Origin of the sequence: Priestia sp. 179-F W1.4 NHS (assembly GCF_045369295.1) — a bacterium.
GTDB lineage: Bacteria > Bacillota > Bacilli > Bacillales > Bacillaceae_H > Priestia > Priestia zanthoxyli.
In genome coordinates this window covers 57,672-115,342 of record NZ_JBIQFF010000006.1, presented here as the reverse complement: position 1 = coordinate 115,342, position 57,671 = coordinate 57,672, and the positions used below count along the sequence as shown (strand labels likewise).

Annotated in this window: 54 protein-coding genes and 1 other annotated feature (1 of these 55 only partly in view); of the genes, 12 read left to right on the top strand and 42 right to left on the bottom strand. The window is 38.2% G+C overall.

Annotated features, from left to right (window positions below; translation table 11 throughout):
- Nucleotides 1-55 precede the first annotated feature (55 nt).
- Entirely contained in the window at nucleotides 56-1,432 is a 1,377-nt protein-coding gene (gene mgtE / locus ACH0CI_RS22510; RefSeq protein WP_014461563.1) for a magnesium transporter, read from the bottom strand.
- A 177-nt stretch (nucleotides 1,433-1,609) separates the two neighbouring features.
- Here mgtE and prpE point away from each other — a divergent pair, with 177 nt between their 5' ends.
- Nucleotides 1,610-2,350 (top strand): bis(5'-nucleosyl)-tetraphosphatase PrpE, encoded by a 741-nt coding sequence (gene prpE, locus ACH0CI_RS22505; RefSeq protein ID WP_025749875.1) that lies wholly within the window; start codon nucleotides 1,610-1,612, stop codon nucleotides 2,348-2,350.
- Between the two features lie 33 nt (nucleotides 2,351-2,383).
- Here prpE and ACH0CI_RS22500 read toward each other — a convergent pair whose 3' ends face one another.
- From ACH0CI_RS22500 to ACH0CI_RS22485, 4 genes are all read right to left on the bottom strand, one after another.
- Entirely contained in the window at nucleotides 2,384-3,277 is an 894-nt protein-coding gene (locus ACH0CI_RS22500) for an RluA family pseudouridine synthase (protein WP_406902290.1), read from the bottom strand.
- 14 nt (nucleotides 3,278-3,291) lie between these two features.
- Nucleotides 3,292-4,089: an NAD kinase gene (locus tag ACH0CI_RS22495; RefSeq protein WP_406902313.1), complete on the bottom strand. Its 798-nt coding sequence runs from the start codon at nucleotides 4,087-4,089 to the stop codon at nucleotides 3,292-3,294.
- A 61-nt stretch (nucleotides 4,090-4,150) separates the two neighbouring features.
- Nucleotides 4,151-4,786, bottom strand: coding sequence for a GTP diphosphokinase (gene yjbM / locus ACH0CI_RS22490; protein WP_028407486.1), 636 nt, complete (start codon nucleotides 4,784-4,786; stop codon nucleotides 4,151-4,153).
- Nucleotides 4,787-4,813: 27 nt separating this feature from the next.
- On the bottom strand, nucleotides 4,814-5,200 hold the full coding sequence (locus tag ACH0CI_RS22485; protein WP_028407485.1) for a UPF0738 family protein: 387 nt from the start codon (nucleotides 5,198-5,200) through the stop codon (nucleotides 4,814-4,816).
- A gap of 216 nt (nucleotides 5,201-5,416) precedes the next feature.
- On the opposite strand from ACH0CI_RS22485, the gene ACH0CI_RS22480 reads away from it, so the two are divergent.
- The 4 genes from ACH0CI_RS22480 (at nucleotide 5,417) to ACH0CI_RS22465 (ending at nucleotide 8,276) form a co-directional block, all read left to right on the top strand.
- Complete coding sequence (locus ACH0CI_RS22480) at nucleotides 5,417-6,007, top strand: CYTH domain-containing protein (RefSeq protein WP_406902289.1); 591 nt, start codon at nucleotides 5,417-5,419, stop codon at nucleotides 6,005-6,007.
- 4 nt (nucleotides 6,008-6,011) lie between these two features.
- Nucleotides 6,012-6,701, top strand: a complete 690-nt coding sequence (locus ACH0CI_RS22475) for a lytic transglycosylase domain-containing protein (protein ID WP_406902288.1) — start codon at nucleotides 6,012-6,014, stop codon at nucleotides 6,699-6,701.
- Nucleotides 6,702-6,987: 286 nt separating this feature from the next.
- A complete protein-coding gene (locus ACH0CI_RS22470; RefSeq protein ID WP_013055433.1) occupies nucleotides 6,988-7,398 on the top strand; it encodes a globin domain-containing protein in 411 nt (136 codons plus the stop codon).
- Nucleotides 7,399-7,424: 26 nt separating this feature from the next.
- Nucleotides 7,425-8,276: a ClpXP adapter SpxH family protein gene (locus ACH0CI_RS22465; protein ID WP_028412354.1), complete on the top strand. Its 852-nt coding sequence runs from the start codon at nucleotides 7,425-7,427 to the stop codon at nucleotides 8,274-8,276.
- A 506-nt stretch (nucleotides 8,277-8,782) separates the two neighbouring features.
- On the opposite strand, the gene pepF is transcribed toward ACH0CI_RS22465, so the two are convergent.
- From pepF to mecA, 4 genes are all read right to left on the bottom strand, one after another.
- Nucleotides 8,783-10,600 (bottom strand): oligoendopeptidase F, encoded by a 1,818-nt coding sequence (gene pepF / locus ACH0CI_RS22460; RefSeq protein WP_034267646.1) that lies wholly within the window; start codon nucleotides 10,598-10,600, stop codon nucleotides 8,783-8,785.
- Between the two features lie 163 nt (nucleotides 10,601-10,763).
- Nucleotides 10,764-11,945 (bottom strand): competence protein CoiA, encoded by a 1,182-nt coding sequence (locus ACH0CI_RS22455; protein WP_335387638.1) that lies wholly within the window; start codon nucleotides 11,943-11,945, stop codon nucleotides 10,764-10,766.
- A gap of 119 nt (nucleotides 11,946-12,064) precedes the next feature.
- Nucleotides 12,065-13,582, bottom strand: a complete 1,518-nt coding sequence (cls, locus tag ACH0CI_RS22450; RefSeq protein WP_025749882.1) for a cardiolipin synthase — start codon at nucleotides 13,580-13,582, stop codon at nucleotides 12,065-12,067.
- Between the two features lie 214 nt (nucleotides 13,583-13,796).
- The gene (gene mecA, locus ACH0CI_RS22445) at nucleotides 13,797-14,477 is read right to left on the bottom strand and encodes an adaptor protein MecA (RefSeq protein WP_013055427.1); all 681 of its coding nucleotides are present in this window, start codon (nucleotides 14,475-14,477) and stop codon (nucleotides 13,797-13,799) included.
- A gap of 360 nt (nucleotides 14,478-14,837) precedes the next feature.
- Here mecA and ACH0CI_RS22440 point away from each other — a divergent pair, with 360 nt between their 5' ends.
- Complete coding sequence (locus ACH0CI_RS22440) at nucleotides 14,838-15,503, top strand: TerC family protein (protein ID WP_335387640.1); 666 nt, start codon at nucleotides 14,838-14,840, stop codon at nucleotides 15,501-15,503.
- Nucleotides 15,504-15,599: 96 nt separating this feature from the next.
- Here the strand turns inward: ACH0CI_RS22440 and madM are convergent, their stop codons facing one another.
- The 6 genes from madM to ACH0CI_RS22410 all read right to left on the bottom strand — a co-directional run bounded on the left by madM (nucleotide 15,600) and on the right by ACH0CI_RS22410 (nucleotide 22,138).
- A complete protein-coding gene (gene madM / locus ACH0CI_RS22435) occupies nucleotides 15,600-16,361 on the bottom strand; it encodes a malonate transporter subunit MadM (protein WP_335387643.1) in 762 nt (253 codons plus the stop codon).
- On the bottom strand, nucleotides 16,358-16,771 hold the full coding sequence (gene madL, locus ACH0CI_RS22430; RefSeq protein ID WP_033578048.1) for a malonate transporter subunit MadL: 414 nt from the start codon (nucleotides 16,769-16,771) through the stop codon (nucleotides 16,358-16,360). Before madL ends, madM begins: the two co-directional genes overlap by 4 nt.
- 195 nt (nucleotides 16,772-16,966) lie before the next feature.
- Nucleotides 16,967-17,863 (bottom strand): LysR family transcriptional regulator, encoded by an 897-nt coding sequence (locus ACH0CI_RS22425; protein WP_028412360.1) that lies wholly within the window; start codon nucleotides 17,861-17,863, stop codon nucleotides 16,967-16,969.
- Between the two features lie 201 nt (nucleotides 17,864-18,064).
- Complete coding sequence (spxA, locus tag ACH0CI_RS22420; protein ID WP_013055422.1) at nucleotides 18,065-18,463, bottom strand: transcriptional regulator SpxA; 399 nt, start codon at nucleotides 18,461-18,463, stop codon at nucleotides 18,065-18,067.
- Nucleotides 18,464-18,881: 418 nt separating this feature from the next.
- Nucleotides 18,882-20,285 carry an amino acid permease gene (locus tag ACH0CI_RS22415; protein ID WP_047751651.1) on the bottom strand — a complete coding sequence of 468 codons (1,404 nt, stop codon included), beginning with the start codon at nucleotides 20,283-20,285 and terminating at the stop codon, nucleotides 18,882-18,884.
- A gap of 488 nt (nucleotides 20,286-20,773) precedes the next feature.
- Complete coding sequence (locus ACH0CI_RS22410) at nucleotides 20,774-22,138, bottom strand: amino acid permease (RefSeq protein WP_406902287.1); 1,365 nt, start codon at nucleotides 22,136-22,138, stop codon at nucleotides 20,774-20,776.
- Between the two features lie 434 nt (nucleotides 22,139-22,572).
- On the opposite strand from ACH0CI_RS22410, the gene ACH0CI_RS22405 reads away from it, so the two are divergent.
- Nucleotides 22,573-23,148, top strand: coding sequence for a GNAT family N-acetyltransferase (locus ACH0CI_RS22405; protein ID WP_028412363.1), 576 nt, complete (start codon nucleotides 22,573-22,575; stop codon nucleotides 23,146-23,148).
- Nucleotides 23,149-23,428: 280 nt separating this feature from the next.
- On the opposite strand, the gene ACH0CI_RS22400 is transcribed toward ACH0CI_RS22405, so the two are convergent.
- The 5 genes from ACH0CI_RS22400 to ACH0CI_RS22380 all read right to left on the bottom strand — a co-directional run bounded on the left by ACH0CI_RS22400 (nucleotide 23,429) and on the right by ACH0CI_RS22380 (nucleotide 29,041).
- The gene (locus ACH0CI_RS22400; RefSeq protein ID WP_028412364.1) at nucleotides 23,429-24,346 is read right to left on the bottom strand and encodes an ABC transporter ATP-binding protein; all 918 of its coding nucleotides are present in this window, start codon (nucleotides 24,344-24,346) and stop codon (nucleotides 23,429-23,431) included.
- A gap of 1 nt (nucleotide 24,347) precedes the next feature.
- Nucleotides 24,348-25,418 carry an ABC transporter ATP-binding protein gene (locus tag ACH0CI_RS22395; protein WP_028407470.1) on the bottom strand — a complete coding sequence of 357 codons (1,071 nt, stop codon included), beginning with the start codon at nucleotides 25,416-25,418 and terminating at the stop codon, nucleotides 24,348-24,350.
- Between the two features lie 14 nt (nucleotides 25,419-25,432).
- Nucleotides 25,433-26,359, bottom strand: a complete 927-nt coding sequence (locus ACH0CI_RS22390) for an ABC transporter permease (protein ID WP_014461585.1) — start codon at nucleotides 26,357-26,359, stop codon at nucleotides 25,433-25,435.
- A gap of 2 nt (nucleotides 26,360-26,361) precedes the next feature.
- Nucleotides 26,362-27,297 carry an ABC transporter permease gene (locus ACH0CI_RS22385; RefSeq protein WP_013055415.1) on the bottom strand — a complete coding sequence of 312 codons (936 nt, stop codon included), beginning with the start codon at nucleotides 27,295-27,297 and terminating at the stop codon, nucleotides 26,362-26,364.
- Between the two features lie 97 nt (nucleotides 27,298-27,394).
- Nucleotides 27,395-29,041 (bottom strand): peptide ABC transporter substrate-binding protein, encoded by a 1,647-nt coding sequence (locus tag ACH0CI_RS22380; protein ID WP_165635464.1) that lies wholly within the window; start codon nucleotides 29,039-29,041, stop codon nucleotides 27,395-27,397.
- A gap of 666 nt (nucleotides 29,042-29,707) precedes the next feature.
- Nucleotides 29,708-29,912, top strand: a binding site (T-box leader).
- 76 nt (nucleotides 29,913-29,988) lie between these two features.
- Between ACH0CI_RS22380 and trpS the strand changes: the two genes are divergently transcribed.
- Nucleotides 29,989-30,978, top strand: coding sequence for a tryptophan--tRNA ligase (trpS, locus tag ACH0CI_RS22375; protein WP_028412367.1), 990 nt, complete (start codon nucleotides 29,989-29,991; stop codon nucleotides 30,976-30,978).
- 30 nt (nucleotides 30,979-31,008) lie between these two features.
- Here the strand turns inward: trpS and ACH0CI_RS22370 are convergent, their stop codons facing one another.
- The 10 genes from ACH0CI_RS22370 to ACH0CI_RS22325 form a co-directional block, all read right to left on the bottom strand.
- Complete coding sequence (locus ACH0CI_RS22370) at nucleotides 31,009-31,758, bottom strand: YjbA family protein (RefSeq protein ID WP_028412368.1); 750 nt, start codon at nucleotides 31,756-31,758, stop codon at nucleotides 31,009-31,011.
- A gap of 28 nt (nucleotides 31,759-31,786) precedes the next feature.
- Entirely contained in the window at nucleotides 31,787-31,945 is a 159-nt protein-coding gene (locus ACH0CI_RS22365; protein ID WP_155017005.1) for a hypothetical protein, read from the bottom strand.
- 112 nt (nucleotides 31,946-32,057) lie between these two features.
- Entirely contained in the window at nucleotides 32,058-32,972 is a 915-nt protein-coding gene (opp4C, locus tag ACH0CI_RS22360; protein WP_406902286.1) for an oligopeptide ABC transporter permease, read from the bottom strand.
- An 11-nt stretch (nucleotides 32,973-32,983) separates the two neighbouring features.
- Nucleotides 32,984-33,949: an oligopeptide ABC transporter permease gene (gene opp4B / locus ACH0CI_RS22355; protein WP_013055410.1), complete on the bottom strand. Its 966-nt coding sequence runs from the start codon at nucleotides 33,947-33,949 to the stop codon at nucleotides 32,984-32,986.
- Between the two features lie 28 nt (nucleotides 33,950-33,977).
- Nucleotides 33,978-35,717 (bottom strand): oligopeptide ABC transporter substrate-binding protein, encoded by a 1,740-nt coding sequence (gene opp4A, locus ACH0CI_RS22350; RefSeq protein ID WP_335708112.1) that lies wholly within the window; start codon nucleotides 35,715-35,717, stop codon nucleotides 33,978-33,980.
- 43 nt (nucleotides 35,718-35,760) lie between these two features.
- Nucleotides 35,761-36,744 (bottom strand): ABC transporter ATP-binding protein, encoded by a 984-nt coding sequence (locus tag ACH0CI_RS22345; protein WP_406902285.1) that lies wholly within the window; start codon nucleotides 36,742-36,744, stop codon nucleotides 35,761-35,763.
- Nucleotides 36,744-37,766 carry an ABC transporter ATP-binding protein gene (locus ACH0CI_RS22340; RefSeq protein WP_335708114.1) on the bottom strand — a complete coding sequence of 341 codons (1,023 nt, stop codon included), beginning with the start codon at nucleotides 37,764-37,766 and terminating at the stop codon, nucleotides 36,744-36,746. The genes ACH0CI_RS22345 and ACH0CI_RS22340 overlap by 1 nt, the downstream gene beginning before the upstream one ends.
- A 226-nt stretch (nucleotides 37,767-37,992) precedes the next feature.
- Entirely contained in the window at nucleotides 37,993-38,766 is a 774-nt protein-coding gene (locus ACH0CI_RS22335; protein WP_016763040.1) for a DUF2268 domain-containing putative Zn-dependent protease, read from the bottom strand.
- 106 nt (nucleotides 38,767-38,872) lie between these two features.
- Nucleotides 38,873-40,114: a beta-ketoacyl-ACP synthase II gene (gene fabF, locus ACH0CI_RS22330; protein ID WP_013055405.1), complete on the bottom strand. Its 1,242-nt coding sequence runs from the start codon at nucleotides 40,112-40,114 to the stop codon at nucleotides 38,873-38,875.
- 39 nt (nucleotides 40,115-40,153) lie between these two features.
- Complete coding sequence (locus tag ACH0CI_RS22325) at nucleotides 40,154-41,092, bottom strand: beta-ketoacyl-ACP synthase III (protein WP_013081747.1); 939 nt, start codon at nucleotides 41,090-41,092, stop codon at nucleotides 40,154-40,156.
- Between the two features lie 256 nt (nucleotides 41,093-41,348).
- Here ACH0CI_RS22325 and ACH0CI_RS22320 point away from each other — a divergent pair, with 256 nt between their 5' ends.
- Complete coding sequence (locus ACH0CI_RS22320; RefSeq protein WP_028412375.1) at nucleotides 41,349-41,549, top strand: hypothetical protein; 201 nt, start codon at nucleotides 41,349-41,351, stop codon at nucleotides 41,547-41,549.
- A gap of 28 nt (nucleotides 41,550-41,577) precedes the next feature.
- Here ACH0CI_RS22320 and ACH0CI_RS22315 read toward each other — a convergent pair whose 3' ends face one another.
- From ACH0CI_RS22315 to ACH0CI_RS22305, 3 genes are all read right to left on the bottom strand, one after another.
- The gene (locus tag ACH0CI_RS22315) at nucleotides 41,578-41,772 is read right to left on the bottom strand and encodes a ComZ family protein (protein ID WP_013081746.1); all 195 of its coding nucleotides are present in this window, start codon (nucleotides 41,770-41,772) and stop codon (nucleotides 41,578-41,580) included.
- Nucleotides 41,773-41,849: 77 nt separating this feature from the next.
- Nucleotides 41,850-42,734, bottom strand: a complete 885-nt coding sequence (locus ACH0CI_RS22310; RefSeq protein WP_033578042.1) for an NAD-dependent epimerase/dehydratase family protein — start codon at nucleotides 42,732-42,734, stop codon at nucleotides 41,850-41,852.
- A gap of 181 nt (nucleotides 42,735-42,915) precedes the next feature.
- Nucleotides 42,916-43,656, bottom strand: coding sequence for a hypothetical protein (locus ACH0CI_RS22305; RefSeq protein WP_013055401.1), 741 nt, complete (start codon nucleotides 43,654-43,656; stop codon nucleotides 42,916-42,918).
- Nucleotides 43,657-43,865: 209 nt separating this feature from the next.
- Here ACH0CI_RS22305 and ACH0CI_RS22300 point away from each other — a divergent pair, with 209 nt between their 5' ends.
- Nucleotides 43,866-44,054, top strand: coding sequence for a YjzD family protein (locus tag ACH0CI_RS22300; RefSeq protein ID WP_028412377.1), 189 nt, complete (start codon nucleotides 43,866-43,868; stop codon nucleotides 44,052-44,054).
- A gap of 203 nt (nucleotides 44,055-44,257) precedes the next feature.
- Complete coding sequence (locus ACH0CI_RS22295) at nucleotides 44,258-45,142, top strand: NAD(P)-dependent oxidoreductase (RefSeq protein ID WP_033578041.1); 885 nt, start codon at nucleotides 44,258-44,260, stop codon at nucleotides 45,140-45,142.
- A gap of 42 nt (nucleotides 45,143-45,184) precedes the next feature.
- Here the strand turns inward: ACH0CI_RS22295 and galT are convergent, their stop codons facing one another.
- Both galT and ACH0CI_RS22285 read right to left on the bottom strand, forming a co-directional pair.
- Nucleotides 45,185-46,708 carry a UDP-glucose--hexose-1-phosphate uridylyltransferase gene (gene galT, locus ACH0CI_RS22290; RefSeq protein WP_406902284.1) on the bottom strand — a complete coding sequence of 508 codons (1,524 nt, stop codon included), beginning with the start codon at nucleotides 46,706-46,708 and terminating at the stop codon, nucleotides 45,185-45,187.
- Nucleotides 46,709-46,738: 30 nt separating this feature from the next.
- Nucleotides 46,739-47,917: a galactokinase gene (locus ACH0CI_RS22285; protein WP_033578039.1), complete on the bottom strand. Its 1,179-nt coding sequence runs from the start codon at nucleotides 47,915-47,917 to the stop codon at nucleotides 46,739-46,741.
- Nucleotides 47,918-48,255: 338 nt separating this feature from the next.
- Between ACH0CI_RS22285 and ACH0CI_RS22280 the strand changes: the two genes are divergently transcribed.
- On the top strand, nucleotides 48,256-49,149 hold the full coding sequence (locus ACH0CI_RS22280) for an AraC family transcriptional regulator (RefSeq protein WP_257041996.1): 894 nt from the start codon (nucleotides 48,256-48,258) through the stop codon (nucleotides 49,147-49,149).
- Nucleotides 49,150-49,177: 28 nt separating this feature from the next.
- Here the strand turns inward: ACH0CI_RS22280 and ACH0CI_RS22275 are convergent, their stop codons facing one another.
- The 7 genes from ACH0CI_RS22275 to ACH0CI_RS22245 all read right to left on the bottom strand — a co-directional run.
- A complete protein-coding gene (locus tag ACH0CI_RS22275) occupies nucleotides 49,178-49,429 on the bottom strand; it encodes a hypothetical protein (RefSeq protein ID WP_014461601.1) in 252 nt (83 codons plus the stop codon).
- Nucleotides 49,430-49,617: 188 nt separating this feature from the next.
- On the bottom strand, nucleotides 49,618-52,221 hold the full coding sequence (gene clpB, locus ACH0CI_RS22270; protein WP_098113542.1) for an ATP-dependent chaperone ClpB: 2,604 nt from the start codon (nucleotides 52,219-52,221) through the stop codon (nucleotides 49,618-49,620).
- A 115-nt stretch (nucleotides 52,222-52,336) separates the two neighbouring features.
- A complete protein-coding gene (locus ACH0CI_RS22265) occupies nucleotides 52,337-52,516 on the bottom strand; it encodes a YjzC family protein (protein WP_013055394.1) in 180 nt (59 codons plus the stop codon).
- 128 nt (nucleotides 52,517-52,644) lie between these two features.
- Nucleotides 52,645-53,289 (bottom strand): SDR family oxidoreductase, encoded by a 645-nt coding sequence (locus ACH0CI_RS22260; RefSeq protein WP_155008534.1) that lies wholly within the window; start codon nucleotides 53,287-53,289, stop codon nucleotides 52,645-52,647.
- 102 nt (nucleotides 53,290-53,391) lie between these two features.
- Nucleotides 53,392-54,342, bottom strand: coding sequence for an ornithine carbamoyltransferase (argF, locus tag ACH0CI_RS22255; RefSeq protein ID WP_028412383.1), 951 nt, complete (start codon nucleotides 54,340-54,342; stop codon nucleotides 53,392-53,394).
- Nucleotides 54,339-57,449 (bottom strand): carbamoyl-phosphate synthase (glutamine-hydrolyzing) large subunit, encoded by a 3,111-nt coding sequence (locus ACH0CI_RS22250; RefSeq protein ID WP_034267693.1) that lies wholly within the window; start codon nucleotides 57,447-57,449, stop codon nucleotides 54,339-54,341. The genes argF and ACH0CI_RS22250 overlap by 4 nt, the downstream gene beginning before the upstream one ends.
- Nucleotides 57,442-57,671, bottom strand: the 3' portion of a protein-coding gene (locus ACH0CI_RS22245; RefSeq protein WP_028412385.1) for a carbamoyl phosphate synthase small subunit. 844 nt of this gene lie beyond the right edge of the window; 230 of the gene's 1,074 nt are visible here — the last part of the coding sequence; its start codon lies off the right edge, out of view; the stop codon is at nucleotides 57,442-57,444. Before ACH0CI_RS22245 ends, ACH0CI_RS22250 begins: the two co-directional genes overlap by 8 nt.

The following is a 57,671-nucleotide window of genomic DNA, read 5'->3' as shown; positions in this document are numbered from 1 at the left end:
AACTGATAATGAAAATCCGACATGATTACTCATGTCGAATTCCAAAGTCCCTTCATTATTTTAAATAACTCATAAATGTTGTGGCTAGACCGAAGTAAATTAAAATACTGATAAGATCATTGATCGTTGTAATAAATGGTCCTGATGCGACTGCAGGGTCAATTTTGAATCTGTGCATGAGAAGCGGGATAAACGCTCCTGCTAGTGTAGCCACAATCAATGTTGAAAATACAGAGACGCCTACCAAAGCGCCTAAAATCAGATCTCCCTGCCAAATATAAACAATTAATACAACTAAAAGTCCACATGATGCGCCCGTAATCATTCCGGTAGCTGCTTCTCGGATTAACAGCTTAAATTTGCTTTCTTCTTCGATTTCTCCCGTCGCCAGTCCGCGAACCGCAACGGCTAGTGCCTGTGTTCCTGTATTACCAGCCATACCGCCAATTAAAGGTATAAATACAGCTAAAATAGCTACTTGATTCAACGTATCTTCAAAACGTCCAATTAAACTCGCTGTCATCATTCCTAAAAACAGCAAAATGATCAGCCAAGGCAGCCTCTTTTTGGCCGCTACTAAGGGATTGTGGTCAATCGTATCATCTACATCACTAATACCGGCTAATTTAGAATAGTCATCCGATGCCTCTTCATCAAGAACATCCATCACATCATCAACCGTAATAATCCCTAGAAGATGCTGCTGAAAATCAACAACTGGAAGCGCAAGAAAGTTGTAATCGCGCATAATGCGCGCAACTTCTTCTTGGTCTTCTGCTACTGACACGGATACAACTCGTTCATTCATAACTTCGCTTATCATCGTATCTTCATCTGCTATAATTAAATCACGAAGAGAAATAACACCTGCTAGATGCTTTTGTTCATCAATAACAAATACATAATAAATCGTTTCCGCTTCTGGAGCTTCCCTGCGTAGAATGTGCATAGCTGAATGTACGGTTTGATTTTCACGAATGGCCACAAACTCAGTCGTCATAATACTTCCAGCGGTATATTCCTCGTAATGAAGCAGCTCTTTAATTTCATCGGCTGCTTCTTCATCCATAATCGTTAAATAGCTCGCCACTTGTTCTTTATCCAATTCATTTAATACGTCAACGGCATCATCCGCCGACATTTCCGACAGCATGTCTGCTGCAAAATTGGGATGCATTTCTGAGAGAATTTCTTGATAATCTTCTTCTCGTATCTCTACATTTTCAAAGATATCCGCCATTTCTTCCGGAGATAACATCTCGTACAGCGCAAACCTAGAAGGCTCATCTAATTCTTCAAAAAATTGAGCTTGGTCATACGTATGCATATGTAAAAATTCTTCACGAAATGCATCGATTTCATTTTTTTCTAGAAGTGATAATAAATGTTCGGCGAACCATGCTTTTTCTTCTTTTTCAATTGAATCTGTCATGTCTTCAACCTCCCTGTCGCACAAAACTCATTTAACTTTATGATGAATTTTGTTTTTTTTCAACTCATAGCTCTTTACTCTTTTCCCAATAATATATAAGTTCTACACATAGTTTGCTCCATATAAGGGTAATTTTATATCGTCAAAGGAAAAACCTTTTAAGGATGTGGATAAAAGATGAAAGTAGATATAATAGGCGATATCCATGGATGTTATGATGAATTAAAAGCGTTAACAGAAAAACTTGGGTATGAGTGGCAAGACGGGATTCCTGTCCACTCTGACGGACGGCGCCTTGGATTTGTAGGTGATTTAACAGACCGAGGACCTCATTCACTAAAAGTGATTGAGCTCGTATGGTCACTTGTAATCAAGCATCAGCAAGCTTACTACTGTCCAGGCAATCACTGTAATAAGCTATATCGCTTCTTTTGCGGTAACAAAGTGCAAATTACTCATGGGTTAGAAACGACCGTTGCTGAGTACGAAGCCTTGCCTTCAAGAGAACAGAAATTCATTAAAAAAAAGTTTATTGAGCTTTATGAGCAATCACCTCTATATGTGCAGCTTGATCAAAATCAATTAATTATTGCTCACGCCGGTCTTAAAGCTGAATACATCGGCAGAACGGATAAAAAAGTAAAAACCTTTGTGCTATACGGAGACATTACGGGTGAAAAGCATCTAAACGGCATGCCTGTCCGACGGGATTGGGCCCAACATTATAACGGAAAACCGTTTATCGTGTATGGGCATACACCCGTAGTAAAAGCTAGAAAAATTCATAATACCATTAATATTGATACAGGCGCAGTTTTTGGAGGGGCTTTAACGGCGTTTCAGTATCCTGAAAGGAATATTATATCAGTGCCTTCATCTATGCCTTATGTAGAGGAAAAATTTAATCACTTCGTGTAAAAAGAAAGTCGCTTTTCATTTAAAAAGCGACTTTTATCTTACGATTTGAAGTTTCTGCATATCTGGCGGCAAAGGTGCTGTAAAAGACAACGTTTTTTGTAAAAAAGGATGAAAAAAAGTGAGTTCATAGCTGTGAAGAGCTTGACGAGAAATAAGATGATTCGTTCCGCCATATAAGGTATCTCCAAGCAGTGGATATCCTTTATAAGCCATATGAACACGAATTTGGTGAGTTCTCCCCGTCTCAAGCGAAAGAGCAACTTCTGTAAAAGAAGAATACTGACGAAGCGCCGTATAGTGTGTAATAGCAAATTGCCCACCTTCTCTTACTTCCCGTTCGATGATACTTGACTCTTTTCGGCCAATCGGTGCCTCTATCGTTTCTTTGCCAACAAGCTTACCATGAACAAAAGCTCGGTACACGCGTTTAATTTCATGTTCTTTTTGTGCTTTAGAGAATAAGTAATGAACATGCCTATGTTTGGCAACAATAAGCAGCCCAGATGTGTCTCGGTCTAACCTATTTACAAGATGAACAGTCGAGTTAATGTTATTTTTCTCATAATAATAGAGCACAGCATTACTTAGTGACCACGTTAGATGTTCTCGAGAAGGTATACTTGGCATGTTTGGCTGCTTATTCAAAACTAATATATACTCATCTTCGTATACAATATCCAAAGGTATAGCTTTAGGAAGAAGACTTTCACTTGCTTTTTCTGGTGGAAACGCCACCTTGATTTCGTCACCTTTTTGCAGAATATATCGAACCGTTGCATGCTTCCCATTTACTTCAATTGCTCCTCCTCTGAACTTAATGTCCGTCAGAGAAGCTTTGGAAATATCATGTTCTTTTAAAAATTCACGAACCGCTACACCCTCGAAAGAATGATCTACGGTCCAACTCAACGTAAAAACTTGTTTCATTCTCTTCCCTGCCTTTAATCATCACATACAAAAGAGTCTCTGACACGCTGCCAGAAAGGAAACGCACGAAAGCGAGCAAATCGAATTTTTTCGCTTGCTACCCGAAATTGAATCGACTTTACATCTTTATGTAAAAGAGTTAAATGATCAATGGTAATTTGGAAGTCTGCGTCGTTGACAGGCTTTAACAGCGCTGTATGATGTCCAGGAAGAACCAATGGAGAACCTATCGTACGGAACACTCGATTGTTAATAGAAGCCATTTCAGCAATTTGAATAGCTTGAAGCGAAGGATGTAAAATCGCGCCTCCCAGGGATTTGTTGTAAGCTGTACTTCCCGAGGGAGTGGATACGCAAAGGCCGTCTCCTCGGAATGTCTCAAATCTCTGCCCTTTAATTTCCACATCCATTACTAAAGAACCTTCTACACTTTTTACCGTACATTCATTCAGCGCTAAGTATCGAGCTTCGCGTCCACCGTTTGTGTAGCGAATAATCACTTCGAGCAGTGGATACTCTACAATCTGATAGGGTGTCTTTGCAATAGCAATCACCAGCTTCTCAATCTCATCAGGTGTCCAATCTGCGTAAAAACCTAAATGGCCGGTATGAACCCCAATAAAAGCCGTCTTGTCAAGTCGGTTTCGATAGCGGTGAAACGCATAGAGAAGCGTTCCATCCCCTCCTACTGACACTACAATATCAGGCTGGTTTTCATCATATTCTAAATGAAAATCTAATAAATACGTTTTCATTTTTTGCATAAGCGTATTTGATATTTGGTTGCCTTTTGATGTAATAGCAAATTTTATTTTCTCCACCTAATTCTCTCCCCCTATCCATCCAATGTACAAAGCTGTTGCTGAGTCATAACTAAGATTCTTCCGCCGATTCTTTTTTTCGTGAGAAAATAGCCTGAGCTTCTTGAATCTCACCTCGTATTTGAGACATTTCTTCATCGAGCTGAGTAGCCGCTTCAGAAGCACGCTGAAGTCGCTTTTTGATATTCTCAGGAAATTTCCCGCTGTACTTATAATTTAAAGAATGCTCAATTGTAGCCCAAAAATTCATAGCCAGTGTACGAATTTGAATTTCCACTAAAATTTTCTTTTCACCTTTAATTGTTTGAACAGGATAACATACGACCACATGATATGAACGATAGCCGCTTTCTTTTTTATGAAGAATATAATCTCTTTCTTCAATCAATTCAAAGTCTGTTCGCTGACGCAGGAGCTCTACGACCGCTTTAATATCGTCCGTAAATTGACACATCATACGGAGTCCCGCAATGTCCTGCATCTCTTCCTCTAAGCGATCGAGAGAAATTCCTTTTCGAGTCGCTTTATCCAAAATACTGGCGACAGGCTTTACTCGTCCCGTCACGAACTCAATAGGTGAATGCGTAGACTTCATATCATACTGTGAACGAATTCCTTTTAACTTCACCTTAAGTTCTTCAACGGCTTGTTTATACGGTGCTAAAAATAAATCCCAATGCCTGATCATTAATAACACCCCCCTCTTTTCTCTCTGTTACTTATTTTCTTTATCTAAAAAAACTTCCTCTACTCTTGCTACCATCTCGTCTCCATAATTCACATTTCCTTCGATGTTACTGATGAGATAAGACAGCTCTTCTTTAACGGCTGATAGCTCAATTACTTCCTTGTTAATTTCTAAAAATACTTTCATATCTTTATGTAAGACGTGCTTTAAATTCGCCCAAATATTGTCACTAAGGCCAACATACATAAATTGATCATTAATATCTACAACATATACAAATGACATGTTATCTGAGTCAACAAGCATTTGTTTTGTATCTTCCAATTGTTCAATTTTCGTCTCAATAGGGTCTGCTTTTAAATGTAATTCATTTGATTTCATCACACAGGTAGTGATGTCAATTCGATTGTGCATAAATAAACTCCTTCCAACTATACAATTCGTTACTATTTTAACACATTCCAGGAACGTTTAATAAAGGTAAAACCTAAACAATCCGTATTTCTTCATTTTCCAAGTTCCCCATCTGGATATTCCTGTTAGTAAATGTAGTTTTACTGTCTCAAAAAGTGTGATAAATTAAGATGTAAAGTGCCTTACTAAAAGACCTAAATTAAAAGGATGATTTCATTGAAACAAGAAATTGAAATTGAATTTAAAAATATAGTAACGAAAGAAGAGTTTGATCGTCTCCGCTCACACTTTCAATTAACTGAAGATCAGTTTGTTTCTCAAGAAAACCACTATTTTGATACACCTGCTTTCTCATTAAAAGACTGCGGGGCTGCCCTGCGAATTCGAAGCAAAAAAGGTAAGTTCGTTCTCACGCTCAAACAGCCTCATCAAGAGGGTCTTTTAGAAACACATGAAGCACTAACAAATGAACAAGCTAAAGAATTGCTAGATGGCAGTGCCAAGATTCCGTCAACAATTCAACAGCTTATTACTGATTTACAAGTTGATAGCCATGCGCTAACTTATTTTGGCACTTTGCGTACAAGTCGAGCAGAAATTCCATATAAGAACGGGTTACTTGTACTCGATCATAGCTTTTATCTAGGTGCTGAGGACTATGAACTCGAATACGAAGTAACCGATGCCAATGAAGGGGCAAAATATTTTGAGCAATTGCTTACGGAGCTTGATATTAAAAAGAAACCAACGGAAAACAAAATTCGACGGTTTTACAAGCGAAAGTATACGTTAATGGATGGAGAGTAAATTCATGAGCATGAATATTAACCATTACATGTCTTCCGTTCAATTTCCTGGAACTCAGCCATTTTCAGTTAACAACCAGCTGCCAACAGCTAACGTGATGCTTGGTACAACTTTACTCTCTGTATTTGCTCAGCTTTTTCAAGACTACGTCAATCAAGAGCCTCAAATGAGTACCAACCTTTACTTGGAGGCAGCGCAGATGTTTCCAGCTACAGCGGTTCAAACGCAATCCCAGCCATCTGTTTCTTCTTCAGATAAGGCAGCCGCTTCAACTGCTACCTTACCTGTACAAAAAAACGAAACGGCAAAGGCCAGTTCTCAGGATGTACAAACGATAATTAATGAAGCAGCTGCACGCTACCAGCTGGATCCTAAACTTATTCGTTCTGTTATTAAACAAGAGTCAAATTTTAATCCCTCTGCCAAAAGTTCTGTCGGAGCGGCTGGGCTTATGCAGCTAATGCCAGCAACCGCTAAAGCTCTTGGTGTAGAAGATCCGTATGACTCCAAGCAAAATGTATTTGGAGGAGCCAAATATCTTCGACAAATGTTAGATAAATACGACGGAAACGTGAAATTAGCGTTGGCAGCCTACAATGCTGGACCTGGTAATGTCGATAAATACGGCGGAGTACCTCCTTTTCAAGAAACGCAAAAATATGTAAATAAAATTATGTCTTCTTATCTCGTGTAAAAGAGTCCAATCATTCGCGACTCGACCATGGAATGACTGTAGTTTGTCGAGGTTACACTATATAAATAGAAGGAAACGTTTGTGAAAGGATTCCTTTGTTTCTCATACTAAGTGATTCGCCACAGCATCATAGACTTTTCTTATGTAAAATTCCACTTTATCTCTTTTCCAGTAGAAGAAGTAAGCGGATAGTTTGAGTTAACGAAATGACACTGCTAAAATTAAGGAAAGTAAAAAACACCAAAGAGTTAAGACGTATATTTCTTATAACAAAGGAGTTATCAACATGAGAGAAAAAATCCACTCCCCTTACGAATTATTAGGCGGTGAACATACGATTTCAAAACTTGTTGATGCTTTTTATACACGCGTTGGACAACATCCTGAGCTCGCGCCAATTTTTCCTGATGATTTAACAGAAACAGCACGAAAGCAAAAGCAATTTCTGACACAATATTTAGGAGGGCCTTCGCTATACACTGAAGAGCATGGTCACCCTATGCTGAGAGCTAGGCATCTTCCTTTTGAAATTACACCGTCAAGAGCCAAAGCCTGGCTGACGTGTATGCATGAAGCAATGGACGAAATTAATTTAGAAGGCCCTGAGAGAGATGAACTTTATCATCGTCTTATTTTAACTGCCCAACACATGATTAATTCACCGGAACAGACAGATGAGAAAGGATTTTCACATTGAGTAATCTAAACAGCCAATACCCATCCTTGCATCAGCTTTGTCAAGGTTCAAATAAAAAACCGCTTGAAATCTATGTATTTGTTGACCCTCTTTGTCCAGAGTGCTGGGCACTCGAGCCTATTCTAAAGAAGTTACAAATAGAATATGGTCAGCTGTTATCCCTCAAGCATGTGCTTGGCGGAAACTTGCAGCAATTAAATATTGGAGCACAGCAGAGATTTGAACATATTGCAAAATCGTGGGAGAAAACTGGAAGCCGCTCCGGCATGTCATGTGACGGCAACCTGTGGCTTGAAAACCCCATCGATACTCCTTACGCTGCATCAATTGCAATTAAAGCGGCCGGGCTGCAAGGAAAGAAACAGGGCATTCGCTTTTTGAGAAGACTTCAAGAAGTAGTATTTTTAGAAAAACAAAATGTTACAGAAGAATCTGTCTTAATACAATGTGCAAAACATGTGGGGCTAGATGTTAATGAATTTGTAAAAGATTTGCATTCAGATTACGCTGCGAAGGCTTTTCAATGTGATTTAAAAATCACATCGGAAATGGATGTCGATGAGATTCCAACTCTTGTGTTCTTTAACGAAAAAGTTGAAGAAGAAGGCATTAAGATATCAGGATACTATTCGTACGAAACATATGTACACATCATTAAAGAGATGTTAGAAATTGACCCAGATCCAGCTTGTCTTCCGCCTCTTCGTTCATTTTTAAGCTATTTTCAATTTGTTGCTTCAAAAGAAGTTGCAGTTGTGTATGGTTTATCATTAGAAGAGGCTGAAAAAGAATTGAAAAAACTTCAGCTTCAGCAGGTTGTTGAAAGAGTTCCTGTCAAATATGGAACCTTTTGGAGAAGTACTGAAAAGAGCTGTTAATTATTAAATGTTGATGCTTATCCTAAGCATCAACTACACAAAAAAGACTTGGCTTTCGCCAAGTCTTTTCGTTTGTCTTAAGACAACAAGGGGATGGGAGAAATTTTTCACGGTCAAACAAAGGGGTATATGTTTGTTTTGTGATAAACTTCACGATTAATACTATAGCAAATTATGTCGACTTTTGGCAACCCCTTTTTTCAATTTTATTCACTTTTTTATAAAAAAAACTTCATAAACAGCCAGATTCACTCATATAGTACAACCAATTATGCTTTTAGTAGAGGTGTTAACTATGAAAATTGCTGGAATTACTCTAGGGGTTGTGATTCTTTTGTTTTCTTTTTTATTCTATATTTTATCTCTTATGCAGCTTGTTCCTTTCATTATCGCAGGCCCTCTCTTATTTTTAGCTATTCTTATTATTTTTACATTGCTTAACAATCACAACAAATTTCGGGGATTTAAAAAATGAAGCAGGATACAGCTCCTGCTTCATTTTAATTTTATTGATTTAATAAACGTTCCATTTCCGTTAATTTCTCTTCAAATACGGCTAGCGCTTCTTCGATAGGCTGAGATGTTGTCATGTCCACTCCTGCTTTTTTCAACACTTCAATTGGATAATCGGAGCTTCCTGACTTTAAGAAACCTACATAGCGCTCAACAGCTGCATCTCCTTCTTCAAGGATTTGCTTGCTTAATGCCGCTGCTGCACTGAATCCTGTAGCATATTGATAAACGTAGTAATTGTAGTAGAAATGCGGAATACGAGCCCATTCTAACCCAATCTCTTCGTCAATTACTAAGTTGTCTCCAAAATATTTTTTATTTAAGTCATAATATAATTTTGTTAATAATTCAGGTGTAAGCGGCTCTCCGTTTTGAGCACGCACGTGCACATCGTGCTCAAATTCAGCAAACATCGTTTGACGGAATACCGTACCGCGGAACCCTTCTAAATAATGGTTAAGTAAGTACAAACGCTGCTTTTCATCATCAATCGTTTTTAGTAAATAATCGTTTAGAAGCGCTTCATTACACGTGGAAGCTACTTCTGCCACAAAGATTGAATAATCTCCATAAGGATATGGCTGCGTTTTTCTTGTGTAATAACTGTGTACAGAATGGCCAAATTCATGGGCTAGTGTAAACAAGTTATTTACATTATCCTGCCAGTTCATTAAGATATAAGGATTGGTGCCGTACGTTCCTGAAGAATAAGCACCGCTTCGCTTGCCTTTGTTCTCATGAACATCTACCCAACGATTTTCAAATCCTTCTTTTAACACATTAAGGTAGTCTTCCCCTAGTGGTTTCAGACCTTTTAAAATATAATCTTTTGCTTCCTCATACGTTACTTCCATTTTTACGTCTTTTACTAAAGGCGTATAGAGATCATACATATGAAGCTCTTCAATTCCCAATACTTTCTTACGTAAATCAATATATCGATGCAATAAATGCAAATTATCGTTCACTGTTTTAACTAAGTTATCGTATACTTCTTCTGGGATATTATTTGTGCTAAGAGCTGAGTGACGAGCTGAATTATAGTGACGAACGCGGGCGCTAAAATTATCTTTCTTCACCGTGCCGCTTAATGTACTTGCAAACGTATTTTTAAATTTACCGTACGTTTCGTACACCGCTTTAAACGCTTCTTCTCGTACGCGGCGATCGCTACTTTCTAAAAAACGAATATAGCGTCCGTGCGTAATTTCTACTTCTTCTCCATTTTCGTCTTTAATAGAAGGAAATTCTAAATCCGCGTTGTTTAACATTCCAAACGTGTTGCTTGAAGATCCTAATACTTCAGAAGCCTGAGCCAGAAGCGCTTCTTCGCTTTCTGATAAAATGTGCGGACGTTCGCGAGTAATTTCATCTAATGCATGAGCATATAACTTTAGCTCTTTATGTTCCGCCATGTATTGTTTAATTTTTGATTCTTCAATAGACAAAATTTCTGGTGTTACATAAGATAGTGCACTTGCAATTTGAGTATAAAGTGTTTTGATACGATCATTTAACCCTTGATAAAAAGAATTAGTGGTATCTTGATCGTAGCGCATATGAGCATATGTATAAAGTTTACTAACGCGCATTGTGAGCTCATCTTGCTCTTGAAGAGCGTCGTATAAAGTTTGAGCGGACTCTCCAAGTTTCCCTTTGAATTTTTCCATTTTTGGAATAAGAGCTTTTACTTCTTCAAATTCTTTTTCCCATGCGTCATCTGAAGCAAAAATATCCTCTAGTTTCCACGTATCTTCTACTTTTATCTCGCTTCTACTTGGTAACTTTTTTACTTTTGATTGTTCACTCATGGTCATCCCTCCATCTTTTTCTACCTGTCTATAACTGTTCGCTTTTTCTAAGGCGAATCCTTTTTATTTCTTTGGTTATTGTATGTTGTTTTAAAAGAATTAATCAAAAGTCAGTACGCTTTTGAAAAAAGGATTCTTTCTTAAGCGTACTGATTTTCAGTGGTTATGTCACTTCTTTTGCTTGATTTAACCACTTTTTCATCATCTGTCCATCTTCTAAAAAAGCATCGGATGTTTGCTTTGGAATCGTATAAGGCCTTCTGATTTTGTATAACCCAGAAGTTATAGACGTTAGTATCCCTAACCGGCATAATACCTCTATATACTCAAACAAGGGCTGTTCCACAGCAACAGGGGCCATCGGCAAAGACCGAAACACAATATGCCTCTGATGAATTCTGTAGAGCCATAGCCTGCATAACTCTTTTTCTGTAACTAAATCCCCTACCTGCTTCTGCTGCATTAAATCAAGAAGCAGCCACGTTTGCCATATAGTAGCAGACGTTTCAATCATGTATAAAGAAGGCAGCGGCATGCCCGCTTCTGCTGGAATATGAGAAGGAGGAATATTGTTTTCATAAAGAGCGTGTAAAAAAGGCTGAAGCTTCTGATTAGGATAGAGGATATAATGCGTTCTCCATGCCTTCTTTTTCTTTACCCATGAAGAGAAAAATTGAGGCTGTGTATGTGTAGAAAAAAGATCATGAAAGGTATGCTCGTGAGGAGAGAGCACGACAAGCTGTGCATAACAAATTTGAGATGAAAAAGGCATAAGGTGTTCAAGTTTCAACAGCTGATTAGTAGAAGGTGAAAAATAAAGAAGTGTGGGCGTATAATCGGAAAGAGTGAGAAACTGCCACTCTTGAAAAGAAAGTTGATACATATAAGTGGATAAGCGTTTCATTCTTTTTGCTCCCATAATCCAAAGAGGCATATAATTTCCTTTCTCATAATGAATAGAACGTTTGGTTAGCACTGAGGAAGATAAGGACGCACATTGAAATTCGATTGCATATTTTTGCGAAGGGGTATCTATAAGAAGATCTGGACGCTGCATAATGTCAGGAAGGTACCTTTCTAACTCGACTTCAAGATGAGAACTAAACCAGTGAAACAGCTTTCGCTTTCCGTCAAGATGATAATCTGTTTCACCTTCATGCTGAGCGACGCACGTTTTTTTCAGGTGAGCAAAATGAGGGATTTTTTTTGTACCTACCTTTAACTGTACAGGGGATTGACAAGAGGGACAGTAGAACTGCTTTTCTTTTTTCCACAGCTTAAGCTGTTCAAGCGAAAAGCGCTGAGCTAGTGAAATGAGGCCTTCTTCTGTTCGGGCAACTAACAATCGTACATTTCTCCTTCCTATAGTAGCGAGCTATATCCTTGTATTCGACACCTTTCTACTAAACCCTTTTCTTTCAGAAAAAAACCACATTGCAGCATACGCAATGTGGTTTACAGCGATTATAATAGCGGTGAAAGCAAACGAGCTGTTGATTCAAACAGCCGCTGTATAAATGGCCGCTTTTCAAAGTCTTTAAAGTGAAGCTCACTCGTTTCTTCTAAATCTTGCATATATTCATATACGAGCTTTTGGGTACTAGCTGTGCGATATAAAAAAGCATTTACTTCAAAATTCAGATGAAAGCTTCTCATATCCATGTTAGCTGTTCCAATAGAGGCAATTTCTCTATCAACAATCACAATCTTGCTGTGCATAAATCCTTTTTTATACTCGTAAATTTTCACACCTGCTTCTAGCAGCTCAGGAAAATAAGAGCGTGATGCATGAAAAACAATTTTTTTATCGGGCTTCTGAGGTACAAGAAGCCTTACATCTATACCGCTTAAAGCAGCTACTTTGAGAGAAGTAAAAATATCTTCATCAGGTATGAAGTAAGGAGAAGCAATCCAAATGGACTCTTTCGCAGACGTAATCATCGAAAAAAATAAGTGTTTAATAATTTCCCACTCACGGTCTGGTCCGCCGGCAATCATTTGAACACCGCCGCACTTTTCCATATCAATGTCAATTAAATCCGGCGATAGATACGTTTGAGTAAGCATTGTCTGCCCTGTCATATAATACCAGTCTTGTAAGAAAATAAGCTGTAATGAACGGACTGCCTCACCCTTCACCATCAAATGAGTATCTCTCCAAAAGCCAAAATGCCGACTTTTTCCGAGATATTCATCACCAATGTTCAAACCTCCTACAAATCCAATTGTTCCATCAATGACTACAATTTTACGATGATTACGGAAGTTGATTTTATTATTGAGAAATGGAAGTCTCACCGGCAAGAACGGAATCATTTCTACGCCCGCGTTTCTTAACTCATGAATATAATGCGGTGAAAGCTGAAAACTGCCCACGGCATCATACAAGAAACGTACATAAACTCCTTCTTGTACTTTCTGAATTAAAATATCTTTAATTTGTTCTCCTAAGTGATCATGTCGTACGATGTAATACTCTAAATGGATATGATGCCTTGCATGCTTTAAAGATTCCATAATTTCGTGAAATGTCTCTTTTCCATTCGTCAATGCGCGCGTATCTGAAGAAAAAGAAATGGGACTCTTGCCAAGCCTCACGGCTAGCTTCAGCATTTGCTTCCTACTGGTGCCCAACTGTTCAAAGTGATTTTCTAATATACCAGAATCTCTTTCCATCTTTAAAAGCACCTGTTCATCCAGCTTTGCTTTTTTAGCAAATAAACGCCGTTTTCGCGTATTGCGTCCAAATAACAAATAAAAAAAGAACCCTATTACTGGAAAACCGCCTAATACTACGAGCCACGTTAGCGTTTGAGTTGGATGACGGTTTTCTAATGAAATAACAAGACCGATGAAAACAACACTAATCGTAATTAAGATACTTAGCACGCCAATAAATTTACCGTCCCAATACCCTTTTGTAAAATAAAGCAAGGCAATAATACCAACAACAAAAATTAAAAGCTGTAATCTATTTTTCAACTTGTTTTCACCTATCCTAAAACCAATCTTTCATCATTCATAACAGGTTTCTATACTGTTATTATCCTCAAACTTGGTATTTTAACACTACACTTTCCCGTGTAGGAAACAGCCGCCTGCTTTTTCTACCTATACTGTTCGATATGAGCGGAGAGCTTTTCCAAAAAAGAGGACAAAACAAAGACCGATTTCATATACATGAAATCGGCTGCTATTATCGTAAAGGAAAATACTGTTTTACTTGTTCAAGTGCATTTTCACTGATTAATTCTTTTCCATATTCCATTAAACGATGAACTGTTACATTTGATTCATTTGCATATTCTAAAATGATACTTAAAATGTTATCAATTTCAGCTACAAAGTCTTCATCATCTGTAAACTCAACGTATAAATAATATTTCCCTTCAAACACGTACATGCTGTTGATGATATCATCTAACTCTAAATGGTGACTTAAGGAAATTAAATGTTCTAAGTCTTGAAAGCGCGCGACGAACTGTAGCCCTTCGTCTTCTATAATTTCTTCTTCAAAATCAGCTTTTTTATTTTGATTCGCTTGATGATCAAGCAACGCTTCAATTTTTCCATCTACAGGGATATCGATTTTATCATTTTCACCAACAGGTACTTCGAACTTTTGACCGTCTTTTGAAACTTGTGCTCTTGTTACGATAACCTCTAGCCCCTTCTCAAGCGCATGTACTTGAATCCAAAGAGGACCTTCTGCTACGAACTCTTCTTCTTGATGAATTTCGTCCATCATCTCCCAGAATAGCTCTTCACTGCGCTCACGGCTAAACCAAATTTCATTGCGATCAAATCCACGTTCTTCAATATCTACGTAAGTGACAAAGAATTTTACTGTGTTTTCATTAATGCGTTCGATTTCCATTATCATCTCTCCCTTCGGAAAAATCAGTGAAGGTAATCCGGCCATTTCGAACATTACCCCTAAACGATGAAGGGACTATTTTACCCCCGTGTTAAAGCAATATTACATGTACTTTCTCACTTTGTAAAGCATTCTAACTTGGGATATACAAGCATACACTATTTGAGTGAACCTTGTATATCTATTTTATGACAAAATGCGAAAGAAAGGAAATAAAAAATACTCTGACAACTCATAGCCACCTTACACCTTACTTTGTTATATACATAATCTCTTTACCCTATGAACGCTTTTTGTTAAAAATGAACACAGATAAAGCAATATGAGCTACTTATCCTTACATATTGGGAGGGAAGATTATTGGATTTAGAATTAATAACCTCCATTCTTCTTATTATCGGTATCGATATTGTATTAGGTGGAGACAACGCTATTGTTATTGCCTTAGCAAGCCGCAATTTACCTGAACATCAACGAAATAAAGCTATTTTTTTAGGGACTGGCTTAGCTGTGATCGTTCGCATTGTACTTACTATTTTAGCTGTTTATTTACTAACTATTCCTTACTTGCAGCTCATCGGCGGTTTTTTATTAGTGCTCATTGCCTTTAAGCTTCTTGTATCAGAAGGTGACGATGCATCTTCAATTCGTGCAGGTGTGACGTTAGGCGCCGCTGTGAGAACGATTGTATTTGCTGATATTGTAATGGGACTAGATAATGTAATAGCTGTGGCAGGCGCCGCTCATGGAAATATTATCTTAGTTGTCACGGGACTACTCGTATCCGTCCCTATTATTGTTTGGGGAAGCAAGCTCATTTTGTATTTGATGGAACGGTTTCCCCTGCTTGTTTACGGCGGAGCAGCTATTTTAGCTTATACTGCTGGAAATATGATTGGACATGAAAAGAACTTACATTCATTCTTTGCAGACCATACATCTCTAGGAACATTTATTCCGTTTATAACAATTGCTGTTGTGCTGATAAGCGGCATGGCTGTTAATAGCTTTCGTTCAACTAAATGATAAAGAAAAGGCCATACTAAACATTTTTATTTAGTATGGCCTTTTCTTTAGTTTAATGAGCACAGCAGTCTTTTATTCATAAAACACTTTGTACACTTAAAAAATAATCTCTGTGAGTAAAAAAAGAATAGATGGTACGAGTAAGCAACCAAGACCTGTATAAAATGTAGCTGTCATGGCTCCGTAAGGTACAAGTTTTACATCTGTCGCCGCTAAACCAGCTGCTACACCGCTCGTCGTCCCCATAACTCCTCCATAGATCATTGCTGTACGAGGGTTGTTTAATTTGATTTTCTTAGCAAATATCGGTGTCAAAATCATAACTGAAATGGATTTAATTAATCCTACAGCTATACTTAACGCGATAATATCAGAAGAGGCTCCAATCGCAGTTCCAGAAACCGGTCCCACAATATAGGTCACGGCCCCTCCTCCGATTGTAGTCAAAGCAACGGGATCTCTATACCCAAAACAAAGAGCAATAATTACACCTAGTACAAAGGAATAGAAAACCCCAAAAAACAAAGCCGTAATCCCGCTGATTCCCGTTTTTTTGACTTCGCTAAAATTGGCACCGAACGCAGTAGCAATAATGGCAAAATCTCGCAGCATCCCCCCGCCCATTAAACCAATTCCTGAAAATAACTGTATATCAGAAATCCCTTTTTCTCCTCCTGTATTCACCCCACCGATATAAGCAAGGATTAGCCCAAACATAATAGCAATAGCAGATCCGTGAACTCTTCCTTTTGTTAATTTATCTGATAAAAAATAAGCAATATACATGACAATCCCAATAATAGCAAATGCCATAATCAGTCCGTTATTTTCTAATCCTTCTTTAATCATATTCATCATTTTATCTGCTCCTTAGGTAAAATAGAAAGCTCTATTTCTTGTTCATTCACCTTCGCTTTCTCTCCTATTCTGCTGATAAATGGTATGGATAAAAAGCCTACTACGACTACTACCACCCCTGCAAGAATCGCCATGCCTCCTCCATCAAGAGCAGCTACAACATTTTGCTGTGCAGACATCGCTACCACGATAGGAATATAAATTCCTCCCCAAAAAGCAATGCCTTCTTCGGATTTTACTTGGAGCTTATTTTTCTTCTTTAAATAATCCACCGCTAGTACAAGAAGAAGCATGGATACCCCTACTCCCCCAACGTTGGCTTCTACTCCCATCAGCCCTCCTAATGCGTCCCCTACAATTACTCCTATTAACATGCAAATAGACAGCAGCGCTACACCGAAGATTATCATATTACTTCCTCCCCAACCCATTATTGAAAACGTTTACTTTATGGTTTAAAAATAGTGTAAAGGAAAAAAGTTGAATAACCTATGCATTTTTAGTTATATACTTATATCAAAAATGACATAATGCAGTTTTTCTCTACTGTTCATTTTAGATTTATTCGAAAAAGAAATAAAAACTATGACATTTAGTCATGATTCTTATATGTATTCATGAGGCATATCCGAGGGTAAATGTTTAAAATAATCAATCACAAACTGCCTGAAGATTTGTTGTAAATCCGTCACGTAGCCTCCATTGTTCCAAGCTAAAAAGATTGTACGTTCAAATGTTTCTTCTTCAATTTTTAGCAGTTTCACATCCTTTCCTGTAGAACCTCCCCACGTCACTTCAGGAATAAAACCTATTCCTTGCTTCGCTCTAATCAAACCTCTCACTGTTGCTGGATCATCGCTTTCAAACGTAATTTGAGGTACAAAATTCTGTTCCTTACAAATCGCATCCGTTATTTTTCTTAGCTCTTTCCCTTTCTTTAGCACAATGAATTTCTCATTTTTAAGTTCATTTAACTTTACACGTGATTGCTTGGCTAAATGATGATCAAGAGGGACTGCAAGCAAAATCGATTCACGAAGTAAAGGAGTATGTTCGATCTGACGGGTTGTTAATGGAAAAGCTGAAATACATAAATCAAAATCAGGCTGTGAATAGCTATTAGTCAAATGCTGCATTAGCCGAAAACGAACCTGAGGATATTGCTCACGAAACCTGCTTAATAGCTCTGGAAGTAAATGTGAACTAGCTAACACAACAAGACGAATTTCTTCACATGGATCGTTCGACATATCCTTTAGCTCATGCTTTGCGTCTTCTAATGTTTTTAAAGCACGTTCTACTTTGGAACAGAACGCTTTACCGTACCGATTTAATTTAATATATTTACCGTTTCGATCAAACAAACGAATGCCTAGCTCTTTTTCCAACTGTGAAATCGTTTTGCTGAGCGCAGGCTGAGATACGTATAGCTCTTCAGCCGCTTTGCTGATATGTTCTAGTCTAGCAACTACTTGGAAATATTTTAGCTGTAAAAGCTCCAATCCGTTCACCACCACTTTTATATGTTTAATTACTCTCTTTCTTTATTAATTACATATATACTTCATTTCCCCTGCTATTTCGACAAAAAATAAGCAGCAGAGGCCATTTGGCTCCCTGCTGCTTATTTTTCATATACCAACTTCAAGCAAACGTTACTTGGTTGGTTTCGTATTTAAATCTTAAACAGACAAATATAAAAATTAACCATTCACAAGTCTTTGAGCTTCGCGAAGTTGGAAAGTACGCACTTTACGTGGTAAGAAACGACGGATCTCGTCTTCATTATAACCAACTTGTAGACGTTTTTCATCAATGATAATCGGACGGCGCAATAAGCCAGGATTTTGCTGAATTAATTCATACAAATCTTGTAAAGGCATAGCGTCTACCTGAACGTCTAGTTTTTGGAAAGTTTTCGAACGTGTTGAAATGATTTCATCTGTTCCATCTTCTGTCATACGTAAAATTTCTTTAATCTCATCGATTGATAACGGCTCTGAAAAGATATTACGCTCTGTATATCCAATATCATTTTCCTCTAACCAAGCTTTCGCTTTACGACAAGATGTACAACTTGGTGATGTATATAATGTAACCATTTACTCCTTCACTCCTTCTATCATAATCGGTCATAACATTCAAAACATGAACTGTAAATCATGTTGTTTTATACAAACTTCAACGAGTGTAAATATTTAATGACTGATAATGAAAATCGATACTACTTTATAATTACTTTTAAAAAATAATATCTATTTGCATTATACTATAAACTTCATCGGAATGATATACTTTTTAAAGTGAACTAGTACATTAGTTCGTTCCTTCACTGTCATTATTTTCATTACCGATTTTCTTCATTATTTATTTACCACACTACTATTACGAATAAACCTGTAGATTAGTTTCATTTTTTTATTATTTTTTTCTTTCACAAATTCCTCGAACTTTTCAGTCACTAAAAAAGCCTTGCAGAAGAAATGACTTTTCTGCAAAGCTTTTGAGATAATCTCTTATTTATTTAATAGCTGATGTGCTTTTTCCTCGTCTCATTAAGATAGGATACAGTAAAAGCCCGATTACAAATAATCCAATACCTAGGAAAAATGTTTTTAAATCAGCTGTCCCTGTCTTAATCACCCATAGCGAATAAATAAGTGCTAACGAAGCAATAATCCCGTCTTTTACTCGCGATCCTTTAATCGTGTCGTACGTCTCACCCGTCACAATAAGCTTTAATTGATAAACTGTCGTCACGAAATAAGGAACTAAATAGGCAAGAGTAGCTACAACGATAGCGAAATTATAGGCTTGCGAAACTGTGCCTGAAATAGTCGCAAACAAAAACAACTGTGTTAAGCCATTTGTTAATGTTAGTGAGCGGGCTGGACTATTGTTCTGATTCGTTTTAGCAAACCACTGTGGAAACAACCCTGATTTTGCTGCTTGATAAGGAACTTCTGCACTAACAACAATCCATCCAACAGTAGAACCTAATAAAGATATAAGTGCTAAAATGGCCATTACGTAAGCACCTTTATGTCCAATAACCATTTCTAACGTATCTACCAAAGGCTTTTGAGACTGCTGAAGCTGAGCTGTCGAAAGAATCCCCATAGCTAGAAGCGTAATCCCCACATAGATAACCATTGAGATTAATAATCCAAGCAGCGTTGCTTTCTTTACTACTTTTTGTGATTTTGCACGATTAGATAACAGTACAGCTGATTCAATTCCGATAAATGCCCACAGCGTAGCAATGGCTGCTCCATTGACCTGACTTCCTAATCCTACATTTATACCCTTTGAATTAACAAATTCTGTACTGACGAGGTTGGATGCGCTAAATAGCGATAGCGCCACAACAATAAATAAACCGAATCCAATAATTTTAGCTGCCGTTGTGATAAAGTTAATATTACCGGCGCTATTGATATCTCGCTGCAAAATAGCTTGAATTCCCCATAATACAACAGAACATACTAAAAACGTAATAAATTTCCCAGCTTCTAATTGAAAATCTCCGACTGAAAATAAAATATCCTTACTCTCCATTACTGGAAAGAACGTTGTTAAATATCCCGCAAACGATATGATGACAGATGCTGTTGCAGCCCAGTTTGCTGCCCAATAACCCCAAGCCATGCTATACCCAGCTACTTTACCTGCTTTAGGCGATGAAAAAAGGTTCGCTGCATAACTTTGAGGCCCTCCTTTTAATTCAGGCTTTCTCATAACTAAGTTCCCGAACACAAGAGCAATCATGAACACGCCAAGACCTGTTGCAATCCAAGCAAGTGTTGAACCAATTGGACTTGATACGTTTGCTAAATTAGAAGGAAGCATAAATACTCCGCCGCCTACCATATTACCAACTACAAAGGCTGTTAAAAACCAAAGTCCCCATTTTTTGTCTTTCATTTGCTGTGTCTCCTTTTGCTTTCTATGTCAAAAGCTTAAACTTTTGACATAGAAAGCTCGATGCTAATCTATTAAAACATAGAAATTATTTATTTCTTCATTTGTTTAACAATATAATATATTAGCACACTAAAGCGAAAAGTGAAATAATAAATCCTTCATTTTCTTTTGGAAAAAAATGCGGCTGAGACATAACTCCATTCATCTATAGATGAACAGACGGGATATATGAGCTCGTGTGGATTGCGCTTGTGACACCGCTGTTCATTTCCATGCAAGACTTCGCTTTCCGCGGGCGGTGAGCCTGTCTCGCTTTTCCCGCAGAAGTCTTCGCCTTGTCCTCCAATCAACAGCTAGAAGCCCATACATACAGTAAACCTACGTTCACCCTACAAACAAAAAAATCCGAACGCGTTAGATTCTTAATCAAGAATTCAACGCGTTCGGATTTCCCTTCAACAAAAATAGGTTTGTCTCAGCCTTATTTTTTATCTTTTATGAAAACCTTTTGAATAGTAAATAATAACCAACAAAATAAACCATATCGGACCTACAATAAGGGCTATTCTTGTATCAGAGGAGAAACCCATCACCACTACTACCCCCGCTAAGAAAGCAAGAGCGAGATACGACGTATACGGGAAGAACGGAAGCTTATATTTTAAATCACTTACCTGCTGATCACTTAATCCTCTGCGGAAGCGAATTTGAGAAAGTAAAATAATTCCCCATGTCCAAATCGCTCCAATAGTAGCGATACTTGTCACCCACGTGAACACCTTATCAGGAACAACATAGTTTAAGCCAACTCCGAGTAGCAGTACAACAGCTGAAGCAATAACTGCTGCACCGGGCACGCCGCCTTTTGTTAAATTGGCATAGCGTTTTGGTGCTTCCCCGTGCTGAGCTAAATTAAATAACATACGGCCTGTACTAAAAATCCCACTGTTACAAGAAGATAAAGCCGCTGTTAACACTACAAAGTTTATAATCCCTGCTGCAGCGGGAATTCCAGCTTTATCAAATGTTAAAACAAATGGGCTTCCTTGTGCTCCGATCTCTGGCCAAGGATAAATAGACATAATAACAAACAAAGCTCCGATGTAAAAAATCAAAATTCTCCACAGTACATTATCAATTGCTTTTGTTAACGTCTTTTCCGGATTTTTTACCTCTCCTGCTGTTACCCCAATCATTTCAATACCGAGGTAAGCAAACATAACCATTTGAAGTGATAGAAGAACACCTTTCATACCATTCGGGAAAAAGCCACCGTGATTCCATAAATTACTGATTCCTGTTGCAATGCCGCCATTTCCAATTCCAAAGATAATCATGCCTAGACCAAGCACAATCATAAGGATAATCGTTACTACTTTAATAAGAGAAAACCAAAACTCTAGTTCACCATATGCTTTTACAGCTAAAAAGTTAACGCCTGTCATGATAACGAGCGCTGCAAGTGCCCATATCCACTGGGGCACACCTGGGAACCAAAAATCCATATATACTCCAACGGCTGTAATTTCAGCCATACATGTAATAATCCACATAAACCAGTAGTTCCAGCCTGTTAAATAACCAGCTAGTGGTCCCAAATAATCGTTAGCATACTTACTAAAAGAACCGGCTACTGGATTTTGTACTGCCATTTCACCTAACGCTCTCATAATAAAAAACATAATAAGACCACTGATTCCATACATGATAAGAATACCAGGACCTGCTAACCGAATAGCGGATGCAGAACCTAAAAACAGTCCAACTCCGATAGCTGCGCCTAAAGACATTAAGCTAATATGTCTTTCCTCAAGTCCACGGCTTAATTCTTTTTCTTGCGTGTTTCCTTGCATAATTCTCTCTCCTAACATGTCCATTTCATTTAATAGCGGCTAATTAACTTATTTTTCAAACAAATAATTCTAGGCATTGTATGTACTAAAAATCTGATATTGCAAGTTCCACACCTGCATTTTACCGCTATCACATCTATAAAATACAATATTAAAAAAACTTCACTTTGTTCATTTTATCAAAAATCACAAAAAATGCGATAGTTTTTTGTGATTTTCACAAATAAACTTACAATAAAAATATAATAAAAAACATTTTTTACATTATATGTTCTTATTCCGCTATAATTTTCTAACTATTAAGAATAATAAATCTATTATTTTTCCTTATTTTCAATTATAGATGCTTATTTTTCCCTAAAAAGGGTAAAGATAAGATAACTGTTTAAACACTATTATGAACATCATCATGAAAAGATCAGTAGGAGGGTGCTATGAATTGGTATGAAAAACTAAGTCAATATTTTCCCATTGAAGAAATGAAATCAAAGAAGCATATCGAAACGCTTTTACAAGAACGAAGCGATATTTATCATAAAAATGAAGGACCTCATCACGTATTAATGTACGTGGAAACAGACCAATTTATCTTTATTGATTACCTCTTTGTTTCAAAAGACGCTAGAGGTCAAGGGCTTGGTGGTAAATTAATTGATGAGTTAAAACAACATAACAAACCAATTATCCTAGAAGTAGAGCCTATAGACTATAAAGATTCAGACTCAGCAAAAAGACTGCATTTTTATAAACGTGCAGACTTTAAGCATGCTCAAACAATCGGCTATAACCGCCGCTCATTAGCTACAAATGAAGTTAATCAGATGGAAATTCTATACTGGTCTCCTACCTCTGAAACAGAGGAAAGCATTTTAAATAAAATGAAAAAAACGTACGAGTTAATTCATACTTACAAAGACAAAGAAATATATGGTGCGTCTTATCAGCCGGCAGATCAAGTATTAAAAATTGACAAAAATCGTAAAGACGGCGATATCTTAGCAGATTTATAAAAAGAAGGTAGGCATACGTCTACCTTCTTTTATATTTTTGAATTATTATTCAACACACAACATTATTAATCACTTATATTCCTTTAGTTATAAGGTTTCAACATAGATATTTTGTCTTAAATATAAAATTCTGAAAATTTTTAATAGTATTTTCTAATCCTGTATTGTATAATACCTGTAAAGCGCTAATGTCACTTGTTCTTACATGTTTTTTCCAATTTAAAGTTTAGCGTTCTTTGATAACTAAATAAAAAACGACCTCGTTGTGAGATCGTTTTTGTTAGGTTGTATATGCGGCAAACTCTGCTTGAGAACAAGACACGTAGTGACCTGGAGATACTTCTCTAAGCTCCGGTTCTTCACCGTTATAATCATGGATACTTGGATCATAAATTTTGCGCTGACGCGTTTTTTCACTGTCAGGATCGGGAAGCGGAATAGCTGAAAGCAACGCTTTTGTATATGGATGAACAGGGTTTCGATAAAGTTCATCACTTGGTGCAAGCTCTACAATCTTACCTCTGTACATAACGCCGATGCGGTCACTAATGTATTTTACCATTGACAAATCATGGGCGATAAATAAATAGGTTAGTCCACGTTCACGCTGTAACTTCTTCATTAAATTAACAACTTGAGCTTGTATAGATACATCCAAAGCTGAGATTGGTTCATCTGCGATGATAAAATCAGGTTCTACTGCCAGTGCTCTTGCGATACCGATACGCTGACGCTGGCCGCCACTAAACTCATGTGGATAGCGATTTGCATGTTCTTTGTTAAGCCCCACTGTTTCAAGAAGCTCGTGAACCTTTGCCATACGCTCTTTTCTCGTCTTAGCTAAACCGTGGATGTCAATGCCTTCTGCTATGATATCTGCTACGGTCATACGAGGGTTAAGTGACGCATATGGATCTTGGAAAATCATTTGCATTTTACGATTGAATTTTTTAAGCTCCGAGCGAGATTTGCGACCATGTACATTTTCGCCATTAAATAGCACCTCACCGCTAGTAGCGTCATATAAACGAATAATCGTTCTGCCTGTCGTTGACTTTCCGCAACCAGATTCACCTACAAGACCTAACGTCTCTCCGCGGAAGATGTCAAACGTCAGACCATCAACCGCTTTAATTGTTCCTTTACTTGTGAAAAAATGTTGCTTCAGGCCTTTAATCTCTAATAATTTATCTGTCATGTTATTCACCATCCTTCGCTACGAGTACAGGTGTACTGTATACATTGTCAACTTTACGCATGCGGCGCTGAACTGAAGCAGGCGGCTCTACTTTTGGTGCATCCGGATGTAAGAGCCATGTTTTTGCATAGTGCGTATCCGATATTTTGAACATTGGAGGTTCTTGTTCAAAATCAATTTTCATTGCGTACGGATTTCGCGCTGCAAATGCATCTCCCTTTGGAGGATTCGTTAAATCTGGCGGCGTTCCAGGAATAGCAGCCAGCTCTTCTTCCGCCTCGTTATCTAAGCTTGGCATAGAAGCTAAAAGTCCCCACGTATACGGATGTTTTGGGTCGTAAAACACTTCATCCACTGTGCCCGTTTCAACAATTTGACCAGCGTACATAACGGCTACTCGATCTGCTACATTTGCTACTACACCAAGATCATGGGTGATAAAGATAATAGATGTATCCGTTTTTTTCTGAATGTCTTTCATCAACTCTAAAATTTGAGCTTGAATTGTTACATCAAGCGCCGTTGTTGGTTCATCAGCAATCAGTAATTTCGGATTAGAAGCAAGAGCCATCGCAATGACAACACGCTGTCTCATCCCTCCGCTGAATTCATGCGGATATTGATTCACACGCTGTTCTGGAAAAGGAATGCCTACAAGCGTTAATAACTCGACTGCACGTTTTTTCGCTTCCGCTTTAGATACTTTGGAATGCTTGATTACGACTTCACCAATTTGAGCTCCAACCTTCATTGTTGGATTTAAAGAAGTCATCGGATCTTGGAAAATCATACCGATATCCTTACCGCGAATAGCTTCCATTTCTTTATCCGTTTTCTTTGCTAAATCAATGCCGTCAAACAGCATTTCACCGCTTTTAATTCGGCCAGGAGGCATCGGGATAAGGCGCATGATTGTTTGTGAAGTTACACTTTTACCAGATCCTGACTCACCAACAATTGCTAGCGTTTCACCTTTATTTAAGTGGAAGTTAACGCCGCGAACAGCTTGAACTTCTCCGCCATATGTTTTAAATGATACAGCTAAATTTTTTACTTCTAATAAACGTGACATATGAGTTCACTTCCTTACTTACGTAGTTTTGGATCTAACGCATCTCGTAATCCATCACCAATTACGTTGAACGCTAAGATTGTTAAACAGATAAACAAACCTGGGAAAAATAAGCGCCAAGGATAGTATTCCAAAGCAGGTAAGCCTTCTGAAGCCATTGTTCCCCAGCTTGCAAGCGGTGCCGGAACGCCTAGTCCCAAGTAGCTTAAAAATGCTTCTGTAAAGATTGCTGAAGGAATCGTTAGTGTCATTGTTACTAAAATTGGACCTGTTGCATTCGGAATAAGATGTTTAAATAAAATACGCTTTGTTGTTGCTCCTAATGTTTGTGAAGCCATTACGTACTCTTGGTTTTTCAACTGCAATACTTGTCCGCGTACAATACGGGCCATGTTAATCCAGCCGGTAATGGTCATCGCCAAGATCATCGTACCTAACCCTTGGCCAAGCATAACCATTAAAATAATAACCAGTAAAAGGTAAGGAACACCATATAAGATATCCGCAACACGCATCATTGTTTCATCCGTACGGCCGCCGCGGTATCCAGAGATGCTTCCCCAAACTACGCCGATGAATAAATCAATTAAAGCTGCTGCTAACCCGATAAATAATGAAATACGAGCGCCCTCCCACGTACGAGCAAAAACATCACGCCCTAATTCATCTGTACCGAACCAGTGCTCAGAAGATGGAGCCTGATTAGCATTCAGCAAATCATTGGTTGCATAATCATATTTCACCATCAATGGACCAAATATAGCCATAAAAACAAGGAGAACCATTAGTACTACACCAAACATAGCAAGCTTATTTTTGCGAAAACGAATAAAAACATCTTGCCAGAATGAAAGACTCGGTTTTTCAATCTTTTCTGCCTGAGCGTGGTCAATCCCTGCTGTTTCAAACATTTCTTTAGGAATTTTCGGAAGTTGCTGCATAGTTACTCTCCTTTCTTAGCACCTGTAAGTTTAATTCGAGGGTCAATGAAGCCGTATGCAATATCTACAAGCAAGATACAAAAAAGTAGTAAAATACTGTAGAACACCGTTACGCCCATAATCGTTGTATAATCTCGGTTTGAGATACTGAGTACAAAGTGTGAACCTAATCCCGGGATACCAAATATTTTTTCAATAACAAAGCTACCCGTTAAAATCCCTGCTACTAAAGGTCCCATATAGGATACGACTGGAAGCATCGCATTTCGCATGGCGTGCTTAACTGTAATAACGCCTCTGCTTAAACCTTTTGCTTTCGCTGTACGAATATAATCATTGCTTAATACTTCAAGCATACTCGACCGAGTTAATCGTGCGATAAACGCCATAGGGGTTGAAGCAAGCGCGAGAGCTGGTAACACCGTGTGTGCCCAAGATTCCCAGCGTGCAACCGGAAAAATTTGTAGTTTCATAGCCAGAACGTATTGTAATACCGCTGCCATGATAAAACTTGGAACTGAGATTCCTAGAACTGCAATAACCATCGCCGTGTAATCTTGCCACTTATTATGTTTTAAAGCAGCAATAACACCTAGTACTACGCCAATAGCAATCGCTATTAAAATAGCTTCCATCCCTAGCATGAATGAAACAGGGAATCCGCCGTTAATCAAATCATTTACCGTTTGGCCTTTATATTTGAAAGATGGACCAAAATCCCACTTTAAAATTGATGTTAAGTAATCAAAGTACTGATGGTACCAAGGCTGATCTAAACCGTAATACTGATTTAGATTTTTTTGAATTTCAGGGGGAAGCTGCTTTTCTGATGTGAATGGACCTCCTGGAACAGCACGCATTAAGAAAAAGGTCGCTGTTACGATCAGCCATAATGATAGAAACATATAAATAAGTCGTTTTCCTATATATTTGAACACCCTGACACACCTCCATATTTTTACAAAATTCGCGCACAAGAAAGAAAAGTATATGGAGCACCAGGCCCCATATACCCTTTGTCATAATTGATGTTACTTACTCAAAATGAGCCCACTTAATCTGAATGTCTCCAAGACCAGACATCACAACATCTTTCAGCTGCTTGTCTTGTACCCAAGCATTTGTGTAGAAGTAGATTGGTGCCACTGGCATTTCATCCATGAAGATACCTTCTGCTTTTTTCAACATTGCCTGACGTTTTTTAGGGTCTGTTTCTTTTTGAGAGTCAATTAATAACTTTTTATATTCTGGATTTTCCCAGTTTGTATCATTGTTTCCGCCTTTTTTGTCACGGAATAACTCTAGGAAGTTGATTGGATCGTTAAAGTCTCCTAACCAGCCCATACGCCCAACTTGATAATCTCCTTGGTGTAACTTTTCAATGTAAACAGCCCACTCAGAGTTGTCTAACTGTACTTTAATACCAAGGTTTTTCTTCCACATATCTTGAACAGCTTGTGCAATTTTTGCATGTTTTTCATCCGTGTTGTATGAAACCTTAATTGCTGGTAGTTCTGAAGCATCTTTAAGGCCCATTTCTTTCAAGCCTTTTTCTAAATATTCTTTTGCTTTTTTCACATCATTGTCTTTGAAGTAGCCTTTTTTGTTATCTTCAAACATTGTTGGTGGTACAGCCGCCATCGCTGGAACTGAACCGTCTTTTGTAATTTGTTCTGTAATACCTTTACGATCAATTGCATAAGCTAATGCTTTACGAATGTTCACATTGTCTAAAGGTTTTTGTTCTGTATTAAACTTGTACCAGTAAGTACCTGCAATCTCTTGAATGTTTAATGAACCGTCTTTCTTTAATTCAGGAAGTGCATCAGCTGGTAATTGACCGGTAGGCATACCCGCCCAGTCTAATTCACCGTTTTTGAACATTGAAAGTTCAGTGTTGTTATCATTGATCATGTACATTTCAACTTTTTTAAGTTTTACAGCATCTTTATCCCAATAGTTTTCATTAGGAACTAACTCAATTTTGTCGTTATGTTTCCAAGTTTTAAGCTTGAAAGGACCGTTTGACGTATAGTTTTCGCCTGCATTTGTGTACCATTTTTCATTTGATTCAGCAATTTTCGTATTCACTGGGAAGTACGTATAGAAAGCTGTTAATTCTAAGAAATATGGCGTTGGGTTTTCTAATGTTACCTCAAGCGTTTTATCATCTGTTGCTTTAACGGCAACATCATCTAATGAACCTTTTCCTTCATTAGCAGCCTGTGCATTTTTAACATAGTATAATTGATATGCATATTGAGATTCGTTTTTAGGATCTAACGCCCATTTCCATGCATATTCGAAATCTTTTGCTGTTACAGGGTCACCATTTGACCATTTTGCATCGTCGCGAATCGTAAACGTATATTTAGTTTGATCATCGCTGATCTTTACATCTTTCGCCATGGCATTTTCAGGTTTTCCATCTTTACCAATACGAGTTAAACCTTCAAATGTTTGTAATAATACGTTTGATGACGTTGAATCATTAGCTAAGCCTGGGTTCAGTGAGAAAGGCTCAGTTTTAATGTTTACGCGAAGCTCTTGCTCTTTTTTCTTGTCGCCGCCATCACTGCTAGCATTTTCACTGCCACCAGATTCTTTGTTAAATCCACATGCAGCTAAAAACAAGCTCATTACAAGCAGCAAACTGAAAAGAATTGACAACCTTTTCTTCATTGCGTGTTACCCCCTATTAAATTTTGTTTGTGTGGCAACCATATTTTTTTGATATGCACTAATTTCTTAATCCTCTTTCAATACAAAATAATCAGTTATTTTTTCACGTAGTAGAGTGCTAAAGACCTCACTGCAAAATTATTCTTCTACCCTATGAAACTGTCATCAATTGTTTACATGTTGTAAATCCAATGTATGCGCTTAATATGTAGAAGACTCATTCATTACAAAATTCGCTAATTGAAACAAAACATTGGCTATTTTGTTTTTTCTGAAAAATTAAGAAATTGTAATACCTTTGTAAAAAATATGTTTGTTACGCCTATTATAAATATTTTAAAAATTTATTGCAATACTATTATTTAATGGTATTTTTTTGTCATGAGGGAAAAAACCTTATCTTATAAGGATTGTGCCTACTTGTCAGACGTCTAAAATCTTTTTTGTAGTATAGGTATTACAATAGTATTACAAAGGCATTAGAAATACTAAATAAAAGATTTTTACCAAATCCTCCACCAAATTTTCATCAAGAAATGCTTTAATTAAAAGGTTCTTGTCTTTTTTTGCCGAAGAAAAATTCCAGTAAATTGTCTTATAAAACTTTTTAGCGATAAGATGTTTAAATTCCTGCTTTTTCGCGTTATAATAACGAATAACTATATAATTAAAGCTGTGAAAAAGAGTAGTATGCAGAATTTTCATTTTTAGAGAGTTTGTGGCTGGTGAGAACAAACATTGAAACCTGCAGAATGGACTTTGGAGCTTTCAAGTGCAAAGCTTGAACGTTGATCTCAACGTTACATGAATAAAGATAGTTCACAATAATGTGTGCTAATTAGGGTGGCAACGCGGTCCATTCGCCCCTAGCTTATGCTAGGAGCGGATGGGCCTTTTTATGTTGTATACGTAAACTAGCATCATATATGTGCAGATGAAAGGAAGATTTGATGAAAACAATTTTTTCAGGTATTCAACCAAGCGGTACAATCACTTTAGGTAACTACATTGGAGCGATGAAGCAATTTGTTGAACTTCAACATGACTATAACTGTCATTTTTGTATTGTAGATCAGCATGCAATTACAGCGCCTCAAGACCGTTTAGCACTTCGTAAAAACATTCGCAGCCTTGCTGCTCTGTATGTAGCAGTAGGAATTGATCCAGCAAAATCAACTTTATTTATTCAATCAGAAGTGCCCGCCCACACGGAAGCAGGATGGATGTTACAGTGCGTAGCGTATATCGGTGAACTTGAGCGTATGACTCAGTTTAAAGATAAGTCCGCTGGAAAAGAAGCAGTATCAGCAGGATTATTAACTTATCCTCCACTAATGGCAGCTGATATTCTTTTATACAACACCGATTTGGTTCCAGTTGGTGAAGATCAAAAGCAGCATTTAGAATTAACGCGTGACTTAGCTGAGCGCTTTAACAAAAAATACAATGATATCTTCACTATTCCTGAAGTACGTATTCCAAAAGTGGGCGCACGCGTCATGTCTCTTCAAGATCCTACGAAAAAAATGAGCAAGTCCGATCCAAACCAAAAAGCTTTTATTACGCTCTTGGATGACGCTAAAACGATTGAAAAGAAAATCAAAAGTGCCGTAACGGATTCAGAAGGTATTGTTCGCTACGATAAAGAAAATAAGCCAGGTATTTCAAACTTATTAAGCATTTATTCAATCCTAGCAAATAAATCAATCGAAGACATTGAAGCAATGTACGAAGGCAAAGGTTATGGTGACTTTAAAGCTGACACAGCTAAAGTAGTAGCTGAAGCACTTGCTCCAATTCAAGAAAGATATTATGAATTAGTTGATTCTAGCGAGTTAGATGATATTTTAGATCAAGGTGCCGATAAAGCAAATGCAACGGCTAATAAAATGCTTCGCAAAATGCGAAACGCAATGGGAATTGGCCGTAAACGTTAAAAAAAAAACGACTGCTATGCAGTCGTTTTTTTAATTCACTTTTGGCTCTTGTTCAATTTCCCAAAGTTTTTCAAAGAAAGGTTGTCCTTTTACTAAGCGCTCGCATAATAATTTATGTTTCGGTGACCACCCTGACTTCGTTTCATCGTATAGCTGATTCCATACGTCTTGAAACGGCATCTCTTGAATGTCTTCGTATTTCGTTGGATTCCACTCTGTGTACCAGTAGCGGATTTGAGCTGTATTTTTTGTTGTATGTAGCTGATCAAGTGCCATAAATAACAGCTGTTTTAGCTGACGTTCTTTACGTGTTAGCCCTCTCATCGTTTCAGGAGACGGCGAAAGAATATGATGCTCTTTTTTAGTTAGCTCGTCTTCACTGAACTTATATTCTAGCTCTTCTTGATCCGCAATCATCTCATAAACTAACTGTTCTTGTCTTGGAATTAAGCGGCTTTTTCGAATTGGGATATGATAGCCCATCGTATCAATTGCTAAAATATTCGTTCCATCTGTAACAATAAAACAATATTCAACCTGCGTGCGCTCATGATTTTTCCGAATGTATGCTTTCTGATAGACATCTTGTAGTAGTTGTTGAGGTAGCTCGGAAAGATCATTTTCAATGTAATGAAATAAAAGCGGATTTACTTTTAATAACGGTGCTTGATCGAGCAGTTCTACACAATCGTCTTTTCTCCACTCATGGAAATGACACACATTATAACCGTTTTCTTCGCCTTCAAACCAATTAACCCATACATCATGAAGATATAGCATAATTTACCCCTCACTTACTATCTGTTTGTTATCCATCAGTATAGGCAGAGAAAGGAATTTTTATTCCAAATGATGTTATTTTTCTAAAAATTAATTGTAAAATACCTTCGTTTTTGGTTATTATGCAAATGCACTTATTTCGAAGCTCAGACATAACGCCAGTGCTAATGATTGCTACAGGCTTCATGAACTATATCCACCCCTATAAGCAGAAAAAATCCGAGTTTCTTCTATAGTAATAGGTTTGTCAGGAGGTCTGACAAACCTAAAAAAATCTATCACACTTTTGTGATAGATTTTTAACGAAGAGATTTTGGATTTAAAGCATCTTTTAATCCTTCACCAATGAAGTTGATAGCCAGGATCGTAAATGTAATAGCTAAACCTGGCGGAACCCACATCCAAGGCTTATTCTGCAGCACATCTGATTCCCTTGCTTCTGTCAGCATATTCCCCCAGCTCGGCGTATCAGCCGGCACGCCAAAACCGATAAAGCTAATCGCTGACTCAAACACGATAAGGATGGCCATCTGCAAACTGGCTTGAACCACAATCGTTGAAAACACATTTGGCAGCAAATGTTTGAAGATGATTTTAAACGGGCTGCACCCAATGGAAACAGCTGAAAGCACATATTCATTTTCTTTTTCAGCCAAGACTTTGCTTCGCACCAGCCGGGCCGTACTTCCCCAGCTTAGGAAACTAACAACTAGGATGAGCGTCCAAACGCCTGAGATTTTTCCAATTAGAATTGTATTTAACACTACAACAAAAACAATGAGCGGAAAGTTTAAGACAAAGTCTGTAAAACGCATTAAGAATTGGTCCACTTTGCCTCCGTAATAACCCGCAATCGAACCAATAAGAGTTCCGATTAAAATAACGAGTGTTGTACAAGCAACTCCAATCAGTAACGAAGTTCTTCCTCCATACAATGTACGTGCAAATACGTCTCGACCATTTGTATCCGTTCCAAACCAATGCTCATTGGAAGGCGCTGCATTCATCGCCATATAGTCGATACGTGTAATATCTGCTTTTGTAAGCAGCGGTGCAAAAATGGCAAGAAGCGTAATCACAATCATGAAAGCCAAACTTATCATGGCTAGTTTATTTTTTACAAACTTCTTTCGCGCAATCGCCCATGGAGAAAGGTTTTTAGGAGCTTTCATATTCACTTCTGGCTGTACATCTTTTTTCGTTACAATTTCCATACTTTCTCCTCCTAATCCAAACGAATACGCGGATCTGCTACGCCGTATAACAAATCAGCAACCAGATTCCCAACCAATGTTAAAATTGAAAACAGCATTGTAAGCGACATCATAACTGAGTAGTCACGAGTTGCTACAGAGTCAACAAACAACTTTCCGATTCCTGGATACGTAAAGATTGTCTCTGTAATGATAGAACCGCTAATGATTGTTACAAGATCAAACCCTAAAAACGTAATAAGCGGAATCATTGAGTTGCGTAAGATATGAACATTATAAATTTTAGATTCTTTTGTTCCTTTTGCTCTAGCTGTGCGCACAAAATCTTTGCGACTGTTTTCAATAATATCATTGCGCAAAAATTGGGTATACTGCGCGGTCGACATCAAGCCAAGAATCAGTGCAGGTAATATAACGTGATGAATTCTACTTTGAATAAATTCCCATGATCCCTCTTTTAATCCTACTTCAACAGAACCGCTAAACGGAAACCAGCCTAACTGAAAGGAAAATAAATAAATGCCTACGATCCCTGCGATAAACGATGGAACCGCTAATGCAAAGTAATTATATCCTGCAATAAAGTTATCTGCTAAGGTATACGGTTTTCTTCCTGCATACATACCTAAAATAAATGCAAACACATACGTAATCAAAAGCGAAGTCAAAGCTAAAAAGATCGTATTAGGCATACGCTCTAAAATAATATCTAATGTCGGTAACTTATGAGTTGTTGACTTTCCTAAATCTCCTTGTGCCACTCCCTTTACCCAGTTCCAATATTGAACGTAGATAGGATCGTTATATCCTAGCTTATCACGCATTTCCTCAATGTATTTTGGATCTGTATTACTGGGGTTGATTTCTCCCCCAAAAGGGTCCCCTGGCATCATTTTTGCCAGGGAAAACACAACAAAGGAGATCAGAATCAACATTGGAATCATCCCTAAAATACGTCTTAGTGAGTATTGCAGCATCGTTGACTCTCCTTTACATGTAAAATACTTATTCCGTTACAGACCATTTCTCCGGATCTACAACTACCGTTGATGGATCTAGAGTTACGTTTTTCACACGCTTATTCACAGCATAAATATTGATATTTTCCCATAAAGGAAGTGCTGGCAGCTGCTCGTTAAAGAATTTTTGCCATTTTACATATACATCTTTACGGTGTTTATCATCAAATGATTTTTCACTCAAACCGTCTTTAAGCATTTCATCAGATTCCTTATTTACCCAACGGCCATAGTTCCATTCAGCATTAGAGCTCCATAATCCTGTAGGATCTGGATCTGAACCAGTGTCCCAAGAACCGAAGAACGCTTCTAACGCCTTATCGTCGTTATCTTTCATTTCATTGTACAAGTTAAATTCAACAAGTGAACCCGTTGCTAATTTTGTTTTAATACCAATATCATTCCATGCTTGCATAATAGCCTTCGCACGACCCTCGAAGTTGGCTGGACCAGCATAGTGACCAAATGAGATCGTAAATGGTTTTCCGTTTGGATCTTCTACAAAACCGTCATTATTCTTATCTTTATAACCAGCTTCAGCTAACAATTTCTTAGCTTTTTCCGGACTATACTTGTACTTTGTTAAATCTTTTTGGTCAGCAGCAATCCAGAATACAGACGGAATAACTGTGTTAGAAACAACCGCTTTGTCGTTCATAAATGCTTTTACCATTGCTTTTCTATCTATTGCGTAAAGCAATGCTTGACGAAGTTTTAGATCTTTGAACTTATCATAATCATCTACGTTTTTACCAGCATTTTGATCACGATGTCCAAATCGTAGACCAATATACGAATAACTAGTTGATTTCCCTTCCAAAAAGTCTAAGTTTTCTGCTTTTTCAACTTGCCCTAAATCAGCTGGGCGAACATCCATAATGTCGACATCGCCTTTTTTCAATGCTCCGGCGGAAACAGATGGATCCAGTACTTTTACAACAACGCCATCAAGATGAGGCTTACCTTTCCAATAGTCATCATTGCGTTCCATCTGAACATATTCACTTGCTACCACTTTTTTCACTTTAAATGGTCCAACACCAATAGGCTCTTTACGAACTTGTTTAGACTCTGCAAGATCTTTTACAGCAATTCCTTCATAGTACTTTTTCGGCATTGGATACGGCCATAGATTGTCTAAGTTATTTACACGAACTTCTTTAAACGTTACTTTAAATGTTTGCGGATCTACCACTTCAAATCCGGAAATAGAATCCGCTTTGCCGTCATGATATTCTTGAGCGCCTTTAATATGCTCAACGTTTACATAGCGTGGACCTGTATAGTCTTTATCAGCAATCGTTTCATACGTATATTTAAAATCATCTGCAGTTAATGGATCTCCGTTATGCCACTTAATCCCCTTTTTTAATTTAAACGTGTAAGTTAGTTTATCACCACTCACGTCCCAAGTAGCTAAGTCAGATTTAATTTTTAATTTCTTATCATAAGTAAAGAGACCTTCATTGATAAATTCTAAGATTTGGCTATCATACGCACTACCATACAATGCGTACTCAAAAAGCCCTTCCGGCGCTCCGTCAATCCCATACGTAATCGTTCCGCCATCTTTTGGCTTGTCTGTTTTTGCACCTTCAGTTTTTGCTTCTCCGCCTTCTTTATTACTAGAAGATGAAGAACTGCTTCCACCGCTGCATGCCGCTAGAAAAAGCGATAGCACAAGCAAAATGGAAACAAGTGATAAAAACGATTTCTTTTTCATCATGACGTTCCCCCTATTTAACTAATAATCTGTTCGTATGTAGCTTTTACGAGTTATATAAATGGCAAGCTACTTGATGGCCAGGTCTCACCTCCTTTAAGGCAGGTTTCGCTTGGCTGCACTCTGCCATGGCATGTATACAGCGAGGATGAAACGCACAGCCTTTTGGCGGATCAATTGGACTTGGCACATCTCCCTGTAAAATAATGCGCTGTTTTTTCTTTCGTGGATCTGGTTCAGGTATAGCCGATACAAGCGCTTGCGTATAAGGATGCAACGGCTCTGCGTATAGACTTTTCTTATCAGCAATTTCCACTAAACCGCCTAGGTACATAACACCGATACGGTCACTCATATGTTTAACAACACTCAAATCATGGGCAATAAATAAAAAGGTTAGGTCGAATTCTTGTTGAAGTTCTTTAAGAAGGTTTAAAACTTGTGATTGGACAGAAACGTCAAGTGCCGACACCGGTTCATCAGCAATAATAAGTTTTGGACGAAGTGCAAGTGCACGTGCAATTCCAATACGCTGACGCTGTCCACCGGAAAATTCGTGAGGATATTTATAGTATGCATCTTCCGGTAACCCTACTTTTGTAAGTAGATTCATAACTTCTGATTTTAATTGATTGGTTGATTTTCCTGTAAAATTCCGAATTGGTTCAGAAATAACATCTCCAACCATTTGCATTGGATTAAGGGAAGCATAGGGATCTTGAAAAACCATTTGGAAATCTTGTCTAATTTTACGGAGAGAAGTTCCTCTTGCTTCTGTGATATCTTTACCATCGAAAATAATTTTTCCGCTAGTTGGTTCCAACAGTCTTAGAATCGTCCTTCCTGCCGTGGATTTTCCACAGCCAGATTCTCCTACCAGACCGAGCGTTTCTCCTTTTCGAATCGCAAAAGAAATACCATCAACTGCTTTTACATCACCAATTTTCTTTCGAAAAAATCCCCCGTGAATAGGATAGTAGGTTTTTAAATGCTGAACTTCTAGCAATACATCTTTCACCGCTTTAGTCATTAGCTTGTCTTCACTCCTTTTGACGGATAGCTGTTTTCATACAGCAAACACGCGACGTCATGCCCCTGTGAATCCTCGCGAAGAACAGGCGTAACAGAACTGCAGTCTTCCATTGCATGAGGACATCGGTTAACGAAACGACAGCCTGTCCGCGGCATGTTTACAAGAGAAGGCACAATTCCTTTGATTGTATTTAATACTTCTACATCATCTTCCATGCGTGGAATTGAGTGAAGAAGAGCTTTCGTGTACGGATGTTTTGAGGCATAAAATAACGTATCAACATCTGTATGCTCAACAATTTTCCCGCCATACATGACAATCACTTCATCACACATCTCAGCAACGACTCCTAAATCATGAGTAATCATAATAATAGACATATCATTGCTTTCTTGAATTTCTTTTAACAATTCTAAAATTTGAGCTTGAACCGTAACATCCAGGGCGGTTGTCGGCTCATCCGCAATTAAAAGTTTAGGCTGACAAGCTACCGCCATGGCAATCATGACGCGCTGCCTCATTCCTCCCGACAGCTGATGCGGATATTCATCGATGAGCTTTTCGGATCTCGAAATACCAACGCTTTTTAAAAGCGCAATGCTTTTTTCACGCGCTTCCGCTTTCGATATATTCATATGGTTAAACAATACTTCCTGCAGCTGATACCCAATGGTTAAAACAGGATTGAGAGATGTCATCGGTTCTTGGAAAATCATTGAGATGTCTTTTCCCCGAACATCATTCATCTCATCTTCTGATAAGTGCGTAAGATTCTTTCCGTTAAATACAACGCTTCCGCTTCTAATTTGACTATTTACTTTAGGTAATAGCCCAATAACGGATAAAGACAATACGCTTTTTCCACAGCCAGATTCTCCTACAACTCCTACAATTCGCTTTCGTCCGACTTGAAACGACACGTCGTCCACAGCATTATGCCAGGAATCATTAATGGAAAAAGCAGTTTGTAAATTTTTCACTTCTAGTAAAGGTGTTGATTCGACGGGCTTTTTATCCATTTATAGTGCACACCTCATTTTTCTAAAAATTGTTATATTTGAATAAGATATTATTACAATTTCATTACAAAATCAATATATTTTGAAAATTAATTATATTTTTTATTTTTAAAATAATGATTTTTGAATATCTCTTCAGCACTTTAACGCATAAACCTCCTAATTTTTTGTTGAAAACAGGATAAAATTTACTATTTTTTGTTTTAGGTATATAGAACTTATTTTTTTACAGTTGGAACGCAGATTTTTTTAAGATAGTATTGGTACTAAGAGGAAGCAGCTGGGTAGTAGTTAAAGTGTGAGGCTTCATACATGAAGTAACAAGATGATAGCCGATATTGTAGCCCATCATTTCTGGATACCAATTTTGGCCGAATAACAGTTGATCATATTTTTTTTCGTCAGCGCGCAGATTGTAATAAGGTTTAACATGCTTTTCCCACATTTTTTTAGCTTCTTCAATGGTATAATAATTTGTCCAAGGGGCTAAATATTTTTTACCACAATATTCCTCCACTGCTCTTTCAGCTAACCCTTCCATCATCATAGCGTCTAACAAAGTAATCGTTTCATCAGATTTGTTAATGGCTTTTAGCCTGCAAACGTGATGATATTCATGGGTAAGCACCGCTAACATTTCTTCATCGGATGTATGACTTGTCATAAACACAAATAATTTATCGGTAAAAGCGACACCTGCTCTTCCGTTAAATTCACGCTGCATTTTTCGATTTCGAGGATTGCTTGGAAGCACTAGCACCGCTACATCCGGCCCATTCCATGCTTTTTTAAGCTTTTCATAATGTGCTTTTACTTTCTTCCAAACCTGCCTTTTCTTCATTTCTTCTAATTCTTTTATAAACATTAAAGAAGGCGGACACATTCCATAGTTAAAAAGTAATTCCATATATTCTTTTTCTTTTAATTTCTTAAAATAGCGCGCAAGATAACGGCTTATTTCTTTCGGCTCCGTCCAAGTAGAAGTTGAAACAATCGGCATGTTTTCCCCTCTCTTTCTTCATCCTTTTGTTTCATGATATGTTCACAGCTACTCTTTTGGTTATTAAAAATAAAAAAAATTCTAGGCGTCAGCCTAGAATTTTTCATTATGCTTCGTACTTTTTAAAGATGATTGTTGCATTGTGACCACCAAATCCAAGTGAGTTGCTTAGCACCGCTTTTACTTCTTGCTTACGCGCTTTGTTTGGAATGTAGTCTAAATCGCACTCTTCATCGGGTGTTTGATAGTTAATTGTTGGAGGAAGAATACCGTCTTGAATTGCTTTCACACTAAAAATAGCTTCTACTCCACCAGCAGCTCCTAGCAAGTGGCCAGTCATTGACTTTGTTGAACTAATTGCTACTTTTTGAGCGTGGTCACCAAATACTTCTTTAATAGCCATCGTTTCAAATTTATCGTTGTACCCTGTACTTGTACCGTGAGCATTGATGTAATCAATATCACTTGGCTGTAGACCTGCATCTTCAATCGCATGACGCATTGCACGAACGCCGCCTTCTCCTCCTGGAGCTGGCGCTGTGATATGATGAGCATCTCCTGTTGAACCATAGCCCACAATTTCAGCATAAATACGTGCGCCGCGTGCTAATGCATGTTCAAGCTCTTCAAGCACAATAACACCCGCACCTTCTCCCATAACGAAGCCGTCGCGGTCTTTATCAAACGGACGAGATGCTGTTGCAGGATCTGGATTTGTAGAAAGTGCTTTATTCGCACAGAAACCAGCAATAGATAAACGCGTGATTGGTGCTTCCGTACCGCCCGTCACCATCACGTCTGCATCTCCGCGTTGAATGACTTTAAATGCATCACCAATAGAGTTTGTACCTGTTGCACACGCCGTTACCGTACAAGAGTTCACGCCTTTCGCTCCTAAAGCAATAGAAACTTGTCCTGTTGCCATATCAGGAATCATCATCGGAATAAAGAATGGACTTACACGGCGGGCACCTTTTTCTAATAACGTTGAATATTGATTTTCAAACGTTTCCATACCGCCAATTCCAGAACCAATCCAAACCCCGACGTTTGGAGCAATCTCTTCCGTAATAGTCAAATCTGCATCTTTAACAGCCGCCAATGCAGCTACCATCGCATATTGAGTAAAGCGATCCATCTTACGAGCCTCTTTGCGGTCAATAAAATCTTCCACGTTAAAATCTTTTACTTCAGCCGCTACTTTAGCAGGAAATTCATCTGCATCTAGTCTTGTTAAAGGACCAACGCCAGACACGCCTGCTACTGCGTTTTTCCAAGCTGTTTCTACGTCATTTCCAATTGGTGTAAGCCCACCAAGTCCTGTTACAACTACACGTTTTTTATTCATCGTACATTCATCTCCTTCAGTTGCTTTAAAAATGTAGTGTTATTTTCCCCATCTAATGGCAATAGCTCCCCATGTTAAGCCGCCTCCGAAGCCAACCATTACAATTAAATCATCGTCTTGAATTTTCCCTGCTTCAAGCTCATGAACAATTGAAATTGGGATCGATGCTGCTGATGTATTGCCGTAGTATTGGATTGTTTTAGACATTTTTTCTTCAGGCAAGTCTAATCGCTGTCTTGCAGCTTCCATAATACGAATATTCGCTTGATGAGGTACAAGAAAATCAACATCCTCTTTTGTTAAACCTGCTTTTTCAATTACATTAACAGCAGATTCCCCCATTTGTCGAACAGCAAACTTAAATACTTCACGTCCGTTCATGACAATATGATCAAGCTCGTTTTGATACAAGTGCTTGCCTCCTGTACCGTCGGATCCTAGTTCAAAGGATAAAATACCTCGTCCTTCTGACACAGGTCCCATTACAACTGCACCTGCTCCGTCTCCGAATAAAACAGCCGTGTTACGGTCGTCCCAATCTGTAATCTTAGAAAGCTTTTCTACACCGACCACTAATATATGCTTGTAAGCATTAGTTTCAATAAATTGCTTAGCTGTAATCATGCCGTACATAAATCCTGCACATGCTGCACTCACATCGTAAGAAGCTGCTTTTTTTGCTCCCAATTTTTCTTGCAGCATACATGATACTGTAGGAAACGGTTGATCTGGCGTTACCGTAGCAACAATGATCATGTCAATATCTTCTGCCTCGACGTTAGCTTTATGTAAAGCTTCAACTGCTGCTTTATAAGCTAAATCAGATGTGTCCTCGTTATCGGCTGCAATTCGGCGCTCTTGAATACCTGTGCGCGTACGAATCCACTCATCTGATGTATCCATTACTTTTTCAAGATCTAAATTTGTTACAACTTTCTCTGGTACATAACGTCCAATTCCTAGAACACCAGCGTTCATATCAACCTCTCCTTTAAATAAAAGGCTTATATTCCTATAAAACCTATATCTGTCATTTCATTTACCGATTATATAATCAATTATTATGAGTTGGTACTAATTTTACTTCATTTTTTATTTTTTGTCTATATGGGTGTTCGTCCTACTCAGGTATCTATCATGCTACATATAGTAATCATACGGGTCCCTCTTACTCTAGTATGGGACATTAGGTAAGAACTTACCCACCATTAAAATAGTGAAAGGAATGAGTATCATGGCAAGAAGACAAAGAAATGAAGCTTTTTCTGATTTTATGTTTGGAGCTGGGCGCAGAAAATCAAGAGAAGAAAGAGAGCGAGAGGAGTGGGAAAGATTATTCAAACAAATCGATGAAATTGTACTCGCCGTCGAAGAACTAGCTCCTCTTCTTAAACAGTTTGCCCCTTTAGTCGATTTATTTTACAAACAAAAATAACAGCTCGGATTCTACCGAGCTGTTTTCTTTAGTTGTTTTCATTTTCAGCTAATGCATCTTGCTTGCCAAGCTCATAGGCGTCGTTCATTACTTTTGTCAGTAATGTCAATACCGGCTGTACGTGTTCCATTGATAACTCAACGCCTGTTTCATCTAAAATCTGCTTTGCTTCTGGCAAGTACTTCATTGCAATTTGCATGAATTGCATATTTTGCTCTTCCATAGTGAAATCTCCTTTATTAAAAACATTTATTCCTCCTTATATTAGCGAATCTATTCTATAAGTACAACTTTCTCCTTTTAATGAAGAGGTAAAAAGAATGTTCTCATATGTTTTTTTTGCAGGTAAATGCCTTCTTTAGCCGTTACTTTGGAAGAAAAATGTAGCAGTTCTTTCGCTTTCCTGCTGATTTCATATTTTTCTTGAGCCGCTTCTTCCTTCACCTCCATATGAGTAATGTTTGCTCCAGCGCTCCAAGGCTGTAATTTTTCTTCAACTAAATGAACCACTTCATATGAATATGCACCAGTTTTACAGCGTCTGAGTGCACTGACGGCGTCTTCAATATAAATAATAAAATCCGTGCCTTCCATAATGGTAAAAGCTTCCTCGTACCCGGCAATATTTTTAGAATAGCACATTGACAAAGGCTGCCAAGGTCCGTAAAGAGTGGGCGTTCTGACAATCATAATGGGCCATCCATCATCTTTATATTTTTCTATCATTCGCTCAAAATGAACGTATAGCCTTCCTTCACTACTGTCCGGTTCTGGAATCGTTGTTTCTTCAATCTTTCGCTGCTGGTCTCCAAATACGCGCATGGTAGAAACAAACACAAATCGAATGTTGAATTGACGGCATTTATTAAGTGCTTGAATGAGTACTTGCTGCGCTTTTTGCATTTCTTGTCTTAAAAAATCAGGATGATAAAAATCTCCTCCATCGAAATACGTGAAGTAGACAATATCCGTTTCTGAGGTAATCATATCTAATGAATCGCCTACTTCAGTCGATACATAATTAGCGTTTCGCCCTAAGAAAAATTTCATCTCTTCCTGCAAATCATCTTCTTCTTTATGAGCAGAATGTGTATATCCTTTTACTTCTGTACCTTCGTCTAAAAAAGTCATACATAAATGAAAACCAATAAAGCGGTTTGCTCCTATTACTACTACATTTCCCATATCGCTTCCTCCAATTCTTCATTCATCATTTATTAAACAAAAGCTTAAAGCCCTATAGTTATAGAGAGTACTCATTCCTTATTTCAAAGTAGTTCATCCCTAAAAACATCATGAACTCTCTTTTTCCTTTTATCTCTTATACAAAAAGCCCCTATGATATGTATAATCATAGAAGCTTTGCTTATAACACTTTTTCATGCTGTTTATAAAATTGGAGAAGGGACCGTTCAAATAAATAGTTTTTTTCAGGCAAATAAAGTGAAAGCATAATCGGAGAGTGAAGTTCTTCACGATGTAGTTCATATTTTTTACTGTGTGCAATTGGATAATGAGTAGAGGCATTAGGCGCGGTCCATATCTTCACGGGCAGCGTTGATTTTAATTCCGTAACGGAAGGGTACTCCTTAATTAGCTTTGATACTTGCTTCCGCTCCACTTTATAAGCTTGAGTCAAGTCCTTCGTGAATTGTTTATAAAAGAATTTATTGTTTTTTTCATGTTCTGCATGCGTATGAAGATCAATACACGGATTTAGTAAACCAGCTGATCGAATGAACGTATTCCCGTCATTTTCCATTAGCTGCAGCGCTAACAGAGCCCCCATTCCTTCAGCTAAAATATGAATTCGTTTATTTAAAATTTCTTGTTTCATTACTAAATGATAAAGTTGTTTTGCAAGGTGATATGCTTCAGGAGACCCCCAATGCCGGCCATATAAATTGGAATAAAATACTGTGTATCCTTCATCTTGTAAACATTGCAACAGCTGTGACCTTCCGCCGTGCTGAATCCATAAGCTAGTTGAACTTTCAACAAAATGATCTTTATCACCCAATACTAACACACCGAAACCATTCGGTCGTTCAGGGACATGTACGACATTCCATTGCGTATCTAAGCTAAAAAAGCGTCGATGTATCATAGCTCTTCCTCCGTAACTTACTAGTTGTTCCATACAGTGTATGATAGAACCATAAAAAAGCGCACTAGAATAATGCCTATTTCTGACTTATTGCTCTTTTGTTTCTGCATGGGAGCACGCCCCTTATTTATTCATAAAAAATTCAATTTCTTATTTGACTGCTATATGCTAAAATGAAATCAAACTGTACTGTAAACGAGGTGAATAGAATGCGTGTCGTAATGGCTTTTGTTTGGGGCTTTTTACTAATGAATATGGCAGTGTACGTAATCTCTGCAATGACGGGCGGTACTTACAGTTTCGCAACCGCTTCCATCCTTGGAGTAGTTTTCACGCTAGTTGTAATTTTGATTGGAGAACTGGGTGTACCGAATAAACCAGCAAATAATCAACACTAAAAAGTGTTGGCTGTAAAGCCAGCGCTTTTTTTATTTTTTGGCATAGGTTCTTCTCAGTACTTTCTTTCCTTACCTCGTATTCAAGACATAGGACTGAGAGTGCTTTTCTCTATCTATATATAGTCGGAATCATTGATTATCCCAAACTTTAACTATATAATTTTAGAATAATCAAACTATTAACTTTAGGAGTGAATACTGCTGTGACTAAAGAAAAAATTGGTTTTATCGGAACAGGCGTTATGGGTCAAAGCATGGCCGGGCATTTAATTGACGCAGGATATGAAGTCCTTGTTTATACACGAACAAAAACTCGTGCTCAAGCACTACTTGAAAAAGGGGCCAAATGGAAAGAAACCGTTCAAGAAGTGGCCGAACAATCTGATGTTATTATCACCATGGTAGGCTATCCTCACGATGTAAAAGAGATTTATTTAGGAAAAGACGGCATTATACATAATGCAAAGAAAGGCTGCTATACAATTGATATGACGACATCAAGCCCTATACTTGCTCGTGAGATTTATCAAGCAGCAAAAGAGAAGCACATTCATGCCCTTGACGCTCCTGTTTCAGGAGGAGATATTGGGGCTCAGAAAGCAACCTTAGCGATTATGGTAGGAGGCGATTCTGAAGCATTCTCTGCCGTTACGCCTATTCTTGAAAAAATGGGGACAAATATCGTTCTTCAAGGAAGCGCCGGTGCTGGTCAACATACAAAAATGTGCAATCAAATTGCTATTGCCTCTAATATGATGGGTGTCTGCGAAGCGATACTTTATGCTGAAAAAGCCGGATTAGATCCGAATACCGTTCTAAAAAGTATTGAAACAGGCGCAGCGGGAAGCTGGTCGTTAAGCAATTTAGCTCCTCGCATGATTAAAGGAGACTTCGAACCAGGCTTTTATATTAAACACTTCATTAAAGATATGAAGATTGCCATTGAATCAGCTGAAGAAATGGAGCTGTATACACCCGGGCTAAAATTAGCAAAATCGCTTTATGAACAGCTCGAAAAACAAGGCCAGGATAATAAAGGAACACAGGCTCTGTATACCCTTTTAAAACAGCATGCCCTAACTGTATAAAGACAGGCAGCTCATTACGAGCTGCCTGTTTTTATTAATGATTTACGCTTCATTTAACGAATTCATAAAACGACTGAATGCGAGCTGCCCTTCAGCAGTTTGTTTAAACACACCTGCATGCTCTAAAATAGTCGCAAAGATCAAACCGAGCTCTTGTTGAAGAATGCTTTGGACATTTTCCACTTCAATATGCGGATATTTTTTCTTGATGTGTTCAGCCCACTTCACGTGTTTTTTCACTTGATCATGCCTGCTGGCTACTTCACTCAGGTTATTCTGAACTAACCCTTTGGCCACTAGACTCATTTCGTCTTTCAAACGACCGGGTAAAACCGCAAGTCCCATTACTTCAATTAAACCTATGTTCTCTTTTTTGATATGATGAACTTCTGCATGCGGATGATAAATGCCATCTGGATGCTTGCTGTTTGTTCGATTGTTTCGCAGTACTAAATCTAATTCGTACAAATCCCCTCTTTTCCTAGCAATAGGCGTGACCGTATTGTGAGGAGTTTGATCTGTAAAAGCTAAAATACCAGCACTTTGATCACTATATGATTTCCATTTCTTCAAAATGAAATCCGCTGCTTCCACTAATGGTGCAAGGTGCGAACTTTGAAGACGAACGACCGACATTGGCCAATGAACAATTCCAGCTTTCACGTTTGGATGCGCTTCAAGAGAGAACGATTTATTTATTCTTGCTTTAGCCATAGGAAACTCATGATAGCCTCCTTGAAAGTGATCATGCGTTAAAATAGATCCTCCTACGATGGGTAAATCTGCATTTGACCCTAAAAAATAATGTGGGAATTGTTCAACGAAGGCAAGCAGCCGCTTAAACGTTTGCTTTGAAATATGCATAGGTGTATGCTCACTCGCAAAAACAATGGCATGTTCATTATAATAAACGTAAGGTGAAAACTGCATGTACCACAGCTCTTCCTGCAATTCCACAGGGATAATCCGGTGATTTTGGCGAGCTGGGTGGTTAATGCGGCCTGCATAGCCAGCATTTTCTTTACAGAGCAGGCATAGCGGGTAGTTGCTTTCTTTCAGTGATTTGCTTGCTGCAATTGCTTTTGGATCTTTTTCCGGCTTAGATAAGTTGATAGTAATTTCAAGTTCTCCAAAGTCAGTGTTTGTTACCCATCTTTCGTTTTTAGCAATTCGATCTCTGCGAATATAGTGAATGTCTTTTGACAGCTTATAATAATAGCTTGTGGCTTTTTGAGGGTTTTGCTGATAGTGATCGTAAAAGGTTCGATTAACCTCTGAAGGCATGCTTGCAAAGCATCCCATTATTTTGGTATCGAATAAATCTCTATATGTGATAGAATTATCGGCGATTCGATTGTTTTCGGCAGCCCAATCAAGCATGTTATCTAAAATAGTAGCTGGATGTTCCAAACGTTCTTCTTTAACTTCTACCGTAATACATTCGTCGAGTTCTAACACTTCCAGCAGTTTATTTCTCACCACATCTATATCCCATTTTGTTACTAGATTCTTTTGTAAACCATATTGAATAAGTCGGGTGATTTCTTCATGAATGTTGACTGACATACACTCGTTCCTTTCTCTATCTGTTTTCTCTTATACTGCTTCTAATGTGAGTTCACGCGCTCCTTCTCCAACCGTAACCACATAAAATTCAGCTTCTAAACTCGTTTGCTTATAATAAGCGTCTTTTACTTCCTCAATAAATCTATCAACCTGTGCTTTTTTTACGATACTGATTGTACAGCCGCCAAAGCCTGCACCCGTCATGCGTGATCCAATCACACCTTCTTGCAACCAGGCTGCTTCTACAAGAGCATCTAATTCTTTTCCACTTACTTCATAGTCATCTCGCAGCGAACAGTGCGACTCATTCATCAATTGACCAAATCCTTTTAAATCGCCGTTTTGCAATTTAGCAACCGCTTCTTTTGTGCGTTCATTTTCATATACCGCATGTTTAGCGCGCTTACAATCTACTTCGTTTTGTATTAAAGATTTGTGCTTTTCAAATTGTTCTTTCGTTAAATCACCAAGCGAATCAATGGAAAGTGAAGTTTGCAAATCTGATAGTGCTCTTTCACACTCCATACGGCGCTCATTATATTTTGAATCTGCCAGCCCTCTTCGCTTATTTGTGTTAGAAATAACGAGCACAGCATCTGTTAGCTGCAGCGGGCTATACTGGTATTCAAGAGTCTGGCAGTTTAACAATACGGCTTGATTTTCTTTTCCCATTCCAATTGCAAACTGATCCATAATCCCGCAGCTTACGCCGATAAATTCATTTTCAGCTTGCTGCGCCATTTTTACAAGGTCCATCATATCAATATTCAATTCAAGAATTTTATTTAAAAGTACACATGTGACTAACTCAATTGATGCCGACGATGAAAGCCCTGCTCCGTTAGGAATGTTGCCGAAAAACAAGATATCAAAACCAAAAGGAAGATCATATCCGTGCTTTTTAAAGGTGTCCATTACTCCTTTTGGATAATTAGCCCAATCATCCTCGGTTTTGTACGTTAATTGCTCTAAAGAGGATTCAATAACGCCTGCTTCAGAGAAGTTTTTAGAGTACATACGTATTTTTCGATCATGACGTTTTTGTACTACCGCATACGTTCCTATACTCAATGAACAAGGAAAAACATGCCCTCCATTATAATCAGTATGTTCTCCAATTAAATTGACACGCCCTGGTGCAAAAAAGCAGCGAATAGCTTCTGACGAATGAAATATTTGTTTGAACTCTTCGATTAATTTTTCCAGCATTTATTATCACCTATTTTAAGTAGTTTTTTGGAAACGGATTCATATGTACATTGTAAAGTCCAATTTTCCTTGCCTCAATGGTAAAATTACTATCGATAATCGGTACTTTTTTGCTTATCACTTTAAAAATGATTCTTTTAAATTGATGATGAACTGCTCTTGCGCCAAAAAAGTGTTATCTTCATGGGAGCCTTGACTTGCAAATTATAAGAAAATAATAGATTTAGAGACATTCACTAAAAATAATCATGATATTTTCAAAAAATTATAGAAAAATGAAAGCGATTACGTTAAAGTAAGAATTAAGTACTACTTTATTTCAAAAAGAAGGTGAAAATTTGCTCTCACATTTCCAAGCTCAAGAATATTCAACGTACGCATACAGGTTTTTAGAATCCCGCACAAACGAAGTTGCGCAGCTCTGGTCGGTTGGATGGGATGAAGTTTTCTCGCCCCTTTATAACTGGAGCGGAAATCAGCGAAAAGATGTAGGAAAATATATTTTTCAATACACGGTTTCTGGGTACGGGATGATTGAAATAGATGGACAAGAATATAAAGTGGATGCTGGGAAAGCATTCATCGTCAATATACCTGGAAATTATCGCTATTACTTACCAAAGGAAAGTGAAAACTGGGAGTTTATTTTTCTTACATTATACGGAGATGAAGTACAAAAATGCTGGGATTATATTCAGTCAGCCCACTCCCCTGTAATTAGATTTCACCCTGAATCAGCACCTGTTCAGCTGCTTGCTCAAATATATAAGAGGGCAAGTGAAAAACATATAGCAGATCCATTTCATGCCTCAAGCTTATCTTACCGCTTTGTAATGGAGCTGTATCAATATATTAAAAGCATGGACAGTTTTACAGAGGATTGGCCTGAAAGTATCATTAGCTCTATTTTATTTGCCCGCAATCATTATCATGAAGAAATCGGTCCGGATGAAATGGCAGATGCAGCTCATTTATCTCGCTATCATTTTAGCCGGTTATTCAAACAAACAACAGGGATTACGCCGATTCAATATTTAACGAAGCTTCGCATTCAAAAAGCGGCCGAGCTATTGCATCAAACCAAGTATTCAATCGAAGAAATTGCTGAAAACGTCGGCTATGCAAATGCCAATTATTTAACAAAAGTATTTCGCAAAACAACCAATATGACACCCGGGCAGTATCGAAAAAGTGATGCATCCATTGATGAACACTTTGCATTACCAAAATAAAAACGACTTCCATAAAAGGAAGTCGTTTTTATTTTTTATCGGGAATTTCTACTACCACAGAACCTTTTTCGTAAATAAAAGTCAATTTTTTACCCGGGATAATCATATTTTCTAAAATATCTCGTGCAGCTTGAAGTGCAAACTCTGTCCGTTCTGCCTTTTCCTGCACTTCTTCATTTTCAGCTTGAAGATCATTTTTATCCAGCGCTCTTATTTTAGTTAATGCCTGATCTATAAAATCGTATGCTTCGTCATATATAAGCTCTATACGGTCCTTCATGTGCTCATTCATGCTCCTTTGCCCATTTTGTATTATCATAAATGAATTAGATATATTCTACAACCTAAAACTGAATAAGTTTTTACGCTTAGCTCTCACGTATTTTTTTTATTTATTTTAAAAGGGATGCTGCTCTTAATAGCAAAAAAAGACCATTCAAATTATTATGAATGGCCTTTTTAGAAAACTTATACGCTGACAACAAACTCATCATCTTTTACATCAACTGTCACTTGACTATAATCTTCAATTTGCCCTGCAATTAATTCTCTGGCAATTTTTGTTTCAATATATTTTTGAATAAACCTTTTTAAAGGGCGCGCTCCGTATACCGGATCAAACCCGGAGGCTGCAATATGATTTTTTGCTTCTTCTGTTAACATTAACGAAATATGACGATCGGATAAACGCTTTTCAAGCTGAAGCAATAGCTTATCAATAATTCCCTTTACTTCATGAACAGTTAGCGGTTTGAATAAAATCGTGTCGTCTACTCGATTTAAAAATTCTGGGCGAAAGTGCTGTCTTAATTGAGCCATCACTTGCTCTCTGGCTTTTTCAGTAATCTCGCCTTCACTTGTTAAACCATCTAATAAAAATTGAGAACCAATATTTGACGTCATAATAATGACTGTATTTTTAAAATCAATGACTTTTCCTTTTGAATCTGTTGCTCTTCCATCATCTAGTATTTGAAGGAGCACGTTAAATACTTCGGGATGAGCTTTTTCAATTTCATCTAACAAAACGACTGAATAAGGCTTGCGTCTCACCGCTTCCGTTAGCTGTCCGCCTTCTTCATACCCTACATAGCCAGGAGGCGCTCCTATAAGCCTAGAGACCGCATGCTTTTCCATGTATTCAGACATATCAATACGAACCATTTGTTCTTCGCTGTCAAATAACGAATGTGCCAACGTTTTGGCTAGCTCCGTTTTTCCTACTCCGGTAGGTCCTAGGAAAATAAATGATCCAATTGGGCGGTTCGGGTCTTTAATGCCTGCCCTTGCGCGAATCACAGCATCTGTAACTAAGGATACGGCTTCGTCTTGTCCAATCACACGCTGCTGTAAAATTGACTCAAGCTTCAACAGCTTTTCTCTTTCTCCTTCAACTAGTTTCGACACCGGAATTCCCGTCCATCTTCCTACAATTTCAGCAATTTCTTCTTCCGTTACCTCTTCTCTTAACAAACGGTTTTCTTGTGCTTTTTCAGCAGCTGTTTCTTCCAGCTGTTTTAGTTCTTTTTCAAGAGCTGGAATGCGTCCGTGGCGAAGTTCGGCTGCTTTATTTAAATCATATTTCCCTTCAGCTTCTTCTAGGTCTCGCTTCGCTTTTTCGAGCTGCTCCCGGACATCTTGCACCGTTTGAATCGACTGCTTTTCTTTTTCCCACTGCAGCTTCATTGTATCTGCACGTTCTTTTAAATCAGAGACTTCTTTTCGAATTGCCTCTAACCTTGTGATGCTTGCTTGATCTGTTTCTTTACTTAATGCCGCTTCTTCAATTTCAAGCTGCATGACACGTCGCGTTACTTCATCTAATTCTGATGGCATCGAATCAATTTCTGTTCGAATAGTTGCGCATGCTTCATCAATTAAATCAATTGCTTTATCAGGTAAAAAGCGATCTGAGATATAACGATCCGACATAACCGCTGCTGAAACAATCGCCCGGTCATGAATATTTACACCGTGATGAATTTCAAATCGTTCTTTTAAACCACGTAAGATAGAGATTGTATCTTCTACTGAAGGTTCTTCAACCAGCACCTGTTGAAAGCGTCTTTCAAGAGCTGGATCTTTTTCAATATACTGACGATACTCATCAAGAGTTGTAGCTCCTATACAGTGAAGTTCTCCTCTAGCAAGCATTGGTTTTAAAATATTCCCTGCATCCATCGCTCCGTCCGTACGACCTGCTCCAACGATTGTATGAAGTTCGTCAATAAATAAAAGAATTTGACCGTTGCTTTTCTTAACTTCTTGAAGAACAGCTTTTAAACGCTCTTCAAATTCGCCTCTGAACTTCGCTCCTGCTACTAAAGCTCCCATATCTAATGAGAAGATGGTTTTATCTTTTAATCCTTCAGGCACATCTCTACGAACAATGCGTTGTGCTAGACCTTCAACAATCGCTGTTTTACCAACGCCAGGTTCTCCAATCAAAACTGGATTGTTTTTTGTTTTTCGCGATAAAATGCGGATAACGCGGCGAATTTCTCCGTCTCGTCCAATGACTGGATCAATGTTCCCTGCTCGTACTTCTGCCACTAAGTCTCTTCCATATTTAGCTAACGCTTCATATGTAACTTCCGGATTTTGACTTGTAATTCGCTGATTTCCTCGAAGGCTAGTAAGCACATCTTGCAAAGCTTTTTTTGTTATACCGTGACTTGAAAATAACTTGCCATATTCACTAGAAGACGGTTCCTGTGCTAAGGCTAAAAAGATGTGCTCAACTGAAACATAATCATCTTGCAGACGAGATGCTTCTTCTTGAGCTTTGACAAACAGCTGCTGAAGTTTATTTGTAATATAAACTTTCCCTGCTTCAGCTCCACTTCCTGTAACAGCAGGTTTTTTCGCAAGCAGTTGATTTACCTGCTGCTGAAAAGATTGATGATCTATATGTAAATGATCTAATATGCGAGGAGCAATACCATCTTGCTGATGAATAAGCGTATAAAGCAAATGAGCAATATCCACTTCCTGCTGATTTCGTTTAATAGCTTCGGACTGCGCTTCCATCACGCCTTCTTGCAATTTTTGGGTCATTTTATTTATGTCCATTGAACATCCTCCTTCGATACATTTGACCTTTATTGACCTTTATTTCATTATACCCAGCAATGGGAAAACAAGTAAAGCCATTCAATTTAGAATGGCTTCTTTATTTTTTTACTATTTAAGGCTTGCGCATGTATGTCCAGTGGCGATCATCGTTTGCCGTCTCTGGAAAACGCTCTCCTGCTTTTAATTTAACCTTTTGAGGATTATTTACGTTGCTTCCTGTTTCACCAATTTCAATATACACTCCGTTATTAGGAGCTTTTTGACCCGGTGTGAAATGACGATTTTGTCCCATTGTCCTGCCTCCTCATTCCTGAAATGAAATGTTCTCCTATACTATTCCCTTAAGATTTCCGTTTCATAATGGAGATGTTTTCATATTAGGAACAAAAAAGAGCAGACCTTTAGATCTGCCCTTTTGTATCAATGAGTAAATTTAATAGCTTGTTCAATTTCAGTTTCTCCGGCTAACATTTCAAACGTTTTTCCTATCGTAGCTTCTTCGTTTAGGCATTCTACAAGCACGCTTGCTACATCTGCTCGAGGAATCGTCTGAGATTTATCTTCAATATCATTATTGATATCAATTTTTCCAGTAGCTGAATCATTCGATAAAGTTCCTGGTCGTACAATTGTATATTGCAGATTAGACTGCTTTAAGTATTCATCCGCTATCGCTTTAGCACGCAGGTAAAGCTGTAAGCCTTCTGGTCCTTGTTCAGGTGCATCTGTTCCCATTGAACTTAACATAACAAAGCGCTTCACACCTTGATTTTTTGCTTCATCAATGATATTTTTAGCACCGTTTTGATCCACAGCGATTGTTTTTTCGTCTCCCGTATGTCCTCCAGAACCTGCTGCAAATATGACAGCATCCATACCTCTTAAAGCATCTGAAACATCTTGCTCCAAGTCACCAAGTACAACGTTAGCGCCCAGCTTTTTTAAAGCGTCTGCTTGTTTTTCGTCGCGAATCATCGCATAAGCTTCATGCTGCTTGCTGTTTGCGACTTTTTCTACCACTTGTTTTCCCGTTGTTCCGTTTGCTCCAACAACTAATACTTTCATCATAAATCACCTTTCGTTCTGTTTAGTATACAACTGGTGTTCCCACAATTAATTCCCTTTAAACAAAAAAACCTTTCTGATATTCTCAGAAAGGTTTTTTTCTTAGCCTAAAATTGCTTGAAGCAAGGCCTTTTGTACATGCATACGATTTCCAGCCTGCTGGAAAACAACCGAATTTGGTCCGTCAATAATGCTTGCTGTCACTTCTTCTTCACGATGCGCAGGCAAGCAGTGGAGAAATAAATAGTCTGACTTCGCATGGGCAGCTAGCTCTTCATTTACTTGATAAGGAGCAAATATTTTCAAGCGCTGCTGTGCTTCTTCTTCCTGTCCCATACTTGTCCACACGTCTGCATAAATAGCATCGGCATTTTTTACAGCCTCTACAGGATCTTTTGTAATCGTAACCTTCGCACCCGTTTTAGCAGCTACTTCATTAACATAAGCTGTTACAAAGTCTTTTGGCTCATATCCGTCAGGGCATCCAATTGAAATATCTATTCCCATTTTTGCACATGCAATCATTAAGGAATGCGCTACATTATTTCCGTCTCCAACATAAGCTACTTTTAGCCCATCAAATGATTTCTTGTGCTCGTAAATCGTTAATAAATCAGCTAGAGCCTGACAAGGATGATAATCATCTGTCAAACCATTAATAACGGGAATGGATGCGTAATCTGCAAGCTCTTCGATCTTGCTATGTTCAAACGTACGAATCATGATAGCATCGATGAATTCAGATAGTACGCGTGCTGTATCAGCAATCGTTTCTCCGCGTCCAATTTGTAAATCCTGGCTGCTTAAAAAGAGGGCGTTTCCTCCAAGCTGCATCATTCCCGCTTCAAATGAGACTCTTGTTCTTGTTGAAGATTTTTCAAAAATGAGCCCCAGCGTTTTTCCTTTTAACGATGTGACGATTTCACCATTTTTATGCTTTTCTTTCAGCTCAATGGCGCTTTCTAAAAGTGACATAATATCGTCTGATGATAAATCTTTAAGCGTAAGCAAATCTTTTCCCTTTAAATTCGTATTTACCGATACTGTACTCATGATACTGTCACTTCCTTTTTAGTTTTTTGAAACCATTCTTGTAGTGATGAAACGTGATATTCATCGACTTGGAACGATTGGAAAAATAGCGAAGCCGTTTCTGCCTCCGTCATAACCATTAAACCGTGTTTTAATGCTGACATACGGCTTTCTTTATCTTCAGGCTGTAAACTTACATATAATAAAGCTTCTTTCGTTTTTACCCATTCACTAACTTCTTTATCTTTAACAAGAGTTAATCCCGCGCTTTGCGCAAGTTCTTCAAGGCCCTGTGCTTCTCCGTTAATATACACTTCTGCAGCACCTTTTTTACTTAACACATACTGATGGAATACTTTTTTTGCTGCTTCTTCAATCGTTGAAGAAATCGCAATTCCTTCACCAGTTGACTTCATTTCTGGTCCAACAAGCGGATCAACTCCTGATAATTTACTTGTCGAAAACACTGGAAACTTAATAGTTGTATAAGCCGGATCCGGCAATAAACCTAGCTTCTCGCTAATTTCCGACAATGATTTCCCAAGCAATATTTGAGTTGATAGCGAAACAAGCGGCGTGTTGCACACTTTGCTTACTACAGGCACTGTACGGCTGGCACGCGGATTAACTTCCAGCATGTAGACTTCATCGTTGTAAATAACATATTGGATATTCATAATCCCTTTATATTGAAGTTTGTTTACAATTTTTTGAGCGTAGCTCACCATTTTTTCTTTATGTGCTGCTTCTACTGTTTTTGCTGGTAAAAGCGCATAGCTGTCTCCTGAATGAACGCCGGCTTTTTCAATATGTTCAACGATTGTCGGAATCAACACATCTTTTCCGTCTGCTACAACATCAATTTCTGCTTCTTTTCCAGGGAAGTAAGCATCAATAAGCATTGGGAAATGAGACGCTTTAATAGCTGGTAAACAAGCCTGCAGCTCCGTTTCATTTTGAATTGTCAGCATTCCTTTTCCGCCAATGACGTAAGAAGGACGAATAAGTAATGGGAATCCCATAGCTTTTGCTTTTTGTACAAGTTCTTGCTCATCTTTCGCCATTTCACCTGGGATATGCGGAATATCACAGTCGTCTAAGAGCTTATAAAACAGGTCGCGATCTTCAAGTGCATCAATAACATCATTTGTAATCCCTAGTAAATTGACGCCAGCTTCTTCTAGCCCTTTAACAAGCGAAATAGCCGTTTGACCTCCGTATTGAACAATTACATCCGTCACATTTTCAGCATCAAGAACGTTTAGCACATCTTCTACTGTTACAGGTTCAAAATATAAGCGGTCTGCTACTTCAAAATCCGTACTTACCGTTTCTGGATTGTTGTTAATTAAAATTGTTTCGTATCCTTCTTTTTCAAGAGCTAACACACCGTGTACAGAGCTGTAGTCGAATTCTACTCCTTGGCCGATACGAATCGGTCCAGAACCGATAATCGCAACTTTTTTATTCGTTGATGGTTCAATCTCACTCTCGCCATAATAACTAGAGTAGAAATAAGCCGTAGAGGATTCGAACTCCGCTGCACATGTATCTACCATTTTGTAGCTTGGCGTAATATGTAGTGCTTTACGTTTCGCTCTTACGTCAAGCTCTGGCACGTTCCATACGCTTGCTAGATACGCATCTGTAAAACCATGCTCCTTCACTTGCTTGAAGTGTTCAGCTGTAATGGAATCAAAACGTACTTCCTTCAAAGAGGCTTCCATTTTAATCAGCTGCGTAAAGTGTGTTAAATAGAAATAATCAATTTGCGTTACTTCATGGATATACTCAGGCGTTGTACCGCGACGTAAAAGCTCAAGGATAACAAAAATACGCTCATCGCTTTGTTCGTCAAGCTTGCTTTTTAATTCATCCGTTGAAAGTTCTTGCAGTTCTTCTACTTCCAATCCTTGTAAATCAATTTCTAAAGAAGACAGTGCCTTTTGGAAGCTACGTGTAAAGTTACGGTCAATAGCCATTACTTCTCCAGTTGCTTTCATTTGCGTGCCAAGCGTTCTCTCCGCGTAGAAAAACTTGTCAAACGGCCATCTTGGAAATTTCACTACTACATAGTCAAGAGCTGGTTCGAAGCTTGCATATGTGTCTCCTGTTACAGGATTTAATAACTCATGAAGCGTGTAGCCTACTGATAGTTTTGCAGCAATTTTAGCAATCGGATAGCCCGTTGCTTTTGATGCAAGAGCAGACGAACGGCTCACACGCGGATTTACTTCAATTAAATAGTACTGCTTGCTTTTTGGATCAAGCGCAAACTGAATGTTGCAACCTCCAATAATGCCAAGCGATGAAATAATTTTAACTGAAGCCGAACGAAGCATTTGATATTCCACGTCGGTTAACGTTTGAGAAGGAGCAACGACTACCGAATCTCCAGTATGAACACCCACGGGATCAATATTTTCCATGTTACAAATTGTAATGCACGTATTGTTCACGTCACGCATAACCTCGTACTCAACCTCTTTAAATCCAGCGATGCTTTTTTCAATTAAGCATTGAGTAATAGCACTTTCACGTAAACCTGACGCTGAAAGTTTTTCAAGTTCTTCCATAGAATGAGCAATTCCTCCGCCCGTTCCGCCTAACGTATAAGCAGGACGTACAATAACAGGAAAACCAATTTTCTCGGCAAAAGCTAATGCTTCTTCTACTTTTGTGACAACTTCACTTTCCGGCACCGGTTCATTTAGTTCATTCATTAATGCACGGAACTCTTCACGGCTTTCACCTTTTTTGATTGATTCAATCGGTGTTCCTAAAAGTTTCACATCGTATTTTGGCAAAATATTTTGTTCATGAAGCTCAAGGGCTAAGTTTAAACCCGTCTGTCCGCCTAATGTAGCTAACAAACCATCCGGCTTTTCTTTTGCAATAATTTTCTCTACGCAGTCTACTGTTAATGGTTCAAAATAGATTCGATCTGCTACGTGAGTGTCCGTCATAATCGTAGCTGGATTATTATTGATTAAGATAACTTCATAACCTTCTTCTTTTAATGACAAGCATGCCTGAGTTCCTGAATAATCAAATTCTGCTGCTTGCCCAATTACGATTGGTCCTGATCCGATTACTAAAATCTTTTTTAATGTTTGGTCTTTAGGCATATACTTTTCCGCTCCCTACTTGCTGTACTTTCGTCATAAATTCATCAAAGATATACGTGCTGTCACTTGGTCCAGGATGTGCTTCTGGATGATATTGAACCGAAATAACAGGAAGGTCTTTATGCATTAAACCTTCAACCGATCCGTCATTCACATTTTTAAATCGAACGCTTAATGGCGTAGACGTAATCGTCTGTTCATCTACGACATAGCTATGGTTTT

What these genes read in the sequence shown, in the direction of transcription:
- mgtE (WP_014461563.1), bottom strand. Translation starts at nt 1,432, where the DNA reads ATGACAGATTCAATTGAAAAAGAAGAAAAAGCATGGTTCGCCGAACAT.
- prpE (WP_025749875.1), top strand. Translation starts at nt 1,610, where the DNA reads ATGAAAGTAGATATAATAGGCGATATCCATGGATGTTATGATGAATTA.
- ACH0CI_RS22500 (WP_406902290.1), bottom strand. Translation starts at nt 3,277, where the DNA reads ATGAAACAAGTTTTTACGTTGAGTTGGACCGTAGATCATTCTTTCGAG.
- yjbM (WP_028407486.1), bottom strand. Translation starts at nt 4,786, where the DNA reads ATGATCAGGCATTGGGATTTATTTTTAGCACCGTATAAACAAGCCGTT.
- ACH0CI_RS22485 (WP_028407485.1), bottom strand. Translation starts at nt 5,200, where the DNA reads ATGCACAATCGAATTGACATCACTACCTGTGTGATGAAATCAAATGAA.
- ACH0CI_RS22475 (WP_406902288.1), top strand. Translation starts at nt 6,012, where the DNA reads ATGAGCATGAATATTAACCATTACATGTCTTCCGTTCAATTTCCTGGA.
- ACH0CI_RS22470 (WP_013055433.1), top strand. Translation starts at nt 6,988, where the DNA reads ATGAGAGAAAAAATCCACTCCCCTTACGAATTATTAGGCGGTGAACAT.
- pepF (WP_034267646.1), bottom strand. Translation starts at nt 10,600, where the DNA reads ATGAGTGAACAATCAAAAGTAAAAAAGTTACCAAGTAGAAGCGAGATA.
- mecA (WP_013055427.1), bottom strand. Translation starts at nt 14,477, where the DNA reads ATGGAAATCGAACGCATTAATGAAAACACAGTAAAATTCTTTGTCACT.
- madM (WP_335387643.1), bottom strand. Translation starts at nt 16,361, where the DNA reads ATGATGAATATGATTAAAGAAGGATTAGAAAATAACGGACTGATTATG.
- madL (WP_033578048.1), bottom strand. Translation starts at nt 16,771, where the DNA reads ATGATAATCTTCGGTGTAGCGCTGCTGTCTATTTGCATGTTAATAGGA.
- spxA (WP_013055422.1), bottom strand. Translation starts at nt 18,463, where the DNA reads ATGGTTACATTATATACATCACCAAGTTGTACATCTTGTCGTAAAGCG.
- ACH0CI_RS22415 (WP_047751651.1), bottom strand. Translation starts at nt 20,285, where the DNA reads ATGAAAGACAAAAAATGGGGACTTTGGTTTTTAACAGCCTTTGTAGTT.
- ACH0CI_RS22410 (WP_406902287.1), bottom strand. Translation starts at nt 22,138, where the DNA reads ATGCAAGGAAACACGCAAGAAAAAGAATTAAGCCGTGGACTTGAGGAA.
- ACH0CI_RS22405 (WP_028412363.1), top strand. Translation starts at nt 22,573, where the DNA reads ATGAATTGGTATGAAAAACTAAGTCAATATTTTCCCATTGAAGAAATG.
- ACH0CI_RS22400 (WP_028412364.1), bottom strand. Translation starts at nt 24,346, where the DNA reads ATGACAGATAAATTATTAGAGATTAAAGGCCTGAAGCAACATTTTTTC.
- ACH0CI_RS22395 (WP_028407470.1), bottom strand. Translation starts at nt 25,418, where the DNA reads ATGTCACGTTTATTAGAAGTAAAAAATTTAGCTGTATCATTTAAAACA.
- ACH0CI_RS22390 (WP_014461585.1), bottom strand. Translation starts at nt 26,359, where the DNA reads ATGCAGCAACTTCCGAAAATTCCTAAAGAAATGTTTGAAACAGCAGGG.
- ACH0CI_RS22380 (WP_165635464.1), bottom strand. Translation starts at nt 29,041, where the DNA reads ATGAAGAAAAGGTTGTCAATTCTTTTCAGTTTGCTGCTTGTAATGAGC.
- ACH0CI_RS22370 (WP_028412368.1), bottom strand. Translation starts at nt 31,758, where the DNA reads ATGCTATATCTTCATGATGTATGGGTTAATTGGTTTGAAGGCGAAGAA.
- ACH0CI_RS22365 (WP_155017005.1), bottom strand. Translation starts at nt 31,945, where the DNA reads ATGAAGCCTGTAGCAATCATTAGCACTGGCGTTATGTCTGAGCTTCGA.
- opp4C (WP_406902286.1), bottom strand. Translation starts at nt 32,972, where the DNA reads ATGGAAATTGTAACGAAAAAAGATGTACAGCCAGAAGTGAATATGAAA.
- opp4B (WP_013055410.1), bottom strand. Translation starts at nt 33,949, where the DNA reads ATGCTGCAATACTCACTAAGACGTATTTTAGGGATGATTCCAATGTTG.
- opp4A (WP_335708112.1), bottom strand. Translation starts at nt 35,717, where the DNA reads ATGATGAAAAAGAAATCGTTTTTATCACTTGTTTCCATTTTGCTTGTG.
- ACH0CI_RS22345 (WP_406902285.1), bottom strand. Translation starts at nt 36,744, where the DNA reads ATGACTAAAGCGGTGAAAGATGTATTGCTAGAAGTTCAGCATTTAAAA.
- ACH0CI_RS22340 (WP_335708114.1), bottom strand. Translation starts at nt 37,766, where the DNA reads ATGGATAAAAAGCCCGTCGAATCAACACCTTTACTAGAAGTGAAAAAT.
- ACH0CI_RS22335 (WP_016763040.1), bottom strand. Translation starts at nt 38,766, where the DNA reads ATGCCGATTGTTTCAACTTCTACTTGGACGGAGCCGAAAGAAATAAGC.
- fabF (WP_013055405.1), bottom strand. Translation starts at nt 40,114, where the DNA reads ATGAATAAAAAACGTGTAGTTGTAACAGGACTTGGTGGGCTTACACCA.
- ACH0CI_RS22325 (WP_013081747.1), bottom strand. Translation starts at nt 41,092, where the DNA reads ATGAACGCTGGTGTTCTAGGAATTGGACGTTATGTACCAGAGAAAGTT.
- ACH0CI_RS22320 (WP_028412375.1), top strand. Translation starts at nt 41,349, where the DNA reads ATGGCAAGAAGACAAAGAAATGAAGCTTTTTCTGATTTTATGTTTGGA.
- ACH0CI_RS22315 (WP_013081746.1), bottom strand. Translation starts at nt 41,772, where the DNA reads ATGGAAGAGCAAAATATGCAATTCATGCAAATTGCAATGAAGTACTTG.
- ACH0CI_RS22310 (WP_033578042.1), bottom strand. Translation starts at nt 42,734, where the DNA reads ATGGGAAATGTAGTAGTAATAGGAGCAAACCGCTTTATTGGTTTTCAT.
- ACH0CI_RS22305 (WP_013055401.1), bottom strand. Translation starts at nt 43,656, where the DNA reads ATGATACATCGACGCTTTTTTAGCTTAGATACGCAATGGAATGTCGTA.
- ACH0CI_RS22300 (WP_028412377.1), top strand. Translation starts at nt 43,866, where the DNA reads ATGCGTGTCGTAATGGCTTTTGTTTGGGGCTTTTTACTAATGAATATG.
- galT (WP_406902284.1), bottom strand. Translation starts at nt 46,708, where the DNA reads ATGTCAGTCAACATTCATGAAGAAATCACCCGACTTATTCAATATGGT.
- ACH0CI_RS22285 (WP_033578039.1), bottom strand. Translation starts at nt 47,917, where the DNA reads ATGCTGGAAAAATTAATCGAAGAGTTCAAACAAATATTTCATTCGTCA.
- ACH0CI_RS22275 (WP_014461601.1), bottom strand. Translation starts at nt 49,429, where the DNA reads ATGAAGGACCGTATAGAGCTTATATATGACGAAGCATACGATTTTATA.
- clpB (WP_098113542.1), bottom strand. Translation starts at nt 52,221, where the DNA reads ATGGACATAAATAAAATGACCCAAAAATTGCAAGAAGGCGTGATGGAA.
- ACH0CI_RS22265 (WP_013055394.1), bottom strand. Translation starts at nt 52,516, where the DNA reads ATGGGACAAAATCGTCATTTCACACCGGGTCAAAAAGCTCCTAATAAC.
- ACH0CI_RS22260 (WP_155008534.1), bottom strand. Translation starts at nt 53,289, where the DNA reads ATGAAAGTATTAGTTGTTGGAGCAAACGGAACAACGGGAAAACAAGTG.
- argF (WP_028412383.1), bottom strand. Translation starts at nt 54,342, where the DNA reads ATGAGTACAGTATCGGTAAATACGAATTTAAAGGGAAAAGATTTGCTT.
- ACH0CI_RS22250 (WP_034267693.1), bottom strand. Translation starts at nt 57,449, where the DNA reads ATGCCTAAAGACCAAACATTAAAAAAGATTTTAGTAATCGGATCAGGA.